At 60.8% G+C, this 56,480-nt stretch carries 51 protein-coding genes and 5 tRNA genes (2 of these 56 only partly in view); 36 read left to right on the forward strand and 20 right to left on the reverse strand.

Going from position 1 to position 56,480, the window contains the following annotated elements; translation table 11 throughout:
• On the forward strand, positions 1–1,702 hold the 3' portion of the coding sequence (gene cysN / locus AB4P90_RS04730) for a sulfate adenylyltransferase subunit CysN (RefSeq protein ID WP_003188392.1). The gene continues 197 nt to the left of window position 1, outside the view; 1,702 of the gene's 1,899 nt are visible here — the last part of the coding sequence; its start codon lies beyond the left edge, outside the window; the stop codon is at positions 1,700–1,702.
• Positions 1,703–1,895: 193 nt separating this feature from the next.
• Here cysN and AB4P90_RS04735 read toward each other — a convergent pair whose 3' ends face one another.
• The 3 genes from AB4P90_RS04735 to AB4P90_RS04745 all read right to left on the reverse strand — a co-directional run bounded on the left by AB4P90_RS04735 (position 1,896) and on the right by AB4P90_RS04745 (position 5,262).
• Positions 1,896–2,795, reverse strand: a complete 900-nt coding sequence (locus tag AB4P90_RS04735) for an acyltransferase (RefSeq protein WP_014716856.1) — start codon at positions 2,793–2,795, stop codon at positions 1,896–1,898.
• Positions 2,796–4,895, reverse strand: coding sequence for a phosphate acetyltransferase (gene pta / locus AB4P90_RS04740; protein ID WP_003188396.1), 2,100 nt, complete (start codon positions 4,893–4,895; stop codon positions 2,796–2,798).
• A gap of 79 nt (positions 4,896–4,974) precedes the next feature.
• On the reverse strand, positions 4,975–5,262 hold the full coding sequence (locus AB4P90_RS04745) for a DUF3565 domain-containing protein (protein WP_102666761.1): 288 nt from the start codon (positions 5,260–5,262) through the stop codon (positions 4,975–4,977).
• On the opposite strand from AB4P90_RS04745, the gene AB4P90_RS04750 reads away from it, so the two are divergent.
• Positions 5,261–5,746: a peptidylprolyl isomerase gene (locus AB4P90_RS04750; RefSeq protein WP_003188398.1), complete on the forward strand. Its 486-nt coding sequence runs from the start codon at positions 5,261–5,263 to the stop codon at positions 5,744–5,746. The two genes, AB4P90_RS04745 and AB4P90_RS04750, sit on opposite strands and share 2 nt — an antisense overlap.
• A 277-nt stretch (positions 5,747–6,023) precedes the next feature.
• Here the strand turns inward: AB4P90_RS04750 and rpsT are convergent, their stop codons facing one another.
• On the reverse strand, positions 6,024–6,302 hold the full coding sequence (gene rpsT, locus AB4P90_RS04755) for a 30S ribosomal protein S20 (protein WP_003188401.1): 279 nt from the start codon (positions 6,300–6,302) through the stop codon (positions 6,024–6,026).
• 253 nt (positions 6,303–6,555) lie between these two features.
• Here rpsT and murJ point away from each other — a divergent pair, with 253 nt between their 5' ends.
• The 6 genes from murJ (at position 6,556) to ispH (ending at position 14,077) form a co-directional block, all read left to right on the forward strand.
• On the forward strand, positions 6,556–8,094 hold the full coding sequence (gene murJ, locus AB4P90_RS04760) for a murein biosynthesis integral membrane protein MurJ (RefSeq protein ID WP_014716857.1): 1,539 nt from the start codon (positions 6,556–6,558) through the stop codon (positions 8,092–8,094).
• Positions 8,095–8,213: 119 nt separating this feature from the next.
• Positions 8,214–9,152 carry a bifunctional riboflavin kinase/FAD synthetase gene (gene ribF, locus AB4P90_RS04765; protein ID WP_003188404.1) on the forward strand — a complete coding sequence of 313 codons (939 nt, stop codon included), beginning with the start codon at positions 8,214–8,216 and terminating at the stop codon, positions 9,150–9,152.
• Between the two features lie 14 nt (positions 9,153–9,166).
• Positions 9,167–11,998, forward strand: a complete 2,832-nt coding sequence (ileS, locus tag AB4P90_RS04770) for an isoleucine--tRNA ligase (RefSeq protein WP_395605702.1) — start codon at positions 9,167–9,169, stop codon at positions 11,996–11,998.
• Positions 11,991–12,503, forward strand: a complete 513-nt coding sequence (gene lspA / locus AB4P90_RS04775) for a signal peptidase II (RefSeq protein ID WP_014716859.1) — start codon at positions 11,991–11,993, stop codon at positions 12,501–12,503. The genes ileS and lspA overlap by 8 nt, the downstream gene beginning before the upstream one ends.
• A 7-nt stretch (positions 12,504–12,510) precedes the next feature.
• Positions 12,511–12,948, forward strand: coding sequence for a peptidylprolyl isomerase (locus AB4P90_RS04780; protein ID WP_169855857.1), 438 nt, complete (start codon positions 12,511–12,513; stop codon positions 12,946–12,948).
• 181 nt (positions 12,949–13,129) lie between these two features.
• The gene (ispH, locus tag AB4P90_RS04785; protein WP_395605703.1) at positions 13,130–14,077 is read left to right on the forward strand and encodes a 4-hydroxy-3-methylbut-2-enyl diphosphate reductase; all 948 of its coding nucleotides are present in this window, start codon (positions 13,130–13,132) and stop codon (positions 14,075–14,077) included.
• Here the strand turns inward: ispH and AB4P90_RS04790 are convergent.
• Complete coding sequence (locus AB4P90_RS04790) at positions 14,031–14,612, reverse strand: GspH/FimT family pseudopilin (protein ID WP_014716860.1); 582 nt, start codon at positions 14,610–14,612, stop codon at positions 14,031–14,033. The two genes, ispH and AB4P90_RS04790, sit on opposite strands and share 47 nt — an antisense overlap.
• Positions 14,613–14,808: 196 nt before the next feature.
• On the opposite strand from AB4P90_RS04790, the gene pilV reads away from it, so the two are divergent.
• Genes pilV through thiO form a run of 5 tightly spaced genes read left to right on the forward strand, consistent with a single transcriptional unit; the run spans position 14,809 to position 18,116 of the window.
• Positions 14,809–15,291 carry a type IV pilus modification protein PilV gene (gene pilV / locus AB4P90_RS04795; protein ID WP_014716861.1) on the forward strand — a complete coding sequence of 161 codons (483 nt, stop codon included), beginning with the start codon at positions 14,809–14,811 and terminating at the stop codon, positions 15,289–15,291.
• A complete protein-coding gene (locus tag AB4P90_RS04800) occupies positions 15,288–15,995 on the forward strand; it encodes a PilW family protein (RefSeq protein ID WP_014716862.1) in 708 nt (235 codons plus the stop codon). The genes pilV and AB4P90_RS04800 overlap by 4 nt, the downstream gene beginning before the upstream one ends.
• Positions 15,996–16,000: 5 nt before the next feature.
• Entirely contained in the window at positions 16,001–16,531 is a 531-nt protein-coding gene (locus AB4P90_RS04805) for a PilX N-terminal domain-containing pilus assembly protein (RefSeq protein WP_019817500.1), read from the forward strand.
• An 11-nt stretch (positions 16,532–16,542) separates the two neighbouring features.
• Positions 16,543–16,947 (forward strand): type IV pilin protein, encoded by a 405-nt coding sequence (locus AB4P90_RS04810; RefSeq protein ID WP_020302966.1) that lies wholly within the window; start codon positions 16,543–16,545, stop codon positions 16,945–16,947.
• A 59-nt stretch (positions 16,948–17,006) separates the two neighbouring features.
• Positions 17,007–18,116, forward strand: a complete 1,110-nt coding sequence (gene thiO, locus AB4P90_RS04815) for a glycine oxidase ThiO (protein ID WP_014716864.1) — start codon at positions 17,007–17,009, stop codon at positions 18,114–18,116.
• On the opposite strand, the gene AB4P90_RS04820 is transcribed toward thiO, so the two are convergent.
• Both AB4P90_RS04820 and AB4P90_RS04825 read right to left on the reverse strand, forming a co-directional pair.
• The gene (locus AB4P90_RS04820; protein ID WP_014716865.1) at positions 18,103–18,336 is read right to left on the reverse strand and encodes a PP0621 family protein; all 234 of its coding nucleotides are present in this window, start codon (positions 18,334–18,336) and stop codon (positions 18,103–18,105) included. The two genes, thiO and AB4P90_RS04820, sit on opposite strands and share 14 nt — an antisense overlap.
• 127 nt (positions 18,337–18,463) lie before the next feature.
• Positions 18,464–19,489: an outer membrane protein assembly factor BamD gene (locus AB4P90_RS04825; RefSeq protein WP_003188421.1), complete on the reverse strand. Its 1,026-nt coding sequence runs from the start codon at positions 19,487–19,489 to the stop codon at positions 18,464–18,466.
• A gap of 149 nt (positions 19,490–19,638) precedes the next feature.
• Between AB4P90_RS04825 and rluD the strand changes: the two genes are divergently transcribed.
• The 7 genes from rluD to AB4P90_RS04860 all read left to right on the forward strand — a co-directional run bounded on the left by rluD (position 19,639) and on the right by AB4P90_RS04860 (position 24,732).
• Positions 19,639–20,601 (forward strand): 23S rRNA pseudouridine(1911/1915/1917) synthase RluD, encoded by a 963-nt coding sequence (rluD, locus tag AB4P90_RS04830; protein WP_003188422.1) that lies wholly within the window; start codon positions 19,639–19,641, stop codon positions 20,599–20,601.
• The gene (gene pgeF / locus AB4P90_RS04835; protein ID WP_395605704.1) at positions 20,598–21,323 is read left to right on the forward strand and encodes a peptidoglycan editing factor PgeF; all 726 of its coding nucleotides are present in this window, start codon (positions 20,598–20,600) and stop codon (positions 21,321–21,323) included. The genes rluD and pgeF overlap by 4 nt, the downstream gene beginning before the upstream one ends.
• A 135-nt stretch (positions 21,324–21,458) precedes the next feature.
• A complete protein-coding gene (gene clpB / locus AB4P90_RS04840; protein WP_014716867.1) occupies positions 21,459–24,023 on the forward strand; it encodes an ATP-dependent chaperone ClpB in 2,565 nt (854 codons plus the stop codon).
• Positions 24,024–24,318: 295 nt separating this feature from the next.
• Positions 24,319–24,394 (forward strand) — tRNA-Asn (locus AB4P90_RS04845).
• A gap of 9 nt (positions 24,395–24,403) precedes the next feature.
• A tRNA-Pro gene (locus AB4P90_RS04850) sits at positions 24,404–24,480 on the forward strand.
• Positions 24,481–24,485: 5 nt separating this feature from the next.
• Positions 24,486–24,561, forward strand: a tRNA-Lys gene (locus AB4P90_RS04855).
• A gap of 94 nt (positions 24,562–24,655) precedes the next feature.
• Positions 24,656–24,732, forward strand: a tRNA-Pro gene (locus AB4P90_RS04860).
• A gap of 192 nt (positions 24,733–24,924) precedes the next feature.
• On the opposite strand, the gene AB4P90_RS04865 is transcribed toward AB4P90_RS04860, so the two are convergent.
• From AB4P90_RS04865 to AB4P90_RS04875, 3 genes are read right to left on the reverse strand one after another with little or no spacing between them, the layout of a single operon-like run.
• Positions 24,925–26,223 (reverse strand): NAD(P)/FAD-dependent oxidoreductase, encoded by a 1,299-nt coding sequence (locus AB4P90_RS04865; RefSeq protein WP_014716868.1) that lies wholly within the window; start codon positions 26,221–26,223, stop codon positions 24,925–24,927.
• A 60-nt stretch (positions 26,224–26,283) separates the two neighbouring features.
• Entirely contained in the window at positions 26,284–26,457 is a 174-nt protein-coding gene (locus AB4P90_RS04870) for a DUF3094 family protein (RefSeq protein WP_014716869.1), read from the reverse strand.
• A 54-nt stretch (positions 26,458–26,511) separates the two neighbouring features.
• Positions 26,512–27,141, reverse strand: a complete 630-nt coding sequence (locus tag AB4P90_RS04875) for a DUF1780 domain-containing protein (RefSeq protein ID WP_003188431.1) — start codon at positions 27,139–27,141, stop codon at positions 26,512–26,514.
• 129 nt (positions 27,142–27,270) lie between these two features.
• Between AB4P90_RS04875 and AB4P90_RS04880 the strand changes: the two genes are divergently transcribed.
• Complete coding sequence (locus tag AB4P90_RS04880) at positions 27,271–27,960, forward strand: energy-coupling factor ABC transporter permease (RefSeq protein ID WP_038448869.1); 690 nt, start codon at positions 27,271–27,273, stop codon at positions 27,958–27,960.
• Positions 27,961–28,024: 64 nt separating this feature from the next.
• Positions 28,025–28,240, forward strand: coding sequence for a hypothetical protein (locus tag AB4P90_RS04885; RefSeq protein ID WP_003171680.1), 216 nt, complete (start codon positions 28,025–28,027; stop codon positions 28,238–28,240).
• Here AB4P90_RS04885 and yacG read toward each other — a convergent pair.
• From yacG to AB4P90_RS04905, 4 genes are read right to left on the reverse strand one after another with little or no spacing between them, the layout of a single operon-like run.
• Complete coding sequence (gene yacG, locus AB4P90_RS04890; RefSeq protein WP_003188437.1) at positions 28,237–28,437, reverse strand: DNA gyrase inhibitor YacG; 201 nt, start codon at positions 28,435–28,437, stop codon at positions 28,237–28,239. The genes AB4P90_RS04885 and yacG overlap by 4 nt on opposite strands.
• Positions 28,434–29,057, reverse strand: a complete 624-nt coding sequence (gene coaE, locus AB4P90_RS04895) for a dephospho-CoA kinase (RefSeq protein ID WP_032903992.1) — start codon at positions 29,055–29,057, stop codon at positions 28,434–28,436. The genes yacG and coaE overlap by 4 nt, the downstream gene beginning before the upstream one ends.
• A complete protein-coding gene (locus tag AB4P90_RS04900; protein ID WP_014716872.1) occupies positions 29,054–29,920 on the reverse strand; it encodes an A24 family peptidase in 867 nt (288 codons plus the stop codon). Before AB4P90_RS04900 ends, coaE begins: the two co-directional genes overlap by 4 nt.
• Positions 29,917–31,125 (reverse strand): type II secretion system F family protein, encoded by a 1,209-nt coding sequence (locus AB4P90_RS04905; RefSeq protein WP_201913632.1) that lies wholly within the window; start codon positions 31,123–31,125, stop codon positions 29,917–29,919. Before AB4P90_RS04905 ends, AB4P90_RS04900 begins: the two co-directional genes overlap by 4 nt.
• A 201-nt stretch (positions 31,126–31,326) precedes the next feature.
• Between AB4P90_RS04905 and AB4P90_RS04910 the strand changes: the two genes are divergently transcribed.
• The 3 genes from AB4P90_RS04910 to AB4P90_RS04920 all read left to right on the forward strand — a co-directional run bounded on the left by AB4P90_RS04910 (position 31,327) and on the right by AB4P90_RS04920 (position 32,335).
• Complete coding sequence (locus tag AB4P90_RS04910; RefSeq protein WP_014716874.1) at positions 31,327–31,740, forward strand: pilin; 414 nt, start codon at positions 31,327–31,329, stop codon at positions 31,738–31,740.
• 64 nt (positions 31,741–31,804) lie between these two features.
• Positions 31,805–31,880: transfer RNA gene (locus AB4P90_RS04915), tRNA-Thr, on the forward strand.
• Between the two features lie 149 nt (positions 31,881–32,029).
• Positions 32,030–32,335, forward strand: a complete 306-nt coding sequence (locus AB4P90_RS04920) for a DUF6388 family protein (RefSeq protein WP_014716875.1) — start codon at positions 32,030–32,032, stop codon at positions 32,333–32,335.
• 49 nt (positions 32,336–32,384) lie between these two features.
• Here AB4P90_RS04920 and nadC read toward each other — a convergent pair whose 3' ends face one another.
• Positions 32,385–33,233, reverse strand: coding sequence for a carboxylating nicotinate-nucleotide diphosphorylase (nadC, locus tag AB4P90_RS04925; protein WP_014716876.1), 849 nt, complete (start codon positions 33,231–33,233; stop codon positions 32,385–32,387).
• A gap of 245 nt (positions 33,234–33,478) precedes the next feature.
• Between nadC and AB4P90_RS04930 the strand changes: the two genes are divergently transcribed.
• The 5 genes from AB4P90_RS04930 to AB4P90_RS04950 all read left to right on the forward strand — a co-directional run bounded on the left by AB4P90_RS04930 (position 33,479) and on the right by AB4P90_RS04950 (position 39,820).
• Positions 33,479–35,626: a DUF1631 domain-containing protein gene (locus AB4P90_RS04930; RefSeq protein ID WP_103451984.1), complete on the forward strand. Its 2,148-nt coding sequence runs from the start codon at positions 33,479–33,481 to the stop codon at positions 35,624–35,626.
• A gap of 61 nt (positions 35,627–35,687) precedes the next feature.
• Positions 35,688–36,251: a 1,6-anhydro-N-acetylmuramyl-L-alanine amidase AmpD gene (gene ampD / locus AB4P90_RS04935; protein WP_014716878.1), complete on the forward strand. Its 564-nt coding sequence runs from the start codon at positions 35,688–35,690 to the stop codon at positions 36,249–36,251.
• The gene (gene ampE, locus AB4P90_RS04940) at positions 36,248–37,084 is read left to right on the forward strand and encodes a regulatory signaling modulator protein AmpE (RefSeq protein WP_019816975.1); all 837 of its coding nucleotides are present in this window, start codon (positions 36,248–36,250) and stop codon (positions 37,082–37,084) included. The genes ampD and ampE overlap by 4 nt, the downstream gene beginning before the upstream one ends.
• Before the next feature lie 1,477 nt (positions 37,085–38,561).
• The gene (locus tag AB4P90_RS04945; protein ID WP_370694795.1) at positions 38,562–39,266 is read left to right on the forward strand and encodes a methyl-accepting chemotaxis protein; all 705 of its coding nucleotides are present in this window, start codon (positions 38,562–38,564) and stop codon (positions 39,264–39,266) included.
• 125 nt (positions 39,267–39,391) lie between these two features.
• Positions 39,392–39,820: a hypothetical protein gene (locus tag AB4P90_RS04950; protein WP_032903996.1), complete on the forward strand. Its 429-nt coding sequence runs from the start codon at positions 39,392–39,394 to the stop codon at positions 39,818–39,820.
• Here the strand turns inward: AB4P90_RS04950 and AB4P90_RS04955 are convergent.
• Both AB4P90_RS04955 and cra read right to left on the reverse strand, forming a co-directional pair.
• Positions 39,767–40,543 carry a TatD family hydrolase gene (locus tag AB4P90_RS04955; RefSeq protein WP_014716881.1) on the reverse strand — a complete coding sequence of 259 codons (777 nt, stop codon included), beginning with the start codon at positions 40,541–40,543 and terminating at the stop codon, positions 39,767–39,769. The two genes, AB4P90_RS04950 and AB4P90_RS04955, sit on opposite strands and share 54 nt — an antisense overlap.
• Positions 40,544–40,545: 2 nt before the next feature.
• Entirely contained in the window at positions 40,546–41,541 is a 996-nt protein-coding gene (gene cra, locus AB4P90_RS04960; RefSeq protein ID WP_014716882.1) for a catabolite repressor/activator, read from the reverse strand.
• 284 nt (positions 41,542–41,825) lie between these two features.
• Between cra and ptsP the strand changes: the two genes are divergently transcribed.
• From ptsP to AB4P90_RS04980, 4 genes are all read left to right on the forward strand, one after another.
• Positions 41,826–44,684, forward strand: a complete 2,859-nt coding sequence (ptsP, locus tag AB4P90_RS04965; RefSeq protein ID WP_395605705.1) for a phosphoenolpyruvate--protein phosphotransferase — start codon at positions 41,826–41,828, stop codon at positions 44,682–44,684.
• Positions 44,685–45,605 (forward strand): 1-phosphofructokinase, encoded by a 921-nt coding sequence (pfkB, locus tag AB4P90_RS04970; RefSeq protein ID WP_072434169.1) that lies wholly within the window; start codon positions 44,685–44,687, stop codon positions 45,603–45,605.
• 11 nt (positions 45,606–45,616) lie between these two features.
• Positions 45,617–47,326, forward strand: coding sequence for a fructose-specific PTS transporter subunit EIIC (locus tag AB4P90_RS04975; protein ID WP_395605706.1), 1,710 nt, complete (start codon positions 45,617–45,619; stop codon positions 47,324–47,326).
• 190 nt (positions 47,327–47,516) lie between these two features.
• Positions 47,517–49,058, forward strand: coding sequence for an alkaline phosphatase D family protein (locus AB4P90_RS04980; protein ID WP_395605707.1), 1,542 nt, complete (start codon positions 47,517–47,519; stop codon positions 49,056–49,058).
• Positions 49,059–49,188: 130 nt separating this feature from the next.
• On the opposite strand, the gene AB4P90_RS04985 is transcribed toward AB4P90_RS04980, so the two are convergent.
• A complete protein-coding gene (locus tag AB4P90_RS04985) occupies positions 49,189–51,714 on the reverse strand; it encodes a PepSY domain-containing protein (RefSeq protein ID WP_395605708.1) in 2,526 nt (841 codons plus the stop codon).
• 136 nt (positions 51,715–51,850) lie between these two features.
• Positions 51,851–54,154, reverse strand: a complete 2,304-nt coding sequence (locus tag AB4P90_RS04990) for a TonB-dependent receptor (RefSeq protein ID WP_395605709.1) — start codon at positions 54,152–54,154, stop codon at positions 51,851–51,853.
• A gap of 205 nt (positions 54,155–54,359) precedes the next feature.
• Between AB4P90_RS04990 and AB4P90_RS04995 the strand changes: the two genes are divergently transcribed.
• Both AB4P90_RS04995 and AB4P90_RS05000 read left to right on the forward strand, forming a co-directional pair.
• Entirely contained in the window at positions 54,360–55,040 is a 681-nt protein-coding gene (locus tag AB4P90_RS04995) for a Fe2+-dependent dioxygenase (RefSeq protein ID WP_003188464.1), read from the forward strand.
• Positions 55,041–55,042: 2 nt separating this feature from the next.
• Positions 55,043–55,786 carry a tetratricopeptide repeat protein gene (locus AB4P90_RS05000; RefSeq protein WP_032904005.1) on the forward strand — a complete coding sequence of 248 codons (744 nt, stop codon included), beginning with the start codon at positions 55,043–55,045 and terminating at the stop codon, positions 55,784–55,786.
• 121 nt (positions 55,787–55,907) lie between these two features.
• On the opposite strand, the gene AB4P90_RS05005 is transcribed toward AB4P90_RS05000, so the two are convergent.
• On the reverse strand, positions 55,908–56,480 hold the 3' end of the coding sequence (locus AB4P90_RS05005) for a type III PLP-dependent enzyme (protein ID WP_014716890.1). 591 nt of this gene lie beyond the right edge of the window; 573 of the gene's 1,164 nt are visible here — the last part of the coding sequence; the start codon falls outside the window, past its right edge; its stop codon occupies positions 55,908–55,910.

The raw sequence follows: 56,480 nt of genomic DNA on the forward strand, positions 1-56,480 counted from the left end.
CGGCACCACCGGTGACGATATCGACCTGGCGTTGCTGGTCGATGGCCTGCAGGCCGAGCGTGAGCAGGGCATCACCATCGATGTTGCCTACCGCTATTTCTCCACCGCCAAGCGCAAATTCATCATCGCCGATACCCCCGGCCATGAGCAGTACACCCGCAACATGGCCACCGGTGCGTCTACCTGTGACCTGGCGATCATCCTGATCGACGCCCGCTACGGCGTGCAGACCCAGACCCGTCGTCACAGCTACATCGCCTCGTTGCTGGGCATCAAACACATCGTGGTGGCCATCAACAAGATGGATATCAACGGCTTTGACCAAAGCGTATTCGAGTCGATCAAGGCCGATTACCTGAAGTTCGCCGAAGGTATCGCCTTCAAGCCGAGCACCCTGGCCTTCGTGCCGATGTCGGCGCTCAAGGGCGACAACGTGGTGAACAAGAGCGAGCGTTCGCCCTGGTACACCGGCCAGTCGCTGATGGAGATCTTGGAGACTGTCGAGATCGCCAACGACCGCAACTACACCGACCTGCGTTTCCCGGTGCAATACGTCAACCGCCCGAACCTGAACTTCCGTGGGTTTGCCGGCACCCTGGCGAGCGGCATCGTGCACAAGGGCGACGAAGTGGTGGTATTGCCGTCGGGCAAGAGCAGCCGCGTCAAATCCATCGTCACCTTTGAAGGTGAGCTGGAACACGCAGGCCCAGGCCAGGCCGTGACCTTGACCATGGAAGATGAGATCGACATCTCCCGTGGCGACCTGTTGGTGCATGCCGACAACGTGCCGCAAGTGACCGACGCCTTCGACGCCATGCTGGTGTGGATGGCTGAAGAACCGATGCTGCCAGGCAAGAAATACGACATCAAGCGCGCCACCAGCTACGTGCCGGGTTCCATCACCAGCATCGTGCACCGCGTGGACGTAAACACCCTGGCCGAAGGCCCGGCGAGTTCGCTGCAGCTCAACGAAATTGGCCGGGTCAAGGTCAGCCTGGACGCCGCCATCGCCCTGGACGGTTACGACAGCAACCGCACCACCGGCGCGTTCATCGTGATCGATCGTTTGACCAACGGCACGGTCGCCGCGGGCATGATCATCGCGCCACCGGTGGGTCATGGCGGCGCTGCGCAGCACGGCAGCCTGGCGCATGTCGCCACCGAAGAGCGCGCCCTGCGTTTCGGCCAGCAGCCGGCCACGGTGTTGTTCAGCGGCTTGTCGGGCGCAGGCAAGAGCACTCTGGCCTATGCGGTCGAGCGCAAGCTGTTCGACATGGGCCGTGCGGTGTTCGTACTGGATGGCCAGAACCTGCGTCACGACCTGAACAAAGGGTTGCCGCAGGACCGTGCCGGGCGTACCGAGAACTGGCGTCGTGCCGCTCATGTGGCGCGTCAGTTCAATGAAGCCGGCCTGTTGACCCTGGCAGCCTTCGTTGCGCCGGATGCCGAAGGCCGTGAGCAGGCCAAGGCGCTGATTGGTGCGGACCGACTGCTGACCGTCTACGTGCAGGCATCGCCGTTGGTGTGCGCCGAGCGTGACCCGCAAGGTTTGTACGCGGCCGGTGGGGATAACATCCCTGGCGAATCCTTCCCGTATGACGTGCCGCTGAATGCCGACCTTGTGATCGACACCCAGGCGTTGTCGCTGGAAGACAGCGTCAAGCAAGTGCTGGAACTGTTGCGTCAGCGCGGCGCGATCTAAGCTTTATTGCCGCACAAAAAAGCCCGCCACCGGTTACCCGGTGGCGGGCTTTTTACATATTCTCAAATGTGGACTCGGTCAATGTGGGAGCTGGCTTGCCTGCGATGACGGACTGTCAGTTTATTGATCCTTAGCTGATCCACCGCTATCGCAGGCAAGCCAGCCCCCACATTAAATTGCATCCACATGTTGATCAGCGGCTGGCCGGAAAGTCTTTGTGCAGCTGTTCCAACAATGCATCCTTGTCTTGCCACAACTGGTTGATCCAGCCCTGGAACGCCAGTCGATATTCCCCATCCTGCTCATAATTCTTGCCGATGAATTCGGCCGGTATCTGCACCTCTTCAAAGTGCACCACCACGTCCTTCACGTTACCGCACAGCAAATCCCAATAACCTGGGCGCCCGGCGGGGTAGTGGATGGTCACATTGATCAGTGACTTGAGCTGCTCGCCCATGGCATCCAACACAAACGCAATGCCACCCGCCTTGGGTTTAAGCAGGTAGCGAAACGGTGACTGCTGCTGCGCATGCTTGCCCGGCGTAAAGCGTGTGCCTTCGGCAAAGTTGAAAATCCCCACGGGATTGTCGCGAAACTTCGCACAGGTCTTGCGCGTGGTTTCCAGGTCTTTGCCTTTCTTCTCCGGGTGCTTCTCCAAATAAGCCTTGCTGTAGCGCTTCATGAAGGGAAAGCCCAGCGCCCACCACGCCAGGCCAATCACCGGTACCCATATCAGCTCTTGCTTGAGGAAGAACTTCAGGGGGCGAATGCGCCGATTGAGCACGTACTGCAACACCATGATGTCGACCCAGCTCTGATGGTTGCTGGTCACCAGGTACGAGTGCTGGTAGTCCAGGCCCTCAAGGCCAGTCAGGTGCCAGCGCGTACGGCGCACCAGGTTCATCCAACCCTTGTTGTTGGTGACCCAGGCTTCATGGGTGTGGTTCATCAGCCATTCGCTCAGGCGCTTGGCGAACGGCAGCGCCTTGAACAGCGCCACGATAAACAGGAACGAACACAGCAGGATCGTGTTCAGCGCCAGCAACAGCGAAGCGATCACCCCGCGCACGGCGGCAGGTAGAAAATCCAGCATTTAGATATCCATGGGTCGGTTGGCGGCTTGGATCGCCGTCAGGGCGATGGTGTACACGATGTCGTCCACCTGGGCGCCTCGTGGCAGGTCATTGACCGGTTTGCGCAGGCCCTGGAGCATCGGCCCCAGGCTCACGCAATCGGCGCTGCGTTGTACGGCTTTGTGGGTGGTGTTGCCGGTGTTCAGGTCCGGGAATACAAAGACGGTGGCCTTGCCTGCCACCTGGCTGTTGGGCGCCAGTTGTCGGGCGACGTTTTCGTTGGCGGCGGCGTCGTATTGCAACGGGCCGTCGATCAGCAGCGAGCTTTGTTGTTCGTGGGCGAGCAGGGTGGCTTCGCGGACTTTTTCCACCTCCTCGCCGCTGGCCGAGTCACCGCTGGAATAGCTGATCATCGCCACCCGTGGCGTGATGCCGAACGCGGCCGCCGAGTCGGCGCTTTGCAGGGCGATTTCCGCCAGTTCCGCAGCGCTTGGGTGCGGGTTCATCACGCAGTCGCCGTACACCAGTACCTGCTCGGGGAACAGCATGAAGAACACCGACGACACGAGGGTGCAGCCCGGCGCGGTCTTGATCAGCTGCAGCGCCGGGCGAATGGTGTTGGCGGTGGAGTGAATCACGCCGGAGACCAGGCCATCCACTTCGTCGAGAGCGAGCATCATGGTGGCGATCACCACGGTGTCTTCCAGTTGTTGCTCGGCCATGGGCGCGTTGAGGCTTTTGCTCTTGCGCAAGGCGACCATCGGCTCCACGTAGCGTTGGCGAATCAGGTCGGGGTCGAGAATCTCCAGGCCTTCGGGCAGGTCGATACCTTGGGCGCGGGCGACTGCCTCCACATCCGCAGGCTTGGCCAGCAGCACGCAACGGGCAATGCCGCGGGCCTGGCAGATTGCGGCGGCCTGTACGGTCAGCGGCTCGCTGCCTTCGGGCAACACGATGCGTTTGTTGGCGGCCTGGGCGCGTTGGATCAACTGGTAACGGAACACCGCCGGCGACAGGCGCATCTCCCGCGGCGTGCCGCAACGCTGGTGCAGCCAGCGCGCATCGAGGTGGCTGGCGACGAAGTCGGTGATGATTTCCGCACGCTCGCGGTCATCGATAGGGATTTCCTTGTTGAGGCTATTGAGCTGGTTGGCGGTGTCATAGGAGCCGGTGCTCACCGACAACACCGGCAACCCGGCCTGGAAGGCGCCCCGGCACAGATCCATGATGCGTGGGTCGGGCAGGGTGTCGCTGGTCAGCAGCAGCCCGGCCAGCGGCACGCCATTGATGGCGGCCAGGCTGACGGCGAGGATGATGTCATCGCGATCTCCCGGGGTCACCACCAACACGCCGGGTTTGAGCAGCTCGACGGTGTTACGCATGGTGCGTGCGCAAATGATGATCTTGGTCATGCGCCGGCTTTCGTAGTCGCCGGCGTTGAGGATCTGCGCGCCCATCAGGTCGGCCACGTCGCGGGTGCGCGGGGCATTCAGCTCGGGTTGGTAGGGGATGCAGCCGAGCAGCCGGAAATCGCCGCTGCGCAACAGCGGCGAATGCTCTTTGAGGCGCGCCGAGAAGGCTTCCATGCTTTCGTCGGTGCGTACCTTGTTGAGGATTACGCCCAGCACTTTCGGGTCTTTGGGACCGCCAAACAGTTGGGCCTGCAATTCCACACGGCCGGAAAGCTCGGTGAGCACTTCATTTTCCGGCGCCGAGACCAGGATCACTTCGGCGTCCAGGCTCTTGGCCAAGTGCAGGTTGACCCGTGCCGCGTAGCTGGCGCTGCGGGTCGGCACCATGCCTTCGACGATCAGCACGTCTTTGCCTACGGCTGCCTGTTGGTAAAGGGTGATGATCTCTTCGAGCAGCTCATCGAGCTGGCCGTCGCCGAGCATGCGCTCCACGTGAGCCAGGCCCAGGGGCTGCGGCGGTTTCAGGCCGTGGGTGCGCGCCACCAGCTCGGTGGAGCGTTCCGGCCCGGTATCGCCAGGGTGTGGCTGGGCGATGGGTTTGAAAAAACCGACTTTCAGGCCGGCCCGTTCCAGGGTGCGCACCAGCCCAAGGCTGATGGAGGTCAGACCCACACCAAAATCGGTGGGCGCGATAAAAAAAGTCTGCATGCGAATTCTCTGGAGGTGCATGGCTTGGGTGGCGCTCTATGGGTGAGTGCCTACCGCGAATCAGGCGCCAAGGTTATCGTTATTCGTGCCCTTGCGCACACCAGCCGCACGCAAAGGCCTGGCCTATTTTTTCAAGGCGTTGCGCGGGGTCGAGCACCCAGGCGCGCGACTGCCAGGGCGGTTGGTGGCGCAGGTGCTGGGTGTGGCCGCAGGACAGCTCGGCCACCCAGTGGCCATCGTCGTCCTGATGAAAACCTGTGATCGTGACCGTTGATCGGCCCCGTCCGTCCGGGTTCCGTTCGCTTTCGGGCAAATCCTTGTTTAGACTTGTCCGTTCTTCATTCTTATGCAAAAGGTCTCGCCCCATGACGATCGCCGCTAACAAGGCTGTCTCCATCGACTATACCCTGACCAACGACGCTGGTGAGGTCATCGACAGCTCCGCCGGCGGCGCGCCGCTGGTTTACCTGCAAGGCGCAGGTAACATCATCCCGGGCCTGGAAAAGGCTCTGGAAGGCAAGAACGTCGGTGACGAACTGACCGTCGCCGTAGAACCTGAAGATGCCTACGGCGAATACTCCGCCGAACTGGTCAGCACCTTGAGCCGCAGCATGTTCGAAGGTGTTGATGAGCTGGAAGTGGGCATGCAGTTCCACGCTTCCGCGCCGGACGGCCAAATGCAGATCGTCACCATCCGCGACCTGGACGGCGACGACGTTACCGTTGACGGCAACCACCCTCTGGCTGGCCAGCGCCTGAACTTCCAAGTGAAGATCGTGGCCATCCGCGACGCTTCCCAGGAAGAAGTGGCTCACGGCCACGTCCACGGTGAAGGCGGTCATCACCATTGATTGTGGTTTGATCAATCGGTATCAAAAACGCCCCGACTGGTTCGGGGCGTTTTTTTGCCTTGAGAATATTCCCGGTCAACTTTCTGTAGGCGCGAGCGTGCTCGCGAAAAACCTGAGAACCCCTCGGGCGCCAAGCTTCCCGCGTCATCGTTAACGATCTTCGCGAGCAAGCTCGCTCCTACAGTTTTCAGGGGGCAAACAAAAATGCCCCGGACCTTTCGGTACGGGGCATTTCTTAACTGTTACGCAACCTGGGCTACGTGGCAGTTGTTACCACTTAGGCTGCAGCAGGAACGCTCAGAGCCTTGATGTGGCCATTCAGGCGGCTCTTATGGCGAGCGGCCTTGTTCTTGTGGATGATGCCTTTATCGGCCATACGGTCGATAACAGGCACAGCCAGAACGTAAGCTGCTTGAGCTTTTTCAGCGTCTTTGGTGTCGATGGCTTTGACTACATTCTTGATGTAGGTGCGAACCATGGAACGCAGGCTGGCGTTGTGGCTGCGACGCTTCTCAGCCTGTTTTGCACGTTTTTTGGCGGAAGGTGTGTTGGCCACCGTCGAGCTCCTCGAAAGACTTTTTAGGAAATAGCAAACAAAATAGGCCGCGAATCATGCCGATGACTTGACGGGTTGTCAAGGGCGGCTGATGCGAACTGCTGAGTGGTCGATCTGAAGAGGCGGGTGATTTATTTCCGGCGCTTGACCTGTAAACTCGCGAGCTTTGGCTCTGTGCTGTTGCAGGCGCGCAGTATCGCATAAGTGGGCGCGTAGTTCGCCTGCTCTTTATCTATAGGCGCAAACTCTTTCAATGAATCTGCTCAAATCGTTGGCTGCCGTCAGCTCTATCACGATGATTTCCAGGGTGTTGGGGTTCGTGCGTGACACCCTGCTGGCCCGCATCTTTGGCGCCAGCATGGCCACGGATGCGTTCTTTATTGCCTTTAAACTGCCCAACCTGTTGCGGCGGATCTTTGCCGAAGGCGCGTTTTCCCAGGCGTTCGTGCCGATTCTGGCCGAGTACAAGACCCAGCATGGCGAGGAGGCGACCCGTACGTTTATCGCCTACGTCTCAGGTTTGCTGACGCTGGTGCTGATGCTGGTAACCATCGTCGGGATGCTCGCCGCGCCCTGGGTGATCTGGGCCACGGCGCCCGGTTTTGCCAATACGCCGGAAAAGTTCGCGCTGACCACTGATCTGCTGCGGGTGACCTTTCCTTATATATTGCTGATCTCCCTGTCTTCGCTCGCCGGGGCGATCCTCAATACCTGGAATCGTTTCTCGGTACCGGCCTTTGTGCCGACCTTGCTGAACGTCAGCATGATTATTTTTGCGTTGTTCCTTACGCCGTATTTCGATCCGCCCGTCATGGCCCTGGGCTGGGCGGTCCTGGCCGGCGGCCTGGCACAGTTGCTGTACCAGCTGCCGCACCTGAAAAAAATCGGCATGCTTGTACTGCCGCGCTTGAACCTCAAGGATTCCGGCGTCTGGCGCGTGATGCGCAACATGCTGCCGGCGATCCTCGGGGTGTCGGTCAGTCAGATTTCCCTGATCATCAACACCGCGTTCGCCTCGTTGCTGGTATCCGGCTCGGTGTCGTGGATGTACTACGCCGACCGCCTGATGGAATTGCCATCCGGTGTGCTGGGCGTGGCGTTGGGCACCATCCTGCTGCCGACCCTGGCGCGTACCTACGCCAGCAAGGATCGCCAGGAATACTCACGCATACTCGATTGGGGCCTGCGCCTATGCTTTCTGCTGGTGTTGCCGTGCGCCCTGGCCCTGGGCATCCTCGCCGAACCGTTGACGGTCTCGCTGTTTCAATACGGGCAGTTCGACGCCCATGACGCCTTGATGACCCAGCATGCGCTGGTCGCCTACTCCGTCGGTCTGCTCGGCATTATCGTGATCAAAGTGCTGGCGCCCGGCTTCTACGCTCAGCAAAACATCCGTACCCCGGTGAAAATCGCGATTTTCACCCTGGTGGTTACGCAACTGCTCAACCTGGTGTTTATCGGCCCGCTGGCCCACGCCGGCCTGGCTTTGGCGATCAGCGCGGGGGCATGTATAAACGCAGGCCTGCTGTTTTACCAATTGCGTAAACAGCAGATGTACCAACCACAGCCCGGCTGGGGCGTGTTTGCGCTCAAGCTGCTGGTGGCGGTCGCCGCGATGTCGGTTGTGCTCTTTGCCCTGATGCACCTCATGCCGGCCTGGGACCAAGGTAATATGCTGGAGCGCTTCATGCGCCTGGGTGTATTGGTGGTCGCGGGCGTGGCGGTGTACTTCGGGATGTTGCTGTTGCAGGGTTTCCGCCTGCGTGATTTCAATCGCAAGTCGTTGGGATAGAGACTTTGCCGCGATAAAACGGTTGTTTTATCGATTCGACCCATTTGGCCTGCGCAGTTGCCTGTCGTCCGGGGCTGGGTGTGGTTATAATCGACCACTTTATGAGCAAGAAGCGCGTTATGCAGCTGGTTCGAGGTCTCCACAACCTGCGCCCCGAGCATCGGGGCTGCGTCGCCACTATTGGCAACTTTGACGGTGTTCACCGTGGCCACCAGGCTATCCTGGCTCGGCTGCGCGAGCGTGCGGTCGAGTTGGGCGTGCCCAGCTGCGTGGTGATTTTTGAGCCACAACCGCGGGAGTTCTTTACCCCCGAAACCGCGCCGGCCCGCTTGGCGCGCTTGCGGGACAAGCTGCAACTGTTGGCGGAGGAGGGCGTGGACCGTGTCCTCTGCCTGGCATTCAACCAGCGTTTGCGCAGCCTCAGCGCCGCCGAGTTCGTCGACCGCATCCTGGTGGACGGCTTGGGTGTACAGCACCTGGAGGTCGGCGACGACTTCCATTTCGGTTGTGATCGGGTCGGGGATTTCGATTTCCTGCAACATGCCGGCGTCAATCAGGGTTTCACTGTCGAAGCCGCGCAAACCGTCGAACTGGACGGCCTGCGCGTGAGCAGCACCCAGGTGCGTAACGCCCTGGCCGCCGCCGACTTCGACCTGGCCGAGCGTTTGCTCGGTCGCCCGTTCCGCATTGCCGGACGGGTATTGCACGGCCAGAAGCTGGCGCGCCAATTGGGCACGCCAACCGCCAACGTGCAACTCAAGCGCCGTCGTGTGCCGCTGACCGGGGTTTACCTGGTAAGCGTCGACATCGACGGCCAATCGTGGCCAGGAGTCGCCAATATAGGCGTCAGGCCCACGGTTGCAGGTGATGGCAAGGCCCACCTGGAAGTTCACCTTTTGGATTTTGCCGGTGATTTATACGACCGGCGTTTGACGGTGGTTTTCCACCAGAAGCTGCGTGAAGAGCAGCGTTTCGCCTCCCTGGAGGCGTTGAAAACGGCGATCAATGCGGATGTCGCCGCCGCCCGTGCACTAGCCGCACCTAGCGCCCATCGCTAACCGAAGAGCCTTAAATGACCGACTATAAAGCCACGCTAAACCTTCCGGACACCGCCTTCCCAATGAAGGCCGGCCTGCCACAGCGCGAACCGCAGATCCTGCAGCGCTGGGACAGTATTGGCCTGTACGGAAAGTTGCGCGAAATTGGCAAGGATCGTCCGAAATTCGTCCTGCACGACGGCCCTCCTTATGCCAACGGCACGATTCATATCGGTCATGCGCTGAACAAGATTCTCAAGGACATGATCCTGCGCTCCAAAACCCTGTCGGGCTTTGACGCGCCGTACGTTCCGGGCTGGGACTGCCATGGCCTGCCGATCGAGCATAAAGTTGAAGTGACCTACGGCAAGAACCTGGGCGCGGACAAGACCCGCGAACTGTGCCGTGCCTACGCCACTGAGCAGATCGAAGGCCAGAAGTCCGAATTCATCCGCCTGGGCGTGCTGGGCGAGTGGGACAACCCCTACAAGACCATGAACTTCAAGAACGAGGCCGGTGAAATCCGCGCCTTGGCTGAAATCGTCAAGGGCGGTTTCGTGTTCAAGGGCCTCAAGCCCGTGAACTGGTGCTTCGACTGCGGTTCGGCCCTGGCCGAAGCGGAAGTGGAGTACGAAGACAAGAAGTCCTCGACCATCGACGTGGCCTTCCCGATCGCCGACGACGCCAAGCTGGCCGAGGCCTTTGGCCTGGCAAGCCTGAGCAAGCCAGCGGCCATCGTGATCTGGACCACTACCCCGTGGACCATCCCGGCCAACCAGGCGCTGAACGTGCACCCGGAATTCACCTACGCCCTGGTGGACGTCGGTGATCGCCTGCTGGTGCTGGCCGAAGAAATGGTCGAGTCGTGCCTGGCGCGTTACGAACTAAAAGGTTCGGTGATCGCCACCACCACTGGTTCTGCGCTGGAGCTGATCAACTTCCGTCACCCGTTCTATGACCGTCTGTCGCCGGTGTACCTGGCTGACTACGTCGAGTTGGGTTCGGGTACCGGCATTGTCCACTGCTCGCCTGCCTATGGTGTGGACGACTTCGTGATCTGCAAGAAGTACGGCATGGTCAACGATGACATCATCAACCCGGTGCAGAGCAATGGCGTCTACGTGCCTTCGCTCGAATTCTTCGGTGGCCAGTTCATCTTCAAGGCTGACCAGCCGATCATCGAAAAGCTGCGTGAAGTCGGTGCGTTGATGCGAACCGCCACCATCCAGCACAGCTACATGCATTGCTGGCGTCACAAGACCCCGCTGATCTACCGCGCTACGGCGCAGTGGTTTATCGGCATGGACAAAGAGCCGACCAGCGGCGACACCCTGCGTGTACGCTCGCTCAAAGGCATCGAAGACACCAAGTTCGTCCCGGCCTGGGGCCAGGCGCGCCTGCACTCGATGATCGCCAACCGTCCTGACTGGTGCATCTCCCGCCAGCGTAACTGGGGCGTGCCGATCCCGTTTTTCCTGAACAAGGAAAGCGGTGAGCTGCACCCGCGCACCGTCGAGCTGATGGAAGTCGTGGCCCAGCGCGTTGAACAGGAAGGCATCGAAGCCTGGTTCAAGCTGGACGCCGCCGAGTTGCTGGGCGATGAAGCGCCGCTGTACGACAAGATCAGCGACACCCTCGACGTGTGGTTCGATTCGGGCACCACTCACTGGCACGTGCTGCGCGGTTCGCACCCTATGGGCCACGAGACCGGCCCGCGTGCCGACCTGTACCTGGAAGGTTCGGACCAGCACCGTGGCTGGTTCCACTCGTCGCTGCTGACCGGTTGCGCCATCGACAACCACGCGCCGTACCGCGAGCTGCTGACCCACGGCTTCACCGTCGACGAGACGGGCCGCAAGATGTCCAAATCGCTGAAGAACGTGATCGAGCCGAAAAAGATCAACGATACGTTGGGCGCCGACATCATGCGTCTGTGGGTGGCTTCCACCGATTATTCGGGTGAAATCGCCGTGTCGGACCAGATCCTGGCCCGCAGCGCCGACGCCTACCGTCGTATCCGCAATACCGCGCGCTTCATGCTGTCGAACCTGACCGGTTTCAACCCGGCCACCGACCTGCTGCCGGCCGAAGACATGCTCGCGCTGGACCGTTGGGCCGTGGACCGTACCCTGTTGTTGCAGCGCGAGTTGCAGGAACACTACGGCGAATACCGCTTCTGGAACGTCTACTCCAAGATCCACAACTTCTGCGTGCAGGAGTTGGGCGGTTTCTACCTCGATATCATCAAGGACCGCCAGTACACCACCGGCGCCAACAGCAAGGCTCGCCGTTCGGCGCAGACCGCGCTGTACCACATCAGCGAAGCGCTGGTGCGCTGGATCGCGCCGATCCTGGCGTTCACCGCCGACGAGCTGTGGGAATACCTGCCGGGCGAGCGTAACGAGTCGGTCATGCTCAACACCTGGTACGAAGGCCTGACCGAACTGCCGGCCGACTTCGAACTGGGCCGCGAGTACTGGGAAGGCGTCATGGCTGTCAAGGTTGCGGTGAACAAGGAGCTGGAAGTTCAGCGTGCGGCCAAGGCCGTGGGCGGCAACCTGCAAGCCGAAGTCACCTTGTTTGCCGAGGACGGCCTGACTGCCGACCTGGCCAAGCTGAGCAACGAACTGCGCTTCGTACTGATCACCTCCACCGCGAGCCTGGCACCTTTCGCCCAGGCCCCGGCAGATGCCGTGGTCACCGAGGTGCCGGGCCTGAAGCTCAAGGTGGTGAAGTCGGCCTTCCCTAAATGCGCCCGTTGCTGGCACTGCCGTGAAGATGTCGGCGTGAACCCTGAGCACCCGGAAATCTGTGGTCGTTGTGTCGACAACATCAGCGGTGAAGGCGAGGTTCGTCACTATGCCTAATACAGCCAGTCGTTTCGGACGTCTGGGCTGGCTCGTACTGAGCCTGCTGGTGCTGGTCATTGACCAGGTCAGCAAGGCTCACTTCGAGGGCTCCCTGGAAATGTTCCAGCAAATCGTGGTGATCCCGGATTACTTCAGCTGGACCCTGGCCTATAACACGGGTGCCGCCTTCAGCTTCCTCGCTGATGGCGGTGGCTGGCAGCGCTGGCTGTTCGCGCTGATCGCCGTGGTGGTCAGTGCCGTGCTGGTGGTGTGGCTCAAGCGCCTGGGCCGCGACGACACCTGGCTGGCTATCGCGCTGGCCCTGGTGTTGGGCGGCGCGCTGGGTAACCTGTATGACCGCATCGCCCTGGGCCATGTGATCGACTTCATCCTGGTGCATTGGCAGAACCGCCACTACTTCCCGGCGTTCAACTTTGCCGACAGCGCCATCACCGTTGGTGCAATCATGCTGGCGCTGGATATGTTCAAGAGCAAGAAAACCGGAGAAACCGTCAATGACTGATCAGGTATTGGCTGAGCAACGCATCGGCCAGAACACGGAAGTCACTTTGCATTTCGCATTGCGCCTGGAAAATGGCGACACGGTCGACAGCACCTTCGACAAAGCCCCGGCGACCTTCAAGGTTGGCGACGGTAACCTGCTGCCTGGTTTTGAAGCGGCATTGTTCGGGTTCAAGGCGGGCGACAAGCGCAACCTGCAGATCCTGCCGGAAAACGCTTTCGGCCAACCCAACCCGCAAAACGTGCAGATCATCCCGCGTTCGCAGTTCGAAGGTATGGACCTGTCGGAAGGTTTGCTGGTGATCTTCAATGATGCGGCCAATACCGAATTGCCCGGTGTGGTTAAAGCCTTCGATGATGCGCAAGTGACCATCGATTTCAACCATCCGTTGGCCGGTAAAACCTTGACGTTTGATGTTGAAATCATCGACGTTAAAGCGCTCTAACTGACGAAACCGGTTCCTGTGGGGCTGGCTTGTGTGGGAGCTGGCTTGCCTGCGATAGCATCACCTAGGTGTATCTGATACATCGAGTCGTTTGCATCGCGGGCAAGCCCGCTCCCACAGATGCTTATTCTATAGAGCTGAGTTGATCCAATTTCTTGGCCTGCAAGGCACGAGGCACAGCATGCAAATCAAACTCGCCAACCCCCGTGGCTTCTGCGCTGGCGTGGACCGGGCGATCGAAATCGTCAACCGCGCCCTGGAGGTCTTCGGGCCGCCGATTTATGTGCGCCACGAAGTCGTGCATAACAAGTTCGTGGTCGAAGACCTGCGCGCACGCGGTGCGATCTTTGTCGAAGAACTCGATCAGGTACCCGACGACGTTATCGTCATCTTCAGTGCCCATGGCGTGTCCCAGGCCGTGCGTACCGAAGCGGCTGGCCGTGGCCTTAAAGTGTTCGATGCCACCTGCCCGCTGGTGACCAAGGTGCACATCGAGGTGGCCCGTTATAGCCGCGACGGTCGCGAATGCATCCTGATCGGCCATGCCGGTCACCCGGAGGTCGAAGGCACCATGGGCCAGTACGACGCCAGCAACGGCGGCGCCATCTACCTGGTGGAAGACGCAAAAGACGTTGCCAACTTGCAGGTACACAACCCTGATCGTCTGGCTTTCGTCACCCAGACCACCTTGTCCATGGACGATACCAGCCGCGTCATCGACGCCCTGCGCACGCGGTTTCCTGCTATTGGCGGCCCCCGCAAGGATGACATCTGCTACGCCACGCAAAACCGCCAGGATGCGGTCAAGCAACTGGCGGACGAATGCGATGTAGTGCTGGTGGTCGGCAGCCCTAACAGTTCCAACTCCAACCGCCTGCGCGAGCTGGCCGAGCGCATGGCCACACCGGCGTACCTGATCGACGGCGCCGAAGACATGCAGCGCAGCTGGTTCGACGGTGTCGAGCGTATCGGCATTACGGCGGGCGCCTCCGCTCCGGAAGTACTGGTGCGCGGTGTGATCCAACAGTTGCAAGCCTGGGGTGCCACCGGCGCCGATGAGCTGGCGGGCCGTGAAGAAAACATCACGTTCTCCATGCCCAAGGAACTGCGGGTCCGCTCGCTGCTCTGACGGCCAGGGTGCTGGAATAGCCTCGGCATAATGCCTGTTCGGTCTTGTCACTGCGCAGGCTGATGCGCCCGCTGGGGGCCAGCACGATCTGATACAGGCTCTGTGCCTGGTCCTTGTCACACACATGTACGGTGCCGGCACGAAATCCCCCGCCGGCAAACACCGGCTCCCCCAGGCCGCTGAAGCGCACCTGGCTCGTAACCGGGCCATTCCCGGCCACCGACACGCGCCCATTGCCCTCGCGCTCCAGCAATACTGGATTGTTGTCATCCAGGTGGCCGCGCCCACTCACATCCAGTATCACGCGCCATCCCAGGCTCCAGTCCTCGTCCTTTGCATGAATGACCACCGCCCGGTTGCGCGCGATGGCCTCGGTGCGTGCGTAGCGCAGCCCGGAGGCGAGTGCTTGGGCCGCGTTTTGTCGTTGTTGCGATTCAAGCAAGCCCTTGAAACCGGGTACGGCCAGTTGCGCGAGAAAACTGGTGACGATCAGCCCCAGCAGCATTTCAATCAGGGTGAATCCTTTTTGTTTCATGTGCGTTCCCTCCATGGGCACGAGTGGGTTTTCTAGGTATAGCGCTTGGTCCTTGGCGCTGGATGATGGCCTTTATGTCCAAAGTATTTCCCTTTGTTCCGGGAGCAGCGCCGCTCGAAAACCGACGCTAGTCTTGGGTCGCACAGCAGGCCTTGCCTGCTTTTTTCTCCGGCCTTCGACATGGATGACGACGGAAATGCCTGCCTGCCAGAACCGATTCCTGCGCGTTGCGCACTTGCGCCAATCCGGCATGACACTGGTCGAGGTGCTGGTCGCGCTGTTGATTTTGGCGATCGGCCTGATGGGCGCTGCGGTGCTGCAACTCAACGCGCTCAAGTACACCAACAGCGCCAGGATGACCAGCCAAGCCAGTTTTATTGCCTACGACATGCTCGACCGCATTCGCAGCAATGCTGGCGCCGATTACACATGGGGCCGGGCGGAGCTGGCGCCACCCAGCACTGCCACCGCCAGCGTACGTGACCTGGACCTGCACGATTTCGAAGCCAATATCATGGGTTTTGCCGGCGAGGATGCCAAAGGATCAGTGGTGGTGAACGGGCACGAGGTCACCATCAGCATCAGTTGGGCGGATGCTCGGGCAGCAAATCGCCCTGGGGCGCGGGAAACCTTCACCCTGACCAGTCGCATCAGCAATGAACAGGGAGTGTCGCAATGAAGCGTCTTGGGCGAGGTTTCAGCCTGGTGGAAGTGTTGCTGGCGCTCGCCATCGGGTTGGTCATGATACTGGGGGCAAGCCAGATACTGATCAGCTCGCGATTGACCCATGCCAGCCAGCAGGCCGCCATGGTGCTGCAGGATGATGCGCGCTTTGTGCTGAGCAAGATCACCCAGGATATTCGCCAGGCGGGCATGCTGGGGTGTTTGGCCGTGGCGGCTATCGACAATGCTCCGGTTGCCTTTGATCGGCCGATAAGCTGGGAAGCGGCAGGGAGTGCGAAGTCATTGACGCTGGTGACCGCGAATGTCGGCGATGGCGTCGGCAGGCCTGACTGGACAGTGTTGTCCGACTGCAAGGAGGCGGCCAGGGCTTATGCAGGCACGCCACCCGGCGCCGAGCCCGGCCAACTTCGCTTTGGCATACGCCAACTTACCTACACCTACGAATCGGGCCAGTTGAAGATCAGTACCCCGGCGGCGCCGGCCAGGGCGGTATTGATGGATAACGTAAGGGCATTCGACGTCAGCTTCGGCATGGCAGCCACCTCGGCATCAACAGTTGTGGAGCGCTATGACAGCCATCCCGCCGATGAGTCGCTGATACGTAGCGTGCGCATCCTCATGACCCTTCAAGACCCCGCTGGGCGGGTGAAGGACCAGACCTATAGTGTCGTGGCGGCACTGCGAAATCGGCTGGGGTAGGGGCAATGATCATGCATGGCGGCATTCATGTACGGCAGACCGGGATGGTGCTGCTGATCAGTCTGGTGTTCCTGTTGGTGCTGTCGCAAGTGGGACTGTCATCAATACAGGCTGCGGTCTCCCAGCAAAAAGTCGCGAGCAGCCTGTGGCATCGCAATCAATCGTTTCAATCTGCCGAAAGCGGCCTGAGATTGGGGGAGTCGACCGTGCAAAAGGTTGGCCAGGCGATGCCTGTCTGCCACTCGATCATCCGTTGTGCGCCGCCTGCTGAAGCGTCTTCCTTGACGGCGGCCGGGACGAACCCGGTCTCGGCGGTCACCTGGCTCGCCTTGAAGGATGGGTTTTATGGCATTCAATCTCTTGGGGAAGGTGCAGGGCTTGCTCATTTACCCCCCCAAACCTTAGGCACACTTTTTCGTGTCACCTCGGTCGGGCTTGCGGGGCAAACGCGCACGGTGCTGGAGACGGTCTATGCACGGGTGGAGGAGGGCGGCCGCGTCAAGTTTCGACGGGTCTTATGGCGGCAACTTCAATAAGGAGCAATCGGATGGGCAAGGAGAGCCAGGGTTTTACCCTGATTGAGTTACTGATCGTCGTGGCGATCATCGCGTTGCTGGCCGGGATTGCGTATCCCGGGTACCTCAGCCAGGTGAAGAAGGTGTATCGGGCGCAGATCGTCGCGTTGTTGAGCGAACAGGCCCAGCACCTGGAGCGTTCTTATACGAGGAATGGCACTTTTATTGATGCAGGCGACGTCAGCGCGGGCAATGATCATTATAGAATCAGTGCCGTCCTCAACCCTCAGGATTTTGACCTGCTCGCCACTCCCGCTGCGGACTCGGTCATGGCGAACGACGCATGCGCAGCATTCAGCTTGACCAGCACCGGTATGCGCGGCAACCCGGGAGCAGGGCCTGAAATGTCGCCCAAGGTCTGCTGGGGGCAAGGATGAGCGTACTTGAAGCGTGGGCGCCGGGCGCGCCTTTCCCTGTTTATCGGCTGGATCAAATGATGGCTAAGCAACAGCAAGTGGTGATTGTCGGCGGCGGAGTAATCGGGCTGTTGACGGCGTACAACCTCGCCAGTGAGGGCCAGGCGGTCACGCTGCTGGAGCGCGGTGGGCTTGGGCAAGAGTCTTCCTGGGCGGGCGGTGGGATTGTCTCGCCCTTGTACCCGTGGCGCTATAGCCAGGCGGTCACTGCCTTGGCCCATTGGTCCCAGGATTTTTACCCGCAACTGGCGCAACGGCTGTTTGCAGCGACCGGCGTCGATCCAGAGGTACATACCACGGGGTTGTATTGGCTCGACCTGGATGACGAAGCGCAAGCACTGGCCTGGGCTGCCCGTGAAGGGAGACCGTTGAGCAAGGTGGACGTATCTGCGGCCCATGACGCGGTGCCGGTGTTGGGGGGCGGCTATTCTCAGGCGATCTACATGGCCGATGTGGCCAACGTACGCAACCCGCGCCTGGTCAAATCACTGAAGGCGGCCCTGCTGGCGTTGCCGAACGTGACGATTTGCGAGCAATGCGATGTGTCGGGTTTTGTGCTCGGCGACGGCAGGGTGGTGGGTGTGAATACCGCTACGGGCCAGGTTTTGGGGGATCAGGTGGTGCTCGCGGCCGGCGCCTGGAGCGGACAATTGTTGGGTACGCTGGGCTTGGGGCTACCCGTGGAGCCGGTCAAAGGCCAAATGATCCTGTACAAATGCGCGTCCGACTTTTTATCCAGCATGGTCCTGGCCAAGGGGCGTTATGCGATTCCCCGGCGGGATGGGCACATCCTGATCGGCAGCACGTTGGAGCATGAAGGATTCGACAAGACGCCAACCGACACCGCGCTGGAAAGCCTCAAGGCGTCTGCGCTGGAACTGATTCCCGCCTTGGCGGACGCCGAGGTGGTCGGGCATTGGGCCGGTTTACGGCCTGGCTCCCCCGAAGGTATACCGTTTATCGGTGAGGTCCCTGGCTTCAAGGGGTTGTGGCTCAATTGCGGGCATTACCGCAATGGTCTGGTACTCGCACCGGCATCTTGCCAGTTGTTCACCGACTTGCTGCTGGCGCGGGCTCCGATCATCGATCCAGCGCCTTACGCCCCCGCAGGTCGCCTCAACGCTGAATAGACTTTGGCCCTTGTTCCAGATGCGCCTGGGTGCAGTACCATTCCTGGCGTGAACTCAGTGCGCGGTCCTGCGGCAGGTGCACGCCACAGTGGGCGCAACGCACCATCAGGGCCGCATCCGGTTCGGCAGGCCGTTGCTGATGGGAGGCATTTTTTTTGAATTTGCGCCAGAACCATACCGCGGCAGCAATGACGGCAATCCAGAACAGTAGACGAAGCATGATGGGCAGTTTCTCGACAAGGAATGCGCCAGTTTAGCCAAGGTGGTCACGGGCGCACAGGGCAATAAATACTCGCTCATAAAAAAGGGAGCTCCTTCAGAGCTCCCTTTTGCGTTGCGTCGAACAATCAGTCGAACACACCGAAGGTCATGTAGCTGAACCACGAGCGGTCCTGGTTGTTGCCCAGGGCTTGCGGCTCTTCTTCTTCGATCACGTCACCGTTCTCGTCGTGCGGCTTGAGATCCGAAGGAATAGCGTCCTTGGCGTCCTGGTACATCTTGATCACGTCCTGGTTGGCGCGAGTTTCACCCGGCGGCAGTGGTGGACGGGACTCGATCAGGCCCAGGGTGTACTTGCTCAGCCACGAACGGTTGTCCGCTTCGGCAACCTGAGGCACGAACTGGCCGTCTTTCAGGCTAGGGTGGTCGGGGTAGTTGAGCTTCAGGGTTTCCAGGCTGGTCGTCGCCAGTGTGTCCAGGTGCAGACGCTGGTAAGCCTCGGTCATCACGGCCAGGCCGTCACCCACGGACGGGGTTTCCTGGAAGTTTTCCACCACGTAGCGGCCACGGTTGGCGGCGGCCACATAAGCCTGACGGGTCAGGTAGTAGTGGGCCACGTGGATCTCGTACGAAGCCAGCAGGTTGCGCAAGTAGATCATGCGCTGCTTGGCGTCCGGCGCGTAGCGGCTGTTGGGGTAGCGGCTGGTCAGCTGGGCGAACTCGTTATAGGAGTCGCGCGCAGCACCCGGGTCGCGCTTGGTCATGTCCAGCGGCAGGAAGCGCGCCAGCAGGCCAACATCCTGGTCGAACGAGGTCAGGCCCTTCATGTAGTAGGCGTAGTCCACGTTCGGGTGCTGCGGGTGCAGCCGGATGAAACGCTCGGCAGCGGACTTGGCAGCTTCCGGCTCGGCGTTCTTGTAGTTGGCGTAGATCAGCTCAAGCTGGGCCTGGTCGGCATAGCGGCCGAACGGGTAACGCGACTCCAATGCCTTCAGCTTCGCTGTGGCGCTGGTGAAGCTATTATTGTCCAAGTCTGTCTGAGCTTGCTGGTACAGCTCGACTTCGCTCAGGTTTTCGTCGACGACGTCCTTTGTTGACGAGCAAGCAGCAGTCATGGCGAGGATGGCGATCAGCAGCAGGTGTTTCACTTGCATGGCGGCTTGCGTCCCTATGACGGCCGCTGTCTTGGGCGGGGCCGTCCTGTTATGATGAGCGCCCCGTTGAAAGCCTCGGGGCAAAAGACGCCGTATTTAACCACAAGCGCGCAGCCGAAACCAAAGGCTACGCCACGCCTAGTCTGAGCATGTCCGATAAAATTGAACTTCGCGCAGAGGTGCCGTCCGAATTGGGCGGCCAACGCCTCGATCAAGTCGCCGCACAATTATTCGCTGAGCACTCGCGCTCGCGCCTTTCCGCCTGGATCAAAGACGGCCGCCTGACTGTGGATGGAGCGGTTATCCGCCCGCGAGACATAGTCCATGGCGGTGCGATTCTTGAGCTGACTGCCGAGCAGGAAGCCCAGGGAGAATGGGTTGCCCAGGACATCGAGCTGGATATCGTCTATGAAGACGACGACATCCTGGTCATCAACAAACCCGCAGGCCTGGTGGTTCACCCGGCCGCCGGGCACGCTGATGGCACCTTGCTCAATGCCCTGTTGCACCACGTGCCGGACATCATCAATGTGCCGCGCTGCGGCATTGTTCACCGTCTGGACAAGGACACCACCGGCCTTATGGTGGTGGCCAAGACCATTCAGGCGCAGACGCAACTGGTTACGCAATTGCAGAGCCGGAGCGTCAGCCGCATCTATGAGTGCATTGTGATCGGCGTCGTTGTGGCCGGTGGCAAAATCAACGCACCCATTGGTCGTCACGGCCAGCAGCGCCAGCGTATGGCGGTGATGGAAGGTGGCAAGCAGGCCGTCAGCCACTACCGTGTGCTGGAGCGTTTCCGTTCCCACACCCATGTGCGGGTCAAGCTGGAAACCGGGCGTACCCACCAGATTCGCGTGCACATGGCGCACATCAACTTCCCGTTGGTCGGCGACCCGGCCTACGGTGGCCGCTTCCGTATTCCGCCGGCCGCCAGCCAAACCATGGTTGAGTCGCTCAAGACGTTCCCGCGCCAGGCACTGCATGCACGCTTCCTGGAACTGGATCATCCGACGAGTGGTAAGCGCATGAGCTGGGAATCGCCACTGCCAGACGATCTGGTCTGGCTGCTGTCGCTGCTCAAGCAAGATCGCGAGGCCTTTGTCGGATGAGTGACTGGCTGATACCTGACTGGCCCGCGCCGGCTCGGGTAAAAGCCTGCGTCAGCACCCGTGCGGGCGGCGTCAGCCTGGCGCCGTTCGACAGCCTCAACCTGGGCGATCATGTCGAGGACAGCCTCGAGGCCGTCCTTGAGAATCGCCGTCGCCTGAGTGAGGCCTTCGATATCCAGCCTGCCTGGTTGCGTCAAGTCCATGGTACTCGCGTGGTTGAGGCCGATCCGGGCCGTACTGTCGAGGCTGACGGTAGTTGGACCAGCACCGCTGGCATCGCCTGCACAGCCATGACCGCTGATTGCCTGCCTGCGCTGTTCTGTGATCGAGCGGGCACCCGGGTTGCCGCAGCCCATGCCGGTTGGCGTGGTTTGGCGGCCGGCGTGCTGGAGGCCGCTTTCGAAAGCCTGGATAGCGCACCCGAAGACGTTCTGGTCTGGCTCGGCCCTGCCATTGGCCCACAAGCCTTTGAGGTCGGCCCGGAAGTGCGTGAAGTGTTCATGCAGCAACTGCGTGCCACCGCTGAGGCCTTTGTTCCCAGCCACAACCCTGGCAAGTACCTGGCCGACATTTACCAGCTGGCGCGCCTGCGTCTGGCCGCGCGCGGTGTTAGCGCTGTGTATGGTGGCGGTTTGTGCACTGTGACCGACCCGCGTTTCTTTTCTTATCGCCGAAGCCCACGTACGGGCCGATTCGCCTCCCTTATCTGGCTTGAACGCTAGACTGTCCTGACCTGTATCAACCGTCTGCCGCTTGAAACGCCCAGAATCCACCCCATCTATAAGGGTATCTGGCAGGTTTCTTCATTCAGGATGTGTTTGTTCATAGCTCCGGCCTGCTCAAAAGGAAGGTGACTAATGCGTATTGATCGTTTAACCAGCAAATTACAGTTGGCGTTGTCCGACTCTCAATCTTTGGCAGTGGGCCTCGACCACCCGGCCATCGAACCTGCACACTTGATGCAGGCACTCCTGGAACAGCAGGGTGGCTCTATCAAACCCTTGCTGATGCAGGTGGGCTTTGACGTCAACAGCCTGCGCAAGGAGTTGAGCAAAGAGCTCGACCAACTGCCGAAAATCCAGAATCCCACCGGGGACGTGAATATGTCCCAGGATCTGGCGCGCCTGCTCAACCAGGCCGACCGCCTGGCCCAGCAGAAAGGTGACCAGTTCATCTCCAGTGAATTGGTGTTGCTCGCCGCCATGGACGACAACAGCAAGCTCGGCAAGTTGTTGCTGGGCCAGGGCGTGAGCAAAAAGGCCCTGGAAAACGCCATCAACAACCTGCGTGGCGGCGAAGCGGTGAACGACCCCAACCACGAGGAGTCGCGCCAGGCCCTGGACAAATACACCGTCGACCTGACCAAGCGTGCCGAAGAAGGCAAGCTGGACCCGGTGATTGGCCGTGACGACGAAATCCGTCGCACCATTCAGGTATTGCAACGTCGCACCAAGAACAACCCGGTGTTGATCGGTGAACCTGGCGTGGGTAAAACCGCGATTGCCGAGGGCCTGGCTCAGCGCATCATTAATGGTGAAGTGCCGGACGGCCTCAAAGGCAAGCGCCTGCTGTCTCTGGATATGGGCTCGCTGATTGCCGGAGCCAAGTTCCGGGGTGAGTTCGAAGAGCGCTTGAAATCCTTGCTTAACGAATTGTCGAAGCAGGAAGGGCAGATCATTCTGTTTATCGACGAATTGCACACCATGGTCGGCGCCGGTAAGGGCGAAGGCTCCATGGACGCCGGCAATATGCTCAAGCCCGCCTTGGCGCGGGGTGAGTTGCACTGCGTCGGTGCAACTACGCTTAACGAATACCGTCAGTACATCGAAAAGGACGCAGCCCTTGAGCGTCGCTTCCAGAAAGTTCTGGTGGAAGAACCCAGCGAAGAAGACACCATCGCGATCCTGCGGGGCCTGAAAGAGCGCTATGAGGTCCACCATAAGGTGGCTATTACCGACGGTGCGATCATCGCGGCGGCCAAGTTGAGCCATCGCTATATCACTGATCGTCAGTTGCCGGACAAGGCTATCGACCTGATCGACGAAGCGGCCAGCCGCATCCGTATGGAGATCGATTCCAAGCCGGAAGTGCTTGATCGCCTGGATCGGCGCCTGATTCAACTGAAAGTCGAATCTCAGGCGCTGAAGAAAGAAGAAGACGAAGCGGCCAAGAAGCGTCTGGAAAAACTCCAGGAAGAAATTGTTCGCCTGGAACGCGAGTATTCGGACCTCGAAGAAATCTGGACCTCGGAAAAAGCCGAAGTACAGGGTTCGGCGCAGATCCAGCAAAAGATCGAGCAGTCCCGTCAGGAACTGGAAGCGGCGCGCCGTAAAGGCGACCTGAACCGCATGGCCGAGTTGCAGTACGGGGTGATCCCGGACCTGGAGCGCAGCCTGCAGATGGTCGACCAGCACGGCAAGCCCGAGAACCAGTTGCTGCGCAGCAAGGTGACCGAGGAAGAAATTGCCGAAGTGGTCTCTAAGTGGACCGGTATTCCCGTGTCGAAGATGCTCGAAGGCGAGCGGGACAAGTTGCTGAAGATGGAAAGCCTGTTGCATCAGCGCGTCATCGGCCAGGAAGAGGCAGTGGTGGCGGTGTCCAACGCGGTACGGCGTTCGCGGGCAGGTTTGTCCGACCCGAACCGTCCAAGCGGCTCGTTCATGTTCCTCGGCCCAACCGGTGTGGGTAAGACCGAGTTGTGCAAGGCCCTGGCCGAGTTCCTCTTTGATACTGAAGAGGCCATGGTGCGGATCGATATGTCCGAATTCATGGAGAAACACTCGGTGGCTCGTCTGATCGGTGCGCCACCAGGCTATGTGGGGTACGAAGAGGGCGGTTATCTGACCGAAGCCGTACGGCGCAAGCCTTACTCGGTGATCCTGCTGGATGAGGTCGAGAAGGCGCACCCGGATGTGTTCAACATCTTGCTGCAGGTGCTGGAAGATGGTCGCTTGACGGACAGCCACGGGCGCACGGTGGACTTCCGCAATACGGTGATCGTGATGACCTCCAACCTGGGCTCGGCTCAGATCCAGGAATTGGTGGGTGATCGTGAAGCCCAGCGTGCGGCGGTGATGGATGCGTTGACCACGCACTTCCGTCCGGAATTCATCAACCGGGTCGACGAAGTGGTGATCTTCGAGCCTCTGGCGCGGGATCAGATCGCGGGCATTACCGAAATTCAGTTGGGCCGCCTGCGTAGCCGTCTGGCTGAGCGCGAGTTGGACCTGGAGTTGAGCAGCGAAGCGTTGGACAAGCTGATCGCGGTCGGTTACGACCCAGTGTATGGCGCACGGCCACTCAAACGTGCGATCCAGCGCTGGATCGAGAACCCACTGGCGCAGCTGATCCTGTCGGGCAGCTTTATGCCTGGCACCCGCGTCACGGCGACGGTGAAAGACGACGAAATCGTCTTCCATTAAGGCCTGCGCTTGGCGCAACCAGAGAAGGCCCCGCATTGCGGGGCCTTTTTTTTCGATAGGGCGTTGAACTGTAAGGCAAAGGCTTGTAAAGTGCGCCCCGCAGCAACGTCAGCCCACGGGTTTCTTCTCCCCAAGAAGAAATCAGAAAGAAGCGCAAATCATTGTCTTAAAAGCAATTTAAAGGGTTGACAGGGGTTTTTAAGATTGTAGAATAGCGCGCCTCAGAGACGCTAACGTAGCGATACGGACAGGGTCGAAGAGGAAGCAACACAGCAGTAACTTTGAAATATGTAGTTCCGTGATAGCTCAGTCGGTAGAGCAAATGACTGTTAATCATTGGGTCCCAGGTTCGAGTCCTGGTCACGGAGCCAATTTCAAACCGGGGTATAGCGCAGTCCGGTAGCGCGCCTGCTTTGGGAGCAGGATGTCGGGAGTTCGAATCCCCCTACCCCGACCATATTTGGGTCGTTAGCTCAGTTGGTAGAGCAGTTGGCTTTTAACCAATTGGTCGTAGGTTCGAATCCCACACGACCCACCATTTTTGAGACCAGTTAACGCTGGAATCGAATCTTAAGATCAGAGGCCAAAAGCGCTGATCGAAGAAGGCGACTGAAAGGTCGCCTTTTTATTACCGGGGTATAGCGCAGTCCGGTAGCGCGCCTGCTTTGGGAGCAGGATGTCGGGAGTTCGAATCCCCCTACCCCGACCATATTAAAAATCCTCGTATCGAAAGATACGGGGATTTTTTTTGTGCTCGCAAATTCTGAATTCACCGCAAAATAAAGTGGGAGCGGGCTTGCTCGCGAATGCGCTGTGTCAGTCAGTACATCTGTGACTGAACCACCGTATTCGCGAGCAAGCCCGCTCCCACATTTGCCAGGCCTCCTCCGAGACCAGGTTGTTAATGCAATTTAAGGCGTGGCTCGGTGCCGCGGCCGATCTTGCTGCCCAGCATCAGCATCGCCGTGCGGAAGAACCCATACAGCGCCATCTGGTGCATGCGGTACAACGACACGTAGAACATCCGCGCCAGCCAGCCTTCCAGCATCACACTGCCCGTCAGATTGCCCATCAGGTTACCCACCGCGGAAAAGCGCGACAGCGAGATCAGCGAGCCGTAGTCGGTGTACTTGTAGGTCGGCAGCTCCTTGCCTTCGATTCGTAGCTTCAGCGACTTGGCGAGCAATGAGGCCTGTTGGTGAGCCGCTTGGGCCCGTGGCGGTACATTGCGGTCGGTGCCCGGCTGCGGGCAGGCGGCGCAATCACCAAAGGCGAAGATATTTTCGTCGCGGGTTGTTTGCAGGGTTTGCAGGACTTGCAGCTGGTTGATGCGGTTGGTTTCCAGGCCGTCGATGTCCTTGAGGAAACCGGGGGCGCGGATACCGGCCGCCCAGACCTTGAGGCTAGCCGGAATCACCTGGCCGCTGCTGGTGATCAAGGCGTCGGCAGTTACTTCACTGACCGCCGAGTTGGTCAGTACCGTCACCCCTAGTTTTTCCAGGGTCTTGTGCACTGGCCCACCGATCCGCTCCGGCAGTGCAGGTAATACCCGCGGGCCGGCTTCGATCAGGGTGATGTGCATGTTTTCTGGCTTGATACGGTCAAGGCCATAGGCAGCCAGTTCATGGGCGGCGTTATGCAGCTCGGCGGCCAGCTCGACCCCGGTGGCACCGGCGCCCACGATGGCGACGCTGATCTGTTCAACGGCGTCGGTCTGCCCGGCATGGGCGCGCAGGTAGTGGTTGAGCAGTTGCTGATGGAAGCGCTCGGCCTGCTTGCGGGTATCGAGGAACAGGCAATGTTGCGCTGCGCCCTCAGTGCCGAAGTCGTTGGTAGTACTGCCTACCGCAATCACCAGGCTGTCATAGCCCAGCACGCGGGCAGGCACCAGTTCGCGGCCTTCTTCGTCGAGGGTGGCGGCCAGCTGGATTTTTTTCTGCTCACGGTCAAGCCCGCTCATGCGCCCTAGCTGGAACTCGAAGTGGTTCCATTTCGCCTGGGCAACATAGTTGAGTTCGTCTTCAGAGGAGTTCAGTGAGCCGGCCGCCACTTCGTGCAGTAACGGCTTCCAGATGTGGGTCAGGTTGGTGTCGACCAGCGTGATGCTGGCCTTGCCACGCTTGCCCAGAGTCTTACCCAGGCGGGTAGCCAACTCCAGGCCGCCGGCACCGCCGCCGACGATAATAATACGATGGGTCATGGGGATATCTCGCAAGGCTAAAAGAAATCGGAGCAGTTACCCTCGTGAGCGCCAGGCGGCTCATAGCGTCAGGTAACTCAATAGGCGGCTCAGCGCACCGAGCCCGATTACCACGACCAGCACCACGCAGAGGAGCAGCCACGGCCGGAAAGGCTTGCGCTCGACTCTGTGCTGGGTAAGTCGCAGGTACTCTTCGACACGCTCTTGGTCATCGGGTTTCAGGCGGCTGGTCATAAAGGCCTCGTCAGGTAGACGTTGCAAAGGGGCGCCACGTTACAGCCAGGGGCATCAAAGGCTGATGCCGACATCAAACACTATGCTGCGGCCCAGGTTGTTGCGCAAGAAGTCCGGCGCGTCGGGATGTGCAAACAGCACCCTGGCAAAGGTTGGCCCCACCAGTGACAGCGAGCGCCAGCCTTGGCGCAGGTATTCGGTCGGCGGCGGAAAATGGCTGTTGAGGTCCAGCACTTCGCGTTTGAGGCTGGTAAACGCAATGAGGTCCAACTCCCCCAGGTCCATGCCGCGTTCTTTGTAGTTGTGGGCTTTTTTACGCAGTGTGGGGGCCAGGCGCAGCAGGAATTCATGGGCGGGAATGCGCCGTGGCTTGGCTTCGCGCCGTACCAGTTGGCTCAAGGAGAAAGCACTGCGCCTGCGCAGCAACTCATCGCGCCACTCGTCGTTCAGGCGACGGCCCTCGTCCAGCACAAAAAAGACCTCGAAGCTGGCGTCGCGAAACAACACGTCGGGCGGCTCCTGGCCCGCAGCGTGAAACTCTTCGACGCGGTAGGGCACGTTCAAGCCTTGCAGCAGGCGCTGGCAGACCCAACGCTCACGCTCCCACTTGCGGGCATTGGACAGAAACGCATTGGCTTGTTCGGCTGCTACGGTGAGCAGGCGCAAATAATCTGAGTCATCCATAGTCGCAGCTTAGCGTTCAAATGATGACCACAGGAAGTCTTGCCTTAAAAACGCGGGTGTAGAATGCTGATGTGGAGCAGGCCCAGGGACGAGGTGTGTGATGAGGTTTTTGGTAAAGGCAGAGCATCCGTGATCAGTGCAGCGGTTCTGGCACCCCAGACGCTCGGCCTCGGCTGGCTGGTGTATGCGCCCGTGTTGATGTGGGCGATGCTGCGCTCGCCATGGGTGGAGTTGTTTGCCGACCGTCGGCGCCAGCATTTGCTGTTCGGCACGGTGTTCGCGCTGTTCATGCTGTGGCTCGTGCGACGGGATTTCGATACCGGCGTGTCCTACCACTTTATCGGCATGACCGCCGTGACCTTGCTGCTGGATTGGCCGCTGGCAATCGTCGGTGGCTTTGCCGCCCAGCTTGGCTTGATGCTGTTGGGGCGCCAGGATCTGGCCGCGCTTGGCGTCAATGGCCTGCTGCTGATCGTGCTGCCGGTGCTGGTTACCGAAGGGTGCGCGCTGTTTGTAGAGCGGGCGCAGCCGCGAAACCCCTTTGTGTATATCTTCTGTTCGGGCTTTTTTGCTGCCGCCCTCTCGGCATTGCTATGCCTGTTGGCCGGCTTGGGCTTGTTGTGGTTCGACGGTCTTTTTGCGATGCCTGAGTGGTTGGAAGATTTTGTCGGTTACCTGTGGCTGATCATCTTTCCCGAAGCCTTTATCAACGGCATGGTCATCAGCGCGCTGGTGGTGTTTTGCCCGGAATGGCTGGAGACGTTCAACCGCACTCGCTACCTCTCGGCGCCGTGGAAGGACGACGATTCGCGGCGTTGATCCAGGTCAAATGCCAGGCCGCGGCGCGGGTCCATGCTCTGCAAAATTTTCAGGAGCACGGACAATGAGTGTGTACGAGTGGGCACGGCAGGAGTTGCGCAGAAGCCAGGATGCAGCGCAGGAAATCGGTTTTGACCCCGGCTTGACCTTGCGGGCCATGCTCAGTGCGGTCGTGCAGCAAAGCAAGGGTGTACGCAGTTTTGAAGACCTGGCCGACGAGTTGCAATACCTTGCAGAGAACCTCGACGACCAGCAGGAATATGCCTTTATGCGCCCTTAGTGGCGTGGCGGCAGGTCTTCGGAAAACAGTTCATCTTCGGCGTCAGGGGCCACGGGAATCTTGTGTTCTTCAGCGGCCCAGGCGCCCAGGTCTATAAGCTTGCAACGGTCCGAGCAGAACGGTCGGTTGAGGTTGGTCGCTTTCCATTCCACGGGTGCACCGCAGGTTGGGCAGTCGACGGTCAAGGGTTGGCTCATGATCGGCCTCCACGCAAAGTAAGGTAAAAGTGGTGCAGTCGCTCGACCTCGCCGTGCAGCCAGGCGAGGTCCTTATCGTTGACCAGCACGTCATCGGCATGGTTCAGGCGGTCTTCGCGGCTGGACTGGGCCTTGAGAATCGCCTGCACCTGTTGTTCGCTGATGCCGTCGCGCTGCAGGGTACGCTGAATCTGCAGTGATTGCGGCACGTCGATCACCAGGATGCGCTGGGTCATGCTGTACTGCCCGGACTCGATCAGCAGCGGCGACACCAGGATCGCGTAGGGCGATTGGGCGCGTGCCAGGTGGCTGCGAATTTCCTCGGCGATCAGCGGGTGCAGCAAGGCTTCCAGCCACAGGCGCTCTTGCGGGACCTCAAAGATCAGTTTGCGCAGCGCGGCACGGTCCAGTTGGCCGTCGGCTTGCAGCACGTCGCTGCCGAAGTGTTCGGCGATGCGTGCCAGGGCCGGGCGGCCAGGCTCGACCACCCAGCGCGCGGCGTGATCGGCATCCACCAGGTCGATGCCCAGCTTGATAAAGTGCTCGGCCGCAGCACTTTTGCCGCTGCCAATGCCGCCCGTGAGCCCAAGAATCCAGGGTGTTGCAACAGAAGTGGTCATCTGAAACCGACAGACTGCAAATAGAAGTCGGTTATTTGACCACCCCAGAGCAATGCAATCCAGCCGGCAATTGCCAGGCAGGGGCCAAACGGCATCGGCGCTGACACCTGAGCCTTACGCAAACGCAGCAGGATCAGCCCGGCAAGCACGCCCAGCAGCGAGGCCATCAGCAGGGTCATCGGCAGAATCTGCCAGCCGCCCCAGGCTCCCAGCAAGGCCAATAATTTGAAGTCGCCATGGCCCATGCCGTCTTTGCCGGTGGCCAGCTTGAACAGCCAGAACAGGCACCACAAGCTCATGTAGCCGATAACCGCGCCCCACACTGCATCGGGCAGTGGCGTCAACAGGTCAGCACTGTTGAGGATCAGCCCCAGCCATAGCAGCGGCAGCACCAGCACATCCGGCAGCAGTTGGTGGTCCAGATCAATCAGGCTCATGCCCAGCAAGCCCCAACTCAACAGCATCACCGCGCCGGCTTGCCAGCCGAAGCCGAAGTGCCAGGCGACAGCGGTTGAGATCAGCGCGCACGCGAGTTCGGTGAGGGGGTAACGCAGGCCGATGGGCTCACGGCAGTGGGCACAATGCCCCCGGAGCAACAGGTAGCTGAGCACCGGGATATTTTCCCAAGGCCGAATCGGTTGATTGCAGCGCGGGCAGCAGGAGTTCGGACGCATCAGGTTATAGGCCGGCCCACCGGGCTCGGCTGGCAAGTCGAGAATCTCATGGGCCTGGGCACGCCATTCCCGCTCGAGCATTTTGGGCAGGCGCCACGCCAGCACATTGAGGAAGCTGCCGACGATCAGGCCCAACACCAGCGCCAGGCCAACAAACGCCCAGGGATGTTCGCTCAGCAGCAGGCTCAAAATGCCGCCCCCAATTGGAACACCGGCAGGTACATGGCCACTACCAGCGCGCCGACAATCCCTCCCAATACGACCATGATCAGCGGCTCCATCAGGCTGGTGAGGTTGTCGACCAAGGTATCCACGTCTGACTCGTAGTGGTTCGCGACTTTTTCCAGCATGCGGTCCAGGGTGCCGGACTCTTCCCCGATTGCGGTCATCTGGATCGCCATGCCTGGGAACAGGCCGCTGTTATGCATCGATTGATTCAACTGCATGCCTGTGGATACATCGTGGCGCATACGTTCGATTGCCTGTTTGAAGGGGCCATTGCCGACGGCGCCGGCCACCGAACCCAATGCCTGTACCAGAGGGACGCCCGCCGCAAAGGTGGTGGAAAGTGTACGAGCGTAGCGGGCGACCGCAGATTTGTGCAGCAGTTTGCCTGCCATGGGCACTTTCAACAAACCTGCTGCCCACCAATGGCGAAACCCCGGGTAAGTACGGTAGGCGTGGCGCCCCACAACCAGCGCCGCGCCCACACCCAGCCCCAGCATCCACCACGCCTGTTGCAGCAGTTCCGACAGCGCGATGACCCCCAGGGTAAACCCCGGCAATTGGCCGTTGACCCCGGCGAACAAGTTCTGGAATTGCGGCACCACATGGATCAACAGCACTGTGCTCACCCCTGTGGCAATTACCAGTACCGCGAAAGGGTAGGTCATGGCTTTCTTGATCCTGGTTTTGAGCCGTTGGCTTTTTTCCAAATGAATCGCCACACGCTCCAGCAGGGTTTCCAGGGCGCCGGCCATTTCGCCAGCCGCCACCAGATTGCAGTACAGCTCATCGAAATGGCGGGGATATTGACGCAGGGCAGCGGCCAACGGGTGGCCGCTGGCAATATGCTGTTTCAACGCCTTGACCAGTTCGCGCAGCTGTGGGTTTTCGACGCCTTCGCTGATGATGTCGAAGGCTTGCAGCAGTGGGATGCCGGCTTTGAGCAAGGTGGCCAACTGGCGAGTGAACAGGGCGATATCTGCAGGCGTTATTCGCGTCTTGAAGATGTGTAAACCATAAGATTTCTTGCGCACACGCTCAGGGCAGATGCCTTGCTGGCGCAGTTGCAGCTTGATCAGCGCAAGGTTATGGCCGGCGATTTGCCCGGACACCCGGCGCCCTTTGCGGTTGATGCCTTCCCAGGCATAAATTGTCGACGTGTCGTTCATGTGAGGTTGACGCACCCAGGTCGTGAAGAATTTATAGCTTAGTCAGGCGGCGGATTCGGGCAGGCTGGCGCTAGGCGATAAAATGTCAGATTGTGCGTCTTGCAGGCGATGGACTGCGTGGGGATGAGTACACTGGCGCCGTTGCACACTACGGGGCGCAGGACGTGCCTTGTCATGGTTCTATTCTGGAGAGTGAAAGAGATGCGTCAAAAAGGTTTTACCTTGATCGAGTTATTGATCGTCGTGGCAATCATCGGCATTTTGGCCACCATTGGCCTGCCCATGTACACCAAGCACCAGGCCAAGGCCAAGTTCACCGCGGGGTTGGCTGAAATCAGCGCGTTAAAGGCCGGCTATGAGGACGTCATCAACCAGGGCACCACGCCGACCCTTTCCCTCATCGGGGGCACCAGCCCTACCGCCAACTGCGCGATCGAGGTGACAGGCGATGTGGCCTCGGGCGCAGGCACCCTGCGTTGTGAAATCCTCGATGCACCCGCGCCCGTGCTCGGCAAGACCATCACCTTGACCCGCAGCGCCACCACCGGCTGGAGCTGTGCCACCACGGTAGAGCCGCAGTACGCTGCCAAGGGCTGCGGCGCCAACGGTGCGTGACAGTCGCCGGGCGGTGAGCGAGCAAGTTGCTGCATGCCCAATGCAGTGCTAGCTTTAGCCCACCGCCCGTGTAGCTCAGCCGGTAGAGCAGCGCACTCGTAACGCGAAGGTCGCAGGTTCGATTCCTGTCTCGGGCACCACAGGCACCACTGTTTCAACGGCAATGTTTTCAGATGATCCCAGAATGGTTCTGAAGGCCAGGTGAGCCGGGCATTTGCGCCCGCTCTTTTGTAACTGCGCAACCTTGAAGACCCAGATGCATTCCCATTCCTCGATCTAAGAGAACAATATGACCACGACCGAAATGACCCAGGCCGCTCGGCACGAACAAGCACTCAAGCACTACCTTGAGGACACGCCGCAGCTTAAAGAAGAGATCAAGGACCTGAGTGCCGACGATCAGCGCGACCAGATTCAGTGGGCATTCGAAGATGAGGCCGAGAGTCAGGGCTACCAGCCTTGGGAGCTGACCCTCAAGTACACCTCGACACCACAAGAGTTCGAAGCTGCGCGGTTGGCCTTGCACAAAGAGGCGGCCGAGGTGCTGGGTGTCGATTGGGAAGAGTACTGCGAGATGAATAATCTTGTAGTTTAAAAGCAGCCTGTAGGAGCGAGCTTGCTCGCTCCTACAGTTACGGCATCTTTCAGATACTGAGGCGCATCGACAGGTCCACCGCCTTCACATCCTTGGTCATCGCACCGATGGAGATGTAGTCCACGCCGGTTTCAGCGATAGGCAGCAAGGTGGTTTCATTGATCCCGCCGCTGGCTTCCAGTTTGGCCTTGCCGGCGTTCAGGCGCACGGCTTCGCGCATGTCGTCCAGGCTCAGTTCATCCAGCATGATGATGTCGGCACCCGCCGACAGGGCTTCACGCAACTCCTCCAGGTTTTCCACTTCGATTTCCACGGGCTTGCCCGGCGCGATCTTGTGGGCGGCGGTGATTGCTTGGGCAATACCACCGCAGGCGGCGATGTGGTTTTCCTTGATCAGGAATGCGTCATACAGCCCGATGCGGTGGTTGTGGCAACCGCCGCAGGTCACCGCATACTTCTGCGCCAAACGCAGGCCGGGCAATGTCTTGCGGGTATCCAGCAGCTTGACCTGGGTGCTGGCGACAAAGTCCGCCAAAAATTGCGCACGGGTGGCAACCCCTGACAGCAATTGCAGAAAATTCAACGCGCAACGTTCACCACTGAGCAGCGAGCGGGCAGGGCCCTCAAGGTGGAACAACGCCTGGTTGGGGCTCACCCGTTCACCATCAGCCACCTGCCAGTGCACGGCAACCCGAGGGTCCAGTTGACGAAACACTGCGTCCACCCACGCCGTGCCGGCGATAACAGCCGCCTCACGGGTAATGATCGTGGCCTTGGCCAGCCGTTCGGCCGGGATCAACTGTGCGGTGATGTCACCACTGCCGATGTCTTCCAGCAGTGCGCGGCGCACGTTGGCTTCGATTTCGGCGGTGAGGTCGGCAAGACGGAGGTTCGGCATAACAGGCTCCACAAACAAAGTGCCTCGATTATAGGGCCAGCGTGCGTTCTAACCCAGGCTCGCCACTCATTTACCGCACAAAGTCAGAGTGTGCTGGCGCAACTGCCCTCGTTTGCAAGATAATCTCGCGCCTTGCAATTGGCGTCATAGCTTTGACGTCTTGGTGGTGATCGGGTATTTGCAGTGCCTGCCGGGCCTGCGCTCCGTCTCTCCACCTCTCAAAACCGCCGTTTCAGGAGGCCAGGATGCACAATGACGGGAAGGTGGTGCCTATCAACAGGGCGCAGGCCACGCCATCGCCGCTCGCGCGCCTGCCGGTGGTGTTGCTGCAGGTGCGTGACAAGGCTGCGCAACAGCTGCAGCAAGGCTTGCAGGAACTGTTCGATAACGCCGACGACACCCTGTTCGAAATGGCCGAAAAGGCCCGTAGCACCGTCGACCATCATATTTTTTTCGAGGCCATGCGCGACCTGCGCCTCAAGCGCAAGAACTTCGAGCGCGTGTTCATGGAGCAGCTGTTCGTGGCGTTCGCCAACCTTGGCCAGGCCCGGTGCAGCGGGGCACACCTGGTGCCGGTGGTGTCTTATGAGGAGGTCCCCGGCACCGGCGCCGATGACGTGGAAAAAGCCGTGGCCCTGGAGGCGATGCTCGGTCGGGTGCATCACCGTGATGGTTTGGCGCTGGGGCAGTTGAACGCGCGCGTAAGTGCATTGCTCGGCAGGCGCCTGGACGATCCTGAAAACCCATTGGGCCCGGCGCGGTTGTGCGAGTTTTTCCTGCAAGCAGGGCGCAGCCTGGGGGTGGAAATCCGCGTCAAGCTGGTCATGCTCAAGCTATTTGAGAAATACGTGCTCAGTGACGCAGACTTGTTGTATGGCGAGGCCAACCAATTACTGATCGCCACTGGCGTATTGCCGGAGCTCAAGGCGCTCCCATCCCGTCGAGCCGGCGGACGTGCGGCCCGGGAGCACCAGCATTGCACCGGCCAGGCGATGGCCGACCCGCCGCTGGATAAAAGCGGCCAGCAAGCGTTCAGTGCCTTGCAGAAGTTGCTGGTAGCCGTGCGTGGCAGCGTGGCCCCGACCCTTGAAGCCAGCGCCGAACCGCAACCCGTTGTCAGCCGCGATCTGCTGCGTCTGCTGTCGCATCTGCAGCAATATGTACCGGAGCCGGAGTGCGAGGACGATTTCGACCTGCGCAACCAGCTGGAACAGCTGCTCACCCGGGTCAGTGTCAAAAGTGGCAAGTCGCGGGTGTTAGAAGAAGCAGACGAAGATGTGATCAATCTGGTCGCCATGCTGTTCGAGTTCATGCTCGATGACAGCAGTGTGCCGGACGCTTTCAAGGCGCTGATCGCTCGCTTGCAGATCCCGCTGCTGAAAGTGGCGGTGCTGGACAAAAGTCTGTTCAGTTGCGCGGAGCATCCCGCGCGGCGCTTGCTCAATGATATCGCGAGCGCCGTCATCGGCTGGAGTTCGCCCCATGACCACACACGGGACAACCTCTACCTGTGTATCGAGCAACTCGTACAGCGCTTGCTGAATGAGTTCGTCGAAGACCCGACGATTTTCTCCCATTTACTCACCACCTTCAGCGAATTCATAGCCCAAGAGCGCAAGCGCAGCGAACGCCTTGAGCGATATACCCGTGACGTCGAGCAAGAGCATCTGCATATCAAGGTGGCGCGCCAGCGTGTGGCGCACGTGCTCAATCGACGGCTCGTGGGCGAAACCTTGCCGCAATCGGTGCTGCAATTTGTACAGCAGGCCTGGAGCCAGGTGCTGTTAGTGGCCGTTCTCAAGCACGGTGAACACTCGCTGCAGTGGCAGACGGCGCTGCGCACCCTGGATGAATTGGTCTGGAGCGTCGGCCTGCGTGAAGACACCGAAGCGGGCCGGCGTTTGCTCGAGCAATTACCCGGGCTGCTCAAGGCATTGCGTAGTGGGTTGGCCGATGCGGCGTTCGATCCTTTCAGTACCCGCGAGTTCTTCCTGCGGTTGCAGGCCATGCATGTTGAGCCGCTCGACAGTGAGGCGCTGGTTGAAGTCCGTGAGCCTTTTGCCCTGTGGGCTGGCCCGCCGGCTGCCGACGAACCACTGCCCCCTGATGACCCCGACCTGCTCAAGGCCCAGCAGTTGCGCGTCGGTGACTGGGTAGCGTTGCTGCAAAATGAAGCCGGTAATCTGCGCTGCAAATTGACCGCAATCATGCCGCCCGCCGATACCTATATTTTTGTCAGCCGAGCGGGTCTTAAGGTGCTGGAGAAAAGCGCGGGCCAGTTAGCCTTGGCGTTCAAGCAGGGCGCCCTGCATACCTTGAATGATGGCCCGCTGTTCGAACGTGCACTGGCCGCCGTAGTGGGCGACCTTCGGCAACTCAATCGCGGCAAGTGATCGCAACCGCAGGGTGGAACGCGGCATACTGGTCACACCTCGTCTCACTCAAGGAGCCTGTATGCAGTTGGACCCCGCCAGCGGTTGGTGCCAGGGCATTCGTCATTGCCCTTCGCCCAACTTCAACGAGCGCCCTGAAGGCGAAATCTCGCTGTTGGTGGTGCATAACATCAGTTTGCCTCCGGCGCAGTTCAACACCGGTAAGGTGCAGGAGTTTTTCCAGAACCGCCTGGATATCTCAGAACATCCCTACTTTGAAGGGATTGCCAGCCTACGGGTGTCTGCGCATTTTCTGATTGAACGTGACGGCACTGTGACGCAATTTGTTTCGTGCCGTGACCGGGCCTGGCATGCCGGTATTTCCGTCTTTGAGGGGCGCGAGATCTGCAACGATTTTTCTCTGGGAATCGAGCTGGAAGGTACGGATGACCTACCGTTCACCGATGCCCAGTATGCGGCGTTGATCGACCTGGCACGCCAACTGTTGGCCGCTTACCCCGCGATCACCCATCAACGTATTTGTGGTCACAGCGACATCGCTCCGGGTCGCAAGACCGACCCGGGCCCCGCTTTTGATTGGATGCGCTTTCGCAGCGCCCTGCAGGATGGAGGACACGAACGATGAGTTTCCTGGTGTTGGTGCTGGCGGTATGGATCGAGAAGTTCTCGGCCTTGCGCCTGCGGTTGCAGCGTGACGGTGGATGGCTGCGTGAGCTGGCCAAGCTGGAATCGAGCCCGCGCATGGGCAAGCGGCCCTGGTTGATCCTGCTGGTATTGGTGCTGCTGCCGGTGGCGTTGCTGGCGTTGCTGTTGCTGGTCCTGGAGCCAGTGGCCTATGGCCTGTTGGCATTGCCGGTGCACTTGCTGGTGGTTATCTACAGCCTGGGCCGTGGCGATCTATTGGCCGGGCTGGGGCCGTTTCGCGATGCCTGGCGGCGCGGTGACCTGCAAGCGGCCGAGCATGTGGCCGAACGCGACCTCAAGCTTGGCGCCGACAGTGGCGAGCAACTGCTGGAGCGTGTTCAGGGCTACCTGCTGTGGCAGGCGTATCAAAGCTTTTTCGCGGTGATTTTCTGGTATTTCCTGCTGGGCCCGGTGGCCGCCCTGGCGTACCGCCTGTTGGCGCTGGTCAGCGAAAACAGCCAGAACCCCTTGGTGGCCGAGCGCGCCACGCAATTGCGCCACGCGTTTGACTGGTTGCCGGTACGCCTGCTGGCGGCCAGCTTTGCCTTGGTGGGCAATTTCGTCGGGGTCAGCCGGGTGATGCTCCACGAACTGCTGAGCTGGGACATCAGCGCTGCCCAACTGATGGAAAAAGTCGGCCTGGCCGCCGCGGAAATTCCTCCCCCCGTGGTGGGGGCCGATGGCATCAACAGCCTGGATCGCCTGTGGGAGCTGCTGCTACGTGCGGCAGTGCTGTGGTATGCCGGGTTTGCCATCTGGACGGTGTTGCCCTGAGTAATAGCGGCGGGGTGCATCCATCACTCCCGCCGTTAACCTTACGTTACAAAACTCCCTTTCGAATTGAGCTATACAGATAGAGCGCCAAATAGTGGCTATCTGCCGTCGCCCTGCGCCTCAATAAAAATAAAAGAAGGGGAGGTCACCTGTGAAGAGCTTGCTTTATCCCGCCGTCGCGCTGATGAACCGCCTGAGCTTCGGCATGAAGTTCAGCCTGATCAGCGTGCTGTTCCTGCTGCCGATGCTGGCGACCAACTATTACCTGGTGCGCGACTCGTGGCGCGAATACCAGGGCACCCGCGTCGAACTGCAAAGCCTTGACCTGCTCGGCAGCAGTCTGGCGTTGCGTCGGGAGTTGGAAACCCTCAACAACCAGGTACAGATCAACGCCACCCTCGGCCAGTCAGGCAAAGCGGCAGACCTGGAGGCCAGGATCAGCGCCTTGGAAGCCAGTGTAGTGGAGCGCTTGCAGGGCTTGCACGCGATCGCGACCCAGCCCGAGCACGTTGCCGTCTTCGACAGTAAGCGCGATGAGTTGATCGCTGCGTTCAAGGCTCAGCAACAGGAAACCTCGTTGCTCAACAAAGCAGCGTTGATCGGCAAGTTACTCAACCAGGCCCAGATGTTCAGCCAGATTATTGCCAGCCAGGCCGGCTTGAACCGTGATCCGCAAAGTGATCTGCGCCAGCTCAGCGACCTGGTCACCACCGTCACCCCTCAGGTCACCCAGGTCTTGGGTGAAGGCCGTGCGATGGGCGCGTACTCCCTGGGGCAGGGCTTTATCAATTCGTCCTCCAGTACCCGTTTTGACGAACTGCTGCAGCAGCTGGAAAAACTCCATGGTGAATATGGCCTGAAGCTGCAGGACGCGCTGGGCGCCAGCAAGGCCGCGCACGCCGCCCTCGAGGTGTCGGCGCAAGCCAGCCAGGCGAGCCTCAAGCAAGGCAGTGAGTTTTTCGAAGAGCAGGTGGTGATGGCCGAAACCCTCGACGCGCCTTGGCAGGGGTTTTATGACGGCGTCAGCCAACTAATGGCCAAGACCTATCAATTGGATGACGCCACCCTGGCGTTCCTCGGGCAGCAGTTGCAGCAGCGCCTGGCGCAGAACCGTCTGCACATGGTGTTGCTGGTCACGGCCCTGGCGACGGTGTTTGCGCTGATTTTCTATCTCTATGCCGGTTTCTTTGTTTCCACTCGCACCACCTTGCGCCGCCTGGGGGCGATGATGGACAAAGTGGCGACGGGCGATATGACCGTCACTTTCGTTGCGCAAAGCCGTGACGAATTGGGCGACCTGGGCCAGGTGTTCAATGGCACCGTGGCCAAGATTCATGACCTGATCGAGCGCGTTGGGCATACGGTCAGCCAGGTGGAGTTGCAGGCCGGCCAGGTGCAGGCGGTGTCGGCACAGAGTAACCAGGCGGTGTCCGGCCAGCGCAGCCAGATCGAACAAGTAGCGACCGCGATGAACCAGATGTCCGCCACCGCCCAAGAGGTGGCGCGCAGCGCGGCGGCGGCGGTCAGCAGTGCCCAGAGCGTCAATGATGAAACGGTCAGCGGGCGTGCGCTGGTGCAATCCCAGCAAGGCGGCATCGCACGCCTGGCGGCGGAGATAGACGATTCGGTGCGGGTGATCAACCAGCTGGCAGCCGACAGCCAGTCCATCAGCAGCGTTTTGGAAGTGATCAAGAGCATTGCCGAGCAGACCAACCTGCTGGCGCTCAACGCGGCCATCGAAGCCGCGCGCGCCGGTGACCAAGGGCGCGGGTTTGCGGTGGTGGCCGACGAAGTGCGCACTCTGGCTCGGCGCACCCAGCACTCAACCGAGGAAATCGAGCAGATGATCAGCCGCTTGCACAGCGGCGTCGGCGCGGCGGTGAAGGCCATGGGCAGCAGCCATGAGATGGCGAATGGCACGGTGGGGCAGTCGGAAAAAGTCCAGCAAGCCCTGGAAAATATCCTGGGAGCGGTAGGGATGATCGTCGACCAGAACCAGCAGATCGCCGCCGCCGTGGAACAGCAAACGGCGGTCGCCCACGACATCGACCAGAACATTGTCGAAATCAACCGTGCTGGCGAGCATGCAGCGCAAGGCGCCCAGCACACGGAAGCGGCCAGTCGGCAGTTGGCAATCCAGGTGGTTGAGTTGAAGCAATTGATTGGTGCGTTTCGGGTGTAGGGAGGTTCTGAAGGATGTGACTACCGACCCTGTGGCCGATGTCTTGATTTGCCTGGGCGTGTTTTATCGCGGCGTGAATAGGTGAAAATTTATTTCATCCGTCACGGTCACGAGGAGACACGACGATGGCCGCTGCAATCGGTATCAAAGGGCATTGCGCCCAGTGCGACATGACGTTTGAACTCAAGCCTTGGCAACTGAATGCCATTGCCATTGATGTGCCTTTTGACTGTACGTATTGCCACTCGGGGTTGCAGTTGGGGTGCGCCAAGCAGTTGCGGCAGTTCAGGGCCCTGGACCAATGGGCGCTGGTGCGGCCGAGCATGATCATGCTGACATGCGCGACCTTGCTGGTGGCCTTGTTCGCTGAATGGTTGGGGCTGCTCAGTGTGATCGGGCAACTGAACGTTTCGCTGGTCGCCGTGCTGATCCATTTGCTGGTGGTGCGCTATGCCCGGCATCGACAGACAATGATCTTGAAGTTGCAGGTGATCAGTCCGCTACCAGTTGAACAGCTCGCACGCATTGCGTGTGCTCGTCTCAGCGAGCAATAGAGGGCTGATACCCATGCGCTCGGCCAGGGCCGTGCAGATATCTGGCAGATGCTGCGGGCTATTGCGCTGGTTGGGGTACATGGCCGGAGCCATATCCGGCGCATCGGTTTCCAGCACCACGGCGTCGAGAGGCAACTGGGCCAGTACCCGGTGCATGCGCAGCGCCTGGGGCCAGGTGGCAGCGCCGCCCAGGCCCAGTTTGAACCCCAGCTTGATGTACTCGCGCGCCTCTTCAGCGCTGCCAGCGAACGCGTGGATGATGCCGCCTCTGGGCACGCGGATGCGCTTGAGGGTGGCAATCACGGCGGCGTGGCTGCGGCGAACGTGGAGCAAGGCCGGCAGTTGGAAATCCACCGCGAGTTTCAGCTGGGCTTCAAATAACTGTTGCTGGCGCTGGTGGTCCAACTGTTCGAGAAAGTAATCCAGGCCAATTTCGCCCACGGCGCACAGTTGCCGGTGGCCATGCAGGCGCGTCAACCAGTCGCCCAGCTCCAGCAGGTCGGCGGGGCGATGCTCCTCGAGATACACCGGGTGCAAGCCGAAGGCGGCGAACAAGCCTTCGTCCTGTTGCACCAAGTCCCACAGCCGCTGCCAATTTTTCTGGTACACCCCCAGCACCACCAGGCGCCGCACGCCGAGTTCACGGCTGTGGGCAAGGACGTGCGAGCGATCCTGGTCGAAGTCCTCGAAGTCCAGGTGCGTGTGGGTGTCGATCAGCTCCACGCTCAGGCCTCGTGGATACGCTGCTTGAAAGTCCGGCCAATCGCATGCACGCCGGGTTGGTACTGTTCTTCTTCAATGGCGGCCAGGGCCAGGCGCAGGGCGGTCTCGGCAATCAATTGATGTTGCTGGGCCATGGCGTTGACCGGCAGCGGGAGGAAATCCAGCAACTGGGTATCGCCGAAGGTGCCCAGGCGCAGGGGACGTGACTTGAGGGGGAAGTCATGCAGCGCATCAAACACGCCTTGCAGCAGTACGTAGGAGGTGGTTACCAGCGCGTCCGGCAAATGCCCCAGGCGTTGCAGCAGTTGCTCCATCAGCTCTCGGCCGCAGTCACGACTGAAGGCTTCGCCCTGTTCGATAATCACTTCGCCCGTAAAGCCTTGCAGCGCATCACGGAAACCGGCGGTACGTGCCTGGCTGATGCTCAGCTCGGGCCGCGCGCCAATCAGTGCGATCTGCTTGGGCAACGGTTGCAGCAGGCTGCTGGTGAGTTGCCTGCAGGCCTGGTGGTCGTCGCTGACCACGGAGCAGAACTGGTTCGGCTCCATCTCCCGGTCGATGGCAATCACCGGCAGCCCCTTGGCCTGCAGCTCGCGATAGCTGTCATCGCTGGCTGGCAGGCAACTGGCGACGAACAACGCATCGCAACGCCGCGCCCGGAACAGTTGCAGCAGTTGGCGTTCGCTGTCCGCTTCATCATCGGAGCTGGCGATCAGCAACTGATAGCCCCGCGCCCGTGCCCCTTGTTCCAGCAGTTTGGCGATGCGTGCGTAGCTGGGGTTTTCCAGGTCTGGCAGGATGAACCCCAAGGTTCGCGTATGCCGGCTGCGCAGCCCGGCGGCTTGAGGGTTGGGGGTAAAGCCATGGGCTTGGACCACGGCACGCACACGCTCAACGGTTGCGTTGCTGATGCGCTGCTGTTCGGCCTTGCCGTTGATGACATAGCTGGCGGTGGTAACGGACACACCGGCCAGACGTGCGATATCACTGAGTTTCAAACCGGGATTTCCTTGTTTTTTGGCGCTCGCCCCGACATTTTGTCCAATCGTAACCGATTCCAGCATTCGACCAATGTCCCACAGCAAGCGCCGAGTGGCCCTTCAAGCTTGCGCAATTAACGCGTAATCTGCCATAAATTCTAGATTAAACGTTTCAGCAAGCGTATTTTTACGATGTTCGCCACTGAGTGACCACTGCCAATTGACCGCTCAGTCAGTTAATTTCGAACCTATTTACCTACAACAATACCTAGTGCGCCCGTCGCACTAACTAGGAGAACGGCATGCTTGAGCTCACTGTAGAGCAGATATCCATGGGCCAGGTGGCTGTGGATAAATCTGCTGCCTTGCACCTGCTCGCTGACAAACTAGTGGCCGATGGCCTGGTTGCCGAAGGTTATCTCAGTGGCCTGCAAGCCCGTGAAGCCCAAGGCTCGACCTTTCTCGGCCAAGGCATCGCTATTCCCCACGGCACGCCAGAAACCCGCGACCAGGTGTTTTCCACTGGTGTGCGCCTGCTGCAGTTCCCCGAAGGGGTGGACTGGGGCGATGGCCAGATCGTTTACCTGGCGATTGGCATCGCGGCTAAATCCGATGAACACCTGCGCCTGTTGCAACTGCTCACCCGTGCCCTCGGCGAAACCGACCTGGGCCAGGCGTTGCGCCGTGCCGGCAGCGCCGAAGCGCTGTTGAAACTGTTGCAAGGCGCGCCCCAGGAACTGGCGCTGGATGCGCAGATGATCAGCCTGGGCGTGTCGGCCGATGATTTTGAAGAGTTGGTGTGGCGCGGTGCGCGCCTGCTACGCCAGGCCGACTGCGTGAGCAATGGCTTTGCAGCCGTATTGCAGCAGGTCGACGCGCTGCCCCTGGGCGATGGCCTGTGGTGGTTGCACAGCGAGCAGACGGTCAAGCGTCCGGGCCTGGCCTTTGTGACGCCGGACAAACCCATGCGTTACCTCGGCCAGCCCCTGCACGGCCTGTTCTGCCTGGCGAGCCTCGGTGAAGCGCACCAGACCCTGCTTGAACGCCTGTGTGCCTTGCTCATTGAAGGGCGCGGCCAGGAGTTGGGGCGCGCCACCAGCAGCCGCGCGGTGCTGGAAGTGCTGGGCGGTGAACTGCCGCCGGACTGGCCCAGCGCCCGTATTACCCTGGCCAACGCCCACGGCCTGCACGCGCGCCCGGCCAAGATCCTGGCGCAATTGGCGAAAAGTTTTAATGGCGATATCCGCGTGCGCATCGTCGATGGCGCGGTGGGCGCCGTGTCGGTCAAAAGCCTGAGCAAGTTGCTCAGCCTCGGCGCACGTCGTGGTCAGGTGCTGGAGTTCGTGGCCGAGCCGACGGTGGCCGGCGATGCACTGCCCGCCCTCTTGGCCGCCGTGCAAGAGGGCCTTGGCGAAGAGGTCGAGCCCTTGCCCACCGTGAGCGCACAGCCAGCACAGGTCGATATCGAACCGGTGCTCAGCGCGCCACTGAGCGGTAGCCAACTCCAGGCCATTGCCGCCGCACCGGGTATCGCCATCGGCCCGGCCCATATCCAGGTGCCGCAGGTGTTCGATTACCCGCTACGGGGTGAATCCGCCGCCGCCGAACGCCAGCGCCTGCACACCGCTTTGAGCGACGTGCGCACGGATATCCAAGGCTTGATCGAGCGTAGCCAGGCCAAGGCCATCCGCGAGATTTTCATCACCCACCAGGAAATGCTCGACGACCCGGAACTGGCCGACGAAGTCGACACCCGCCTCAAGCAGGGCGAAAGCGCCGAAGCCGCCTGGATGAGCGTGATCGAAGCCGCCGCCAAGCAACAGGAAACCTTGCAGGATGCCTTGCTGGCCGAGCGTGCTGCCGACTTGCGTGACATCGGCCGCCGCGTGCTGGCCCAGTTGTGCGGCGTCCAGAGCGTGCAGGAACCGAGCGAGCCCTACATCCTGGTGATGGAAGAGGTCGGCCCTTCGGACGTGGCGCGCCTGGACCCGGCCCGCGTTGCCGGCATTCTCACCGCCCGGGGCGGCGCCACCGCTCACAGCGCCATTGTCGCCCGCGCCCTGGGCATTCCGGCCTTGGTCGGCGCTGGTGCTGCGGTGTTATTGCTCAACGCGGGCACGCCGCTGTTGCTCGATGGCCAGCGCGGCCGCCTGCATGTGGACCCCGACGCCGCCACCCTGCAACGGGCCACCGTGGAGCGCGACAGCCGCGAGCAGCGCTTGCAAGCCGCTTCGGCCCAACGCCATGAACCGGCGCTGACCCGCGACGGACACGCCGTGGAAGTGTTCGCCAACATTGGCGAAAGCGCCGGGGTGGCCAGTGCCGTGGAGCAGGGCGCCGAAGGCATTGGCCTGCTGCGCACCGAACTGATTTTCATGGCCCACCCCCAGGCGCCGGACGAGGCCACCCAGGAGGCCGAATACCGTCGCGTACTCGACGGCCTCAATGGTCGCCCGTTGGTGGTGCGCACCCTGGATGTGGGCGGCGACAAGCCTTTGCCCTATTGGCCGATCGCCGAAGAGGAAAACCCCTTCCTGGGTGTGCGCGGCATTCGCCTGACGTTGCAACGCCCGCAGATCATGGAAGCGCAACTGCGGGCACTGCTGCGTGCTGCGGATAACCGCCCGCTGCGCATCATGTTCCCCATGGTCGGCAGCGTGGATGAGTGGCGCGCCGCCCGGGACATGACCGAGCGCCTGCGCCTGGAGATCCCGGTGGCGGACCTGCAACTGGGGATCATGATCGAAGTGCCCTCAGCCGCGTTGCTGGCGCCGGTCCTCGCCAAGGAAGTCGACTTCTTCAGCGTCGGCACCAACGACCTGACCCAATACACCCTGGCCATCGACCGCGGCCACCCGACCCTGTCGGCCCAGGCCGATGGCTTGCATCCGGCAGTCCTGCAACTGATCGACATCACCGTGCGCGCCGCCCATGCCCACGGCAAATGGGTAGGCGTGTGCGGCGAGTTGGCGGCGGACCCGCTGGCGGTGCCGGTGCTGGTCGGCCTGGGCGTCGATGAGTTGAGCGTGTCGGCCCGCAGCATTCCTGAAGTGAAGGCGCGGGTGCGTGAATTCAGTCTGAGCGAGGCCCAGGGCCTGGCGCAACAAGCACTGGCGGTGGGTTCGCCCGCCGAAGTGCGTGCCCTAGTGGAGGCCGTGTAGATGGCAAATATTCTGACCCTGACGCTGAACCCGGCGTTGGACCTCACGGTACGTCTGGCGCACCTGCAACCCGGTGAGGTCAATCGCAGTGAAGCGATGCTCACCCACGCGGCCGGCAAAGGCGTGAATGTGGCGCAAGTGCTGGCTGACCTGGGCCATTACGTCAGCGTGGGCGGGTTCCTCGGCAGCGCCAACCCCCAGGCTTTCAATGCGCTGATCAAGCGCCGTGGGTTTGGCGATGCCTTCATCCGGGTTCCCGGCGAAACCCGGAGCAATATCAAGATTGCCGAACAGGATGGGCGTGTCACCGACATCAATGCACCGGGGCCGCTGGTGACTGAAGAGGCGCTAAAAGCGCTGCTCAAGATGGTCGCGATCATTGGCCCGGAGTTCGATGCGGTTGTGGTGGCCGGTAGCTTGCCGCGCGGCGTCAGCCCGCAGTGGTTTAAAGGTTTGCTGGAGGCGTTGAAAGACCTCGGGTTGAAAGTCGCCCTGGACACCAGCGGCGAAGCGCTGCGCCTGGGGTTGGAGGTTGGCCCGTGGCTGGTCAAACCCAATACCGAAGAGTTGGCCGAGGCCTTGGGTAACGCCACCGATGCCATCAGCCGCCTGCATCAGCAAGGCGTCGAACATGTGGTGGTCTCCGACGGGGCCGCAGGTGTGACCTGGTACCGCCCGGGTGCGGCGCTGCATGCCACGCCGCCCAAGGTGGCAGTGGCCAGTACCGTGGGTGCCGGCGACTCGCTGCTGGCCGGGATGCTCCACGGTTTGCTCAGTGGCGACACGCCGGAGCACACCCTGCGCCGGGCCACGGCGATTGCCGCGATGGCGGTGACACAGATCGGTTTTGGCATCAGCGATGACGCGCAGTTGGCGCATCTCGAAAGCGGCGTCGAAGTACGCACGCTGACAGAACAATAAGAGGGTTTGTGATGAAGTTAGCCATTGTAACCGCCTGCCCGAACGGCATGGTCACCAGTGTGCTGTGCGCCCGCTTGTTGGACGCCGCCGCCCAGCGCATGGGCTTGCACACCAGTGTTGAAGTCGTCGATGTGCAGCGTCCGGAGCGCCAGTTGTCCCAGGCGACGATTGATGATGCCGAGTGGGTGCTGCTGGTCAGCAGTACCCCGGTGGATATGCAGCGGTTTGTCGGCAAGCGTGTGTTCCAGAGCACGCCGGCCCAGGCGTTGGCGGATGTCGAAGGCGTACTGCGCCGGGGCGCCGAAGAAGCCCAGGTGTATGTCGCCGACGCCGCCCCGGTGGCGGCCAAGGCTGCGCCGCGTATCGTCGCGATTACCGCGTGCCCCACCGGTGTGGCCCACACGTTCATGGCCGCCGAAGCCTTGCAGCAGACTGCTCAGCGCCTGGGTTATGACCTGCAGGTCGAAACTCAAGGCTCGGTAGGCGCCCGCACGCCGTTAAGCCCGCAAGCGATTGCCGATGCCGATGTGGTGTTGCTCGCGGCGGATATCGAAGTGGCCACCGAGCGTTTCGCCGGCAAGAAGATTTACCACTGTGGCACCGGCATTGCCCTCAAGCAATCCGAAGCCATCCTCAACAAAGCCCTGGCCGAAGGCGCGGTGGAAAGCGCGGCCGGCGGTGCACCGGCCAAGGCGGAGAAAACCGGCGTCTACAAACACCTGCTCACCGGCGTGTCGTATATGTTGCCGATGGTGGTGGCGGGGGGCTTGCTGATCGCCTTGTCGTTTGTCTTCGGCATCCATGCTTTCGAGCAGCCCGGCACCTTGGCGGCGGCGCTCAAATCCGTGGGTGACCAGGCGTTCCTGTTGATGGTGCCGCTGCTGGCGGGCTACATCGCCTACTCGATTGCCGACCGTCCTGGCCTTGCGCCCGGCATGATCGGCGGGCTGTTGGCGGGGACGCTGGGGGCTGGGTTTATCGGCGGCATCCTGGCCGGTTTCGTCGCCGGATATTGCGTCAAGCTGATCAGCCGCACGGTGCAACTGCCTCAGAGCCTGGAAGCGCTCAAGCCGATCCTGATCATCCCGTTATTGGCGAGCCTGTTTACCGGCTTGGTGATGATCTACCTGGTGGGCCCACCGGTCGCCCGCTTGCTCACGGGCCTGACGGATTTCCTCAGCACCATGGGCACCACCAACGCGGTGCTGCTGGGCATTCTGCTCGGCGGCATGATGTGTGTGGATTTGGGCGGGCCGATCAACAAGGCGGCGTATGCGTTTTCGGTTGGCCTGCTGGCCGCGTCGAGCGGCGCGCCGATGGCCGCGACCATGGCCGCCGGCATGGTGCCGCCGATTGGCATGGGCATCGCCACGTTGCTGGCCCGGCGCAAGTTCGCCCAGACCGAGCGCGAGGCCGGCAAGGCGGCGATGATCCTGGGGCTGTGCTTTATCTCTGAAGGCGCGATTCCCTTCGCCGCCAAAGACCCGCTGCGCGTCATTCCGGCCAGCATCGCCGGTGGCGCGTTGACCGGTGCGCTGTCGATGTACTTCGGCTGCAAACTCGCCGCGCCCCATGGCGGGTTGTTTGTGCTGGTGATTCCGAATGCGATGAACCATGCGTTGTTGTACTTGTTGGCGATTGTGGCGGGCAGTGTGTTGACCGGTTTGGTGTATGCCGTGCTCAAGCGACCGGAAGCGGCCGAACTGGCCGTGACTGCCTGACACTGGCAGAAAATGTGGGAGCTGGCTTGCCTGCGATAGCCTCGACGGGGTTTGCCTGATACACCGAGGTGTTTGCATCGCAGGCAAGCCAGCTCCCACAGGTGAACTCGACCGTTCTGCTAATCGGTGTCACATCCGCTTCATCCCATCATGCTTTAGTGGCCCTTTTGATACTCAAGAGGGCACCTGCATGAGCCACTTCGATCTCGGTCGCCGCCGTGTGATGCAAGCCGTGGGCGCTGGCCTGTTGTTGCCGGGCCTGGCGCCGGCGGTGATCGCTTCGGTGAAGGACCGACCCCAACTCACTGACGGCGTGCAATCGGGCGACCTGCAGGGCGATCGCGCAATGATCTGGAGCCGCAGTGACCGCCCGGCGAAGATGGTGGTGGAGTGGGATACCCGCAGCGTGTTCAGCAACCCGCGCCGATTCGTCTCGCCCCTGGCCGACAGCCGCACCGACTTTACCGCCCGTGTCGAGCTCACCGGGCTGCCGGTCGACCAGGCGATTTTCTACCGCGTGCATTTCGAAGACGCCCAGACCGGCATTGCCAGTGAACCCTGGTTCGGCCACTTGCGTAGCGTGCCGCAACAGCGGCGTGACATCCGTTTTGTGTGGAGCGGCGACACTGTCGGCCAAGGCTTCGGCATCAACCCGGACATCGGTGGCATGCGCATCTATGAAGCCATGCGCCTGCGCCTGCCGGACTTTTTTATCCACAGCGGCGACACCATCTATGCCGACGGCCCGGTCCCCGCGCAGCTCACCACTGAAGGCGGGCGCATCTGGCGCAACATTACCACCGAAGCCAAAAGCAAAGTCGCGGAAACCCTCGATGAATATCGCGGTAATTACCGCTACAACCTGCTGGATGAAAACGTGCGCCGCTTCAATGCCGAGGTACCGCAGATCTGGCAGTGGGACGATCACGAGGTGATCAACAACTGGTCATCGAGCAAGCAGTTGGATGAGCGTTACCAGACCCGCGACATCAATACCTTGGTGGGCCGTGCCCGCCAGGCCTGGCTGGAATATTCACCCATGCGCCGACAGAGCGCCGACGGTGGCGGGCGCATTTATCGCAAGCTCAGTTATGGGCCGCTGCTGGATGTGTTTGTGTTGGATATGCGCAGCTATCGTGGGCCGAATGATGACAACCTGGGCGCGGAAAAACCCTTCCTCGGGCGGGAACAGTTGGACTGGCTCAAACGCGGGCTCAAGGTCTCGCAAGCGCAGTGGAAGGTGGTCGCCGCCGACATGCCCATCGGTCTGGGCGTGCCCGACGGTGAAGTCAGCCCCGGCGTGGCGCGTTGGGAAGCGATCGCCAATGGCGACCCTGGCCCGGCGCAAGGGCGTGAGCTGGAGATCGCCGAACTGCTGGGGTTCCTGCATGAGCATAAGGTGCGCAACCACGTGTGGCTGACGGCCGATGTGCATTACTGTGCAGCGCATCACTATCACCCTGACCGTGCGACGTTCCAGGATTTCGAGCCGTTCTGGGAGTTTGTGGCAGGGCCGTTGAATGCTGGGAGTTTCGGGCCCAACCCACTGGATAAAACCTTTGGCCCGCACGTGGTGTTCCAGAAGGCGCCACCGGCGCAGAATACCTCGCCGTTTGCGGGCTTTCAGTTTTTTGGTGAAGTGCAGATAGATGGGCAGACGGCGGAGTTGACGGTGATGCTACGGGACTTGGACGGGGTTTCAGTGTTCGAGCAAAAACTGCAACCGGCCTGATCGTTCCCACGCTCTGCGTGGGAACGCATCCTGTGACGCTCCGCGTCACGCCGTCAAGAGCGGACGCGGAGCGTCCAGGGCGGCATTCCCACGCGGAGCGTGGGAACGATCAAGGCAGGCATTAGCGGGGTCAGTAGACATCCCGACGATAGCGGCCCTGTTCGATCAGGCGCTCCAGCGCCTCCTTGCCCAAGATGTCTGCCAGTGCCTGATCCACCCCCGTCGCCATCCCCTGCAAGCTGCCACACACATAAATCGCCGCGCCATCCGCCAGCCATTTGCGCAGCACATCCGCTGACTCGCGCAGGCGATCCTGTACGTAGACCTTCTCCTCTTGATCACGGGAAAATGCCAGGTCCAGCAGGGCCAGGTCTCCACTGGCGAGCCAGCCTTGCAGTTCGTCCTGGCACAGGTAGTCGTGGGCGATATTGCGCTCGCCGAACAGCAGCCAGTTTCGCTGCTGGCCGTCGGCAATGCGTGCTTTGAGCAAGCTGCGCAGGCCCGCAAGCCCGGTGCCGTTGCCCAGCAGAATCAGTGGCACAGGCGCGTCGGGCAAATGGAAGCCGCTGTTGCGCCGCAGGCGCAGGCTGATGGCCGAGCCGAGGGCGGCGTGTTCAGTCAGCCAGCCAGAGCCAAGCCCCAGGCTGCCGTCGGGGTGGCGTTCCTGGCGCACGATCAACTCCAGCACGCCGTCGCTGGCAATCGAGGCGATGGAGTATTCGCGCATGCCCAGGGGGACCAGCGCGTCCACCAACGCCTGGGCGTGCAGGCCGACCAGGTGCGTGCGGTTGTCCGGCAGTTGGCGCGTGGCCAGGGCTTGATCAAGGGTGTGGGCCACGCCGTCGATCACCACACCGTCGCTGCCGACCAAGCCCAGGCCGGCCAGGAAGTGTTCGATGGCCCAGGGGCAATTGCGCGGCAGGACTTCCACCAGGTCGCCGGCCAGCCAGCTGTGCGCAGACGTGGATGTGAGGCCCAGCAGGTAGACGGGCGAGCCGACACTGTCGGGGTTGAGCAGGGTGCGTTGGCTCAGGGTCCAGTTTTCGTACTGGGCCGTCGGCCAGGCCGCTGCCGGCGCATGCCCGGTGAGCTGGCCCAGTTGCTGTTGCCAGGTGTGCAGGGCCACTGCGTCGCCGTTGTCGACTTCCACCGGGGCAAACAGCGGGGTGCCGCCCTGGTTGGTCAGCCAGAAATGCAGGCGCCGGGCAAAGCCGCAAAAATGTTCGTACTGCCGGTCACCCAGGGCCAGCACCGAGTAGTTCAAGCCTGTGAGGGGCAGCGAATGGCCGAGCACGCTGCGCTCGAAACCGCGGGCGCTGTCGGGGGCTTCGCCGTCGCCAAAGGTACTGACCACAAACAGCGCGTTCTGTGATTGGCTGAGGTCGTCGCGGCTGACACTGCCCAAAGGCTGCACCTTCACCGCCAGGCCCGCAGCCTGCAGTTGCCCGGCCGTTTGCCAGGCCAGTTGTTCGGCAAAGCCGCTCTGGCTGGCGAAGCCGATCAGCCAGGCCGGGGCATTGCTGTGGTTATCTGTCAAACCTTTGCGGGCATCGCGGACCTGGCGCTTTTTGCGGCGTCGGTCCAGGTACAGCAGCCAGCCCGTGATGAAAAACAGCGGCATAAGCAGTGAGCTGACGGTGAGGACGATGCGCCCGACCAGGCCGAAATAGCTGCCGGTGTGCAGCGCATACACACTGGTCAGCAACTGCGCCTTGAGGCTTTTGCTGGCGTAGCGCTCGTGGGATTTGACCTCGCCGGTGGCCGGGTCCAGGTTGATCTGGTTCAGGGCACGGTCATGGGGCGATGAAGTGAGCAGGTAATACACGGTGGCCGGTTGCCCGGCGACCGCGGGCATCCGAATGTTGTAGGCGCTCAAGTCGGGGCCGGCGTTGCTGTAGATGCTGCTCCAGATTGCGTCATAGTTGGCCACCGGAGCCGGGCCTGCGGGAGCCGGGCCGCGCTTGCGCATGCGTTCGTTCTGCGGCGCGTCGGACAGCAGTTTGGTCACGCCACGGTTGTACCAGTCGTAGGACCAGTACAGCCCTGTCAGTGCCGCCAGCAGATAAAACAACAGGCACCAGGTGCCGAATACCGAGTGCAGGTCCCAATTGAAGCTGCGGCCCTTTTTGCGCCAGTCCAGGGTCAGCCAGACGCGCCAGCTTTTCACCTGGCGCGGCCAGCGCAGGTACAGGCCGGAGAGGCAGAAAAACAGCAGGATCAGGGTGCAGGCGCCGGTGATATTGCGCCCGGTATCGCCGATGGCGAGGAAGCGGTGCAATTGCAGGATAAAACCGAACAGGTCCTGGCCGACCGCGTCACCCATGTAGTCGCCGGTGTACGGGTCAAAGTAGCGCATCTGGCCACGGCGCTCGCCCGGTGGCGGGGTGAAGGACACGCGGCCGGCGTTGCCGCTTTCACTTTCTACCCACAGCATGGCCACGGTCTTGCCTTCGGCCGCTTCCAGCTTGCGTACCAGCTCGGCGGGCGGCAGTACACCGGCATCGCGTTTCTGTACGCTCAAAACCGTGGGGTTGAGGGCCCGCAGGATTTCATCCTGGAACGAGTACGCAGCCCCGGTGATCCCCATCAAGGCCAGCACCAGCCCGGCAGTGATGCCGAAGAACCAATGCAACTGGAACAGGGTTTTCTTCAACACGTCGGGCCGCCTCGCTTATCTGGATATCGATGTCACGGCGCGCATTATGCCGTGGGTTATCGAGAAAAATTCTGTTTTACACACAAAAGCCCCACGCATCCGATGCGTGGGGCCTTGGGTCGAGCATTGACTGCGTTTAGAAGTGGAAGCTGGTAGTCAACAGAGCGGTACGACCGGCCGCCTGGTTGGCGAAGTGCGCCGAGTAGGCCTTATCGTAATACGTCTTGTCGGTGAGGTTTTGTACGTTCAATTGCAAGTCGACGTTTTTGGTCAGCTTGTAGCTGGCCATGGCGTCGTAGCGGGTGTAGGACGGCACGTACACGGTGTTGCCTGCATCGCCGTAAACCTCATCGACGTAGAACGCGCCGCCGCCGACGGTCAGCTTGGGGGTGATGTCGTAGGTGGTCCACAGGCTGAAGGAGTTCTTCGGCGTGTTGGGCATCTGGTTGCCTTTGTTGGAACCGGCACTCACCACGTTTTGACGGTTGCCGATTCTGCCAGGATCTACCAGCTCGCTTTTCAGATAGCTGTAACCAGCGAACACTTGCCATTGATCAGTGATTTTTCCGCTGGCAGACAGCTCCAAGCCATCGACTCGGGATTCACCGCCGTTTTCGAAGGTGTTGGAACTCACCAGAATTCGTGTGTTTTTCTTCTCAGTGCGGAACACGGCAGCAGTTAGGGACAAGCGATCATGAAACAGATCCCACTTAGTGCCGAGTTCGTAGTTGACTGTTTCTTCGGGTTCCAGGTCGCTGGTGTTAATGCCGGTGACGAAACCATTGGGTTCCTGACCTTCACCTACTAAGCCGCCAACTGGCGAAGCTGAGGTAGCGTAGGAGGTATAGATGCTGCCGTTTTCCGTGGGTTTCCACACAAGCCCGGCCTGCCAGTTGAAAAATTGGCTGTCGTCCTTGAGCTTGGTACGTCCTGTAGCGGCATTGGTATTGGCTTGAGTGTCGAAAGTGTCGTAGCGCAGGCCGACATTGAGCAGCCATTTAGGATCAAGTTCGATGGTGTCGAATACATAGGCAGCGCGACTGGTGGCTTTGGTGTTGGTGCCGTTGTAGTTGCGCGCAACGTTGCCGTTCCAGGCATCATCCGGATTCGGGTTGCCGAGAGACGTACAATTGCCGCCGCTGCTGCCGACTACGCTAGGCGTGCAGCCATTGGGTATTGGGTTACTGTTTGGAGTGACCGTGTAGCCACTTACGCGGGTTTCTTCGCCCGTGAACTCCAAACCAGTGGAGTAGGAATGCTTCATCCCCGCCAATTGGAAATTACCAAACAGATCGGTCTGGTTAGTGGTCGTCGTAGTGGTGGACACGCGACTGTTAGCCCGACGCCACACGGTGCCGAACTGGTTGACGTTGTGCTGGCTGTCATCAGGCTGCGTCAATACGTAATCCTGGCCGGTGCTGCCATGACGCAGGGTGTTTTTCAGCGTCATGTTGTCGTTCAGGTCGTGCTCGATGGAGACCGTGCTGATGTCGGCGCGTGTTTTGCGGAAGTCGCGGCTTTTTAAGCCGTAAAAGTTGCTGCTATCGCCGCCATCGGTAGGTTTGTCATGAACGTGCACGGCATTCTTGGCTGTGCTGCCATAGCCATACGGAATCCCCGAATCCGGCAGGTCATCGCTTTCCATATGGTAATAGCTGAGGTTGACGCGGGTCGGCGTGCCCAGGCCAAACGTCAGCGACGGTGCCACGCCCCAACGGTCGTAGTTCACCGCATCGCGGCCAGCCACGTTTTGTTCATGGCTCATCAGGTTCAGGCGGAATGCCGCGCTGTCGTCCAGGAACTGGCGGTTCACGTCGAGCACGTAGCGGCGGGTCTGGTCGGAGCCATAGGTAAAGCCGCCGTTGGTGAAGTCCCGCGCTTGTGGGGTCTTGCTCACCAGGTTGAGGCTGCCACCGGCCGAACCACGACCACCGAACGAAGAGTTCGGGCCTTTGCTGACTTCGATGGACTCGATGTCGAAGATCTCGCGGCTCTGGCCGCCGGTATCGCGTACGCCATCGAGGTAGGTATCGCCCTGGGCATCAAAACCACGGATGAACGGACGGTCGCCCTGAGGGTTGCCACCTTCACCGGCACCGAAGGTGATACCCGGTACGGTGCGCAAGGCGTCCTGCAACGAGGTGGCGGCGGTGTCCTTGAGGACTTGTTGCGGCACCACAGTGACCGAACGCGGCGTGTCCACCAGCGGCGCGGTGTACTTCTGCGACGAGGCTTTTTCCACCTGGTAGGAGGTGTTGTCCTGCTCCTGGCCGGTGATGTTGGTGGCGCCGAGGGAGATAGGGGTGCGCTCGCCTTTTTGCTCGGTGTTTTCCGCTGCCTGCGCCATGTGGGCGGCAGAGCTGGCGCTGAGTGCAACGCCGATGGCCGAGGCCAGCATACGCGGTGAACTGGCGGTTGTTATTAGTGTAGTGCGCGACATGACGTGTCCCTTCCCCAAGGATGTGAGGCCGCGGAATATAGGGCCAACAAGACTTTGTATCAATTGCGAGATATTGCTATTCGCATCGAATTTACATTCTTTACACTTTTTTGTTACGGATTTTGCGCTCTCGTTCGTCCCCGTGTTTTACAGGGAGGATAAGAATCAATACCATTGGCGCCTCTCTGATCGCAGGTATTGCCTCATGTTGCTGCACATTCCCGGCCTGTTCTCTCGCGAGGAGGTGCTGCGCATTCGCCAAGCCCTGGAAGAGACCGAATGGGCTGACGGCAAAATCACCGCCGGGCACCAGTCGGCCAAGGCCAAGCACAACCTGCAATTACCCGAAGGCCACCCCCTGGCCAAGGAAATCGGCGCGGCGATGCTGGAGCGGTTGTGGAGCAACCCGCTGTTCATGTCGGCCGCGCTGCCGCATAAAGTCTTCCCGCCACTGCTCAACTGCTACACCGCTGGCGGCAGTTTCGACTTTCATATCGACAACGCGGTGCGCCAACCCAAAGGCAGCCATGAGCGCGTGCGCACCGACCTTTCGTCCACGTTGTTCTTCAGCGATCCCGACGACTACGACGGTGGGGAACTGGAGATCCAGGACACGTTCGGCCTGCAGCGGGTCAAGCTACCCGCCGGCGACATGGTGCTGTACCCCGGCTCCAGCCTGCACAAAGTCAACGCGGTGACCCGTGGCGCGCGTTATGCCTCGTTCTTCTGGACCCAAAGCCTGGTGCGCGAAGACAGCCAGCGCACCTTGCTGTTTGAAATGGACGGCGCGATCCAGCAACTGACCCGCGACGTGCCCGACCACCCTGCGCTGATCCAGCTCACCGGCACCTACCACAACCTGTTGCGCCGCTGGGTCGAGGTCTGAGCATGGGCTTTTTATTGCGCCGCGAAGAAGTGCTCAATGTCGAACAATTGCAGAGCATGCTCGATGACTCCCCGGTGCGCGCCGCTCAGGCCATTCTGATCGCGGCCAAGGCAGGCGTGGTCGATGCCCAGGCCCTGCTCGGGCAAATCTTGCTGGAAGGGCGCGGCATCGCACGCGATGAAGCATTGGCGCTGCGCTGGTTCCAGATTGCCGCGCAGGGCGGGCACCTGATGGCGCGCAATATGATCGGGCGTTGCCGCGAGCATGGCTGGGGCTGCGCTGTCGATGAAGCCGCCGCAGCACGGGAATATCGTCTGGCGGCACACGCCGGGTTGGATTGGGGGCAGTACAACTACGCCAACCTCTTGGCTACCGGCCGTGGCGTTGTTGAAGACCAGGCGCAAGCACTGGCGCTGTATCGCCAGGCTGCCGAACAGGGCCATGCCAAGTCGATGAACCTGCTCGGGCGTTACCTGGAAGACGGGCAGCATTGCCCCAAGGATGTTGAGGCGGCCGTTGAGTGGTACCGCCGCTCAGCCGAGGCAGGTGATTTTCGTGGGCAGTTTAGCCATGCGGCGGTGCTGGCAGACAGCGGCCAGGTCGACGCGGCGCTGGAGTGGTTGCACAAGGCGCTGGCAGGCGGGAATCTCAAGTTTCTGCAAACGGCACACAAGGCGCTGGCACGGGCGGATGACCCGCGAATTCGCGCCATGGCCGAGTTGTACCAGCAACGAGCTACGAGCTGATCGTTCCCACGCTCCGCGTGGGAATGCCGCCCTGGACGCTCCGCGTCCGCACTTGAGCGCGTAACGCAGAGCGTCACAGGAGGCGTTCCCACGCAGAGCGTGGGAACGATCGGGGGGGGGGTTAAACGTAGAAGGATTTCAGCGGCGGGAACCCATTGAACTCAACCGCGCTGTAGCTGGTGGTGTAGGCACCGGTCGACAACCAGTACAGACGATCACCAATGGCCAGGTTCAACGGCAGGCCGTACTTGTAGTTTTCGTACATGATATCGGCGCTGTCGCAGGTCGGGCCGGCGATGACCACTTCTTCCATCTCGCCTTTCTTCTCGGTCCAGATCGGGAACTTGATGGCTTCGTCCATGGTTTCGATCAGGCCGGAGAACTTGCCCACATCCGTGTACACCCAGCGCTCGACGGCGGTACGGGACTTGCGCGCCACCAGCACCACTTCGCTGACCAGGATACCGGCGTTGGCGATCAGCGAACGGCCAGGCTCCAGGATGATTTCCGGCAGGTCGTCACCGAAGTCTTCTTTAAGGAAACGGATGATTTCTTCGGCGTAGGTTTCCAGGCTGTTGGTGCGGGTGATGTAGTTGGCCGGGAAGCCGCCGCCCATGTTGATCAGCTTCAGGTGGATGCCGTCTTCTTCTTTGAGGCGTTCGAAGATCACCTTGACCTTGGCGATGGCTGCGTC

This window comes from Pseudomonas sp. B16120 (genome assembly GCF_044218845.1).
GTDB classification, from domain to species: Bacteria; Pseudomonadota; Gammaproteobacteria; order Pseudomonadales; family Pseudomonadaceae; genus Aquipseudomonas; species Aquipseudomonas paracarnis.

Bases quoted from the DNA above. Each gene is read 5' to 3' on its own strand.
- AB4P90_RS04735 (WP_014716856.1), bottom strand. From the start codon at position 2,795: ATGCTGGATTTTCTACCTGCCGCCGTGCGCGGGGTGATCGCTTCGCTG.
- pta (WP_003188396.1), bottom strand. From the start codon at position 4,895: ATGCAGACTTTTTTTATCGCGCCCACCGATTTTGGTGTGGGTCTGACC.
- AB4P90_RS04750 (WP_003188398.1), top strand. From the start codon at position 5,261: ATGACGATCGCCGCTAACAAGGCTGTCTCCATCGACTATACCCTGACC.
- AB4P90_RS04745 (WP_102666761.1), bottom strand. From the start codon at position 5,262: ATGGGGCGAGACCTTTTGCATAAGAATGAAGAACGGACAAGTCTAAAC.
- murJ (WP_014716857.1), top strand. From the start codon at position 6,556: ATGAATCTGCTCAAATCGTTGGCTGCCGTCAGCTCTATCACGATGATT.
- ribF (WP_003188404.1), top strand. From the start codon at position 8,214: ATGCAGCTGGTTCGAGGTCTCCACAACCTGCGCCCCGAGCATCGGGGC.
- ileS (WP_395605702.1), top strand. From the start codon at position 9,167: ATGACCGACTATAAAGCCACGCTAAACCTTCCGGACACCGCCTTCCCA.
- lspA (WP_014716859.1), top strand. From the start codon at position 11,991: ATGCCTAATACAGCCAGTCGTTTCGGACGTCTGGGCTGGCTCGTACTG.
- ispH (WP_395605703.1), top strand. From the start codon at position 13,130: ATGCAAATCAAACTCGCCAACCCCCGTGGCTTCTGCGCTGGCGTGGAC.
- AB4P90_RS04790 (WP_014716860.1), bottom strand. From the start codon at position 14,612: ATGAAACAAAAAGGATTCACCCTGATTGAAATGCTGCTGGGGCTGATC.
- pilV (WP_014716861.1), top strand. From the start codon at position 14,809: ATGCCTGCCTGCCAGAACCGATTCCTGCGCGTTGCGCACTTGCGCCAA.
- AB4P90_RS04800 (WP_014716862.1), top strand. From the start codon at position 15,288: ATGAAGCGTCTTGGGCGAGGTTTCAGCCTGGTGGAAGTGTTGCTGGCG.
- AB4P90_RS04805 (WP_019817500.1), top strand. From the start codon at position 16,001: ATGATCATGCATGGCGGCATTCATGTACGGCAGACCGGGATGGTGCTG.
- AB4P90_RS04810 (WP_020302966.1), top strand. From the start codon at position 16,543: ATGGGCAAGGAGAGCCAGGGTTTTACCCTGATTGAGTTACTGATCGTC.
- thiO (WP_014716864.1), top strand. From the start codon at position 17,007: ATGGCTAAGCAACAGCAAGTGGTGATTGTCGGCGGCGGAGTAATCGGG.
- AB4P90_RS04820 (WP_014716865.1), bottom strand. From the start codon at position 18,336: ATGCTTCGTCTACTGTTCTGGATTGCCGTCATTGCTGCCGCGGTATGG.
- AB4P90_RS04825 (WP_003188421.1), bottom strand. From the start codon at position 19,489: ATGCAAGTGAAACACCTGCTGCTGATCGCCATCCTCGCCATGACTGCT.
- rluD (WP_003188422.1), top strand. From the start codon at position 19,639: ATGTCCGATAAAATTGAACTTCGCGCAGAGGTGCCGTCCGAATTGGGC.
- pgeF (WP_395605704.1), top strand. From the start codon at position 20,598: ATGAGTGACTGGCTGATACCTGACTGGCCCGCGCCGGCTCGGGTAAAA.
- clpB (WP_014716867.1), top strand. From the start codon at position 21,459: ATGCGTATTGATCGTTTAACCAGCAAATTACAGTTGGCGTTGTCCGAC.
- AB4P90_RS04865 (WP_014716868.1), bottom strand. From the start codon at position 26,223: ATGACCCATCGTATTATTATCGTCGGCGGCGGTGCCGGCGGCCTGGAG.
- AB4P90_RS04870 (WP_014716869.1), bottom strand. From the start codon at position 26,457: ATGACCAGCCGCCTGAAACCCGATGACCAAGAGCGTGTCGAAGAGTAC.
- AB4P90_RS04875 (WP_003188431.1), bottom strand. From the start codon at position 27,141: ATGGATGACTCAGATTATTTGCGCCTGCTCACCGTAGCAGCCGAACAA.
- AB4P90_RS04885 (WP_003171680.1), top strand. From the start codon at position 28,025: ATGAGTGTGTACGAGTGGGCACGGCAGGAGTTGCGCAGAAGCCAGGAT.
- yacG (WP_003188437.1), bottom strand. From the start codon at position 28,437: ATGAGCCAACCCTTGACCGTCGACTGCCCAACCTGCGGTGCACCCGTG.
- coaE (WP_032903992.1), bottom strand. From the start codon at position 29,057: ATGACCACTTCTGTTGCAACACCCTGGATTCTTGGGCTCACGGGCGGC.
- AB4P90_RS04905 (WP_201913632.1), bottom strand. From the start codon at position 31,125: ATGAACGACACGTCGACAATTTATGCCTGGGAAGGCATCAACCGCAAA.
- AB4P90_RS04910 (WP_014716874.1), top strand. From the start codon at position 31,327: ATGCGTCAAAAAGGTTTTACCTTGATCGAGTTATTGATCGTCGTGGCA.
- AB4P90_RS04920 (WP_014716875.1), top strand. From the start codon at position 32,030: ATGACCACGACCGAAATGACCCAGGCCGCTCGGCACGAACAAGCACTC.
- nadC (WP_014716876.1), bottom strand. From the start codon at position 33,233: ATGCCGAACCTCCGTCTTGCCGACCTCACCGCCGAAATCGAAGCCAAC.
- AB4P90_RS04930 (WP_103451984.1), top strand. From the start codon at position 33,479: ATGCACAATGACGGGAAGGTGGTGCCTATCAACAGGGCGCAGGCCACG.
- ampD (WP_014716878.1), top strand. From the start codon at position 35,688: ATGCAGTTGGACCCCGCCAGCGGTTGGTGCCAGGGCATTCGTCATTGC.
- ampE (WP_019816975.1), top strand. From the start codon at position 36,248: ATGAGTTTCCTGGTGTTGGTGCTGGCGGTATGGATCGAGAAGTTCTCG.
- AB4P90_RS04945 (WP_370694795.1), top strand. From the start codon at position 38,562: ATGTCCGCCACCGCCCAAGAGGTGGCGCGCAGCGCGGCGGCGGCGGTC.
- AB4P90_RS04950 (WP_032903996.1), top strand. From the start codon at position 39,392: ATGGCCGCTGCAATCGGTATCAAAGGGCATTGCGCCCAGTGCGACATG.
- ptsP (WP_395605705.1), top strand. From the start codon at position 41,826: ATGCTTGAGCTCACTGTAGAGCAGATATCCATGGGCCAGGTGGCTGTG.
- pfkB (WP_072434169.1), top strand. From the start codon at position 44,685: ATGGCAAATATTCTGACCCTGACGCTGAACCCGGCGTTGGACCTCACG.
- AB4P90_RS04975 (WP_395605706.1), top strand. From the start codon at position 45,617: ATGAAGTTAGCCATTGTAACCGCCTGCCCGAACGGCATGGTCACCAGT.
- AB4P90_RS04980 (WP_395605707.1), top strand. From the start codon at position 47,517: ATGAGCCACTTCGATCTCGGTCGCCGCCGTGTGATGCAAGCCGTGGGC.
- AB4P90_RS04990 (WP_395605709.1), bottom strand. From the start codon at position 54,154: ATGTCGCGCACTACACTAATAACAACCGCCAGTTCACCGCGTATGCTG.
- AB4P90_RS04995 (WP_003188464.1), top strand. From the start codon at position 54,360: ATGTTGCTGCACATTCCCGGCCTGTTCTCTCGCGAGGAGGTGCTGCGC.
- AB4P90_RS05000 (WP_032904005.1), top strand. From the start codon at position 55,043: ATGGGCTTTTTATTGCGCCGCGAAGAAGTGCTCAATGTCGAACAATTG.